This is a genomic window from Methylobacterium sp. E-046, assembly GCF_022829625.1.
Classification (GTDB): domain Bacteria; phylum Pseudomonadota; class Alphaproteobacteria; order Rhizobiales; family Beijerinckiaceae; genus Methylobacterium; species Methylobacterium longum.
This window is the reverse complement of the sequence record NZ_JAKSYP010000052.1, coordinates 56,072-112,169: the sequence shown is the minus strand read 5'-3', so window position 1 is coordinate 112,169 and position 56,098 is coordinate 56,072. Positions and strand designations below refer to the sequence as shown.

The 56,098-nt window shown below is 70.1% G+C and carries 50 protein-coding genes (2 of these 50 cut by a window edge); 29 read left to right on the top strand and 21 right to left on the bottom strand.

What is annotated here, in order from left to right; genetic code table 11:
- Together MKK82_RS03060 and MKK82_RS03055 are read right to left on the bottom strand one after the other, a co-directional pair.
- Nucleotides 1-964, bottom strand: partial view of an alpha/beta hydrolase gene (locus tag MKK82_RS03060; protein ID WP_238289094.1) — the 5' portion only. It extends 191 nt beyond the left edge of the window; 964 of the gene's 1,155 nt are visible here — the first part of the coding sequence; it begins with the start codon at nt 962-964; its stop codon lies beyond the left edge, outside the window.
- Nucleotides 965-1,063: 99 nt separating this feature from the next.
- Entirely contained in the window at nt 1,064-2,428 is a 1,365-nt protein-coding gene (locus MKK82_RS03055) for an MFS family transporter (RefSeq protein ID WP_238289095.1), read from the bottom strand.
- 233 nt (nt 2,429-2,661) lie between these two features.
- Between MKK82_RS03055 and MKK82_RS03050 the strand changes: the two genes are divergently transcribed.
- On the top strand, nt 2,662-3,435 hold the full coding sequence (locus MKK82_RS03050) for a DUF1236 domain-containing protein (RefSeq protein ID WP_238289098.1): 774 nt from the start codon (nt 2,662-2,664) through the stop codon (nt 3,433-3,435).
- A 48-nt stretch (nt 3,436-3,483) separates the two neighbouring features.
- On the opposite strand, the gene hrcA is transcribed toward MKK82_RS03050, so the two are convergent.
- Nucleotides 3,484-4,539, bottom strand: a complete 1,056-nt coding sequence (hrcA, locus tag MKK82_RS03045; protein ID WP_238289280.1) for a heat-inducible transcriptional repressor HrcA — start codon at nt 4,537-4,539, stop codon at nt 3,484-3,486.
- A gap of 167 nt (nt 4,540-4,706) precedes the next feature.
- Between hrcA and rph the strand changes: the two genes are divergently transcribed.
- The 3 genes from rph to hemW are packed head-to-tail and all read left to right on the top strand — an operon-like array spanning nt 4,707 to nt 7,260.
- Nucleotides 4,707-5,420, top strand: a complete 714-nt coding sequence (rph, locus tag MKK82_RS03040) for a ribonuclease PH (RefSeq protein WP_238289100.1) — start codon at nt 4,707-4,709, stop codon at nt 5,418-5,420.
- A complete protein-coding gene (gene rdgB / locus MKK82_RS03035; RefSeq protein WP_238289101.1) occupies nt 5,417-6,046 on the top strand; it encodes an RdgB/HAM1 family non-canonical purine NTP pyrophosphatase in 630 nt (209 codons plus the stop codon). The genes rph and rdgB overlap by 4 nt, the downstream gene beginning before the upstream one ends.
- 38 nt (nt 6,047-6,084) lie before the next feature.
- Nucleotides 6,085-7,260, top strand: coding sequence for a radical SAM family heme chaperone HemW (hemW, locus tag MKK82_RS03030; RefSeq protein WP_238289104.1), 1,176 nt, complete (start codon nt 6,085-6,087; stop codon nt 7,258-7,260).
- Between the two features lie 39 nt (nt 7,261-7,299).
- Here the strand turns inward: hemW and MKK82_RS03025 are convergent, their stop codons facing one another.
- A complete protein-coding gene (locus MKK82_RS03025; RefSeq protein WP_238289106.1) occupies nt 7,300-8,571 on the bottom strand; it encodes a penicillin-binding protein activator in 1,272 nt (423 codons plus the stop codon).
- A gap of 136 nt (nt 8,572-8,707) precedes the next feature.
- On the opposite strand from MKK82_RS03025, the gene rsmI reads away from it, so the two are divergent.
- Together rsmI and MKK82_RS03015 are read left to right on the top strand one after the other, a co-directional pair.
- A complete protein-coding gene (gene rsmI, locus MKK82_RS03020; RefSeq protein ID WP_238289108.1) occupies nt 8,708-9,679 on the top strand; it encodes a 16S rRNA (cytidine(1402)-2'-O)-methyltransferase in 972 nt (323 codons plus the stop codon).
- Entirely contained in the window at nt 9,676-10,065 is a 390-nt protein-coding gene (locus MKK82_RS03015) for a YraN family protein (protein WP_238289110.1), read from the top strand. The genes rsmI and MKK82_RS03015 overlap by 4 nt, the downstream gene beginning before the upstream one ends.
- Before the next feature lie 34 nt (nt 10,066-10,099).
- Here MKK82_RS03015 and MKK82_RS03010 read toward each other — a convergent pair whose 3' ends face one another.
- From MKK82_RS03010 to MKK82_RS03000, 3 genes are all read right to left on the bottom strand, one after another.
- Nucleotides 10,100-10,489, bottom strand: coding sequence for a response regulator (locus tag MKK82_RS03010; protein ID WP_243984628.1), 390 nt, complete (start codon nt 10,487-10,489; stop codon nt 10,100-10,102).
- Nucleotides 10,490-10,739: 250 nt separating this feature from the next.
- Nucleotides 10,740-11,849: a L,D-transpeptidase gene (locus MKK82_RS03005; protein ID WP_243984626.1), complete on the bottom strand. Its 1,110-nt coding sequence runs from the start codon at nt 11,847-11,849 to the stop codon at nt 10,740-10,742.
- Between the two features lie 75 nt (nt 11,850-11,924).
- Nucleotides 11,925-12,806: an extensin family protein gene (locus MKK82_RS03000; RefSeq protein ID WP_238289119.1), complete on the bottom strand. Its 882-nt coding sequence runs from the start codon at nt 12,804-12,806 to the stop codon at nt 11,925-11,927.
- Between the two features lie 181 nt (nt 12,807-12,987).
- On the opposite strand from MKK82_RS03000, the gene MKK82_RS02995 reads away from it, so the two are divergent.
- Complete coding sequence (locus tag MKK82_RS02995) at nt 12,988-15,057, top strand: M3 family metallopeptidase (protein WP_243984624.1); 2,070 nt, start codon at nt 12,988-12,990, stop codon at nt 15,055-15,057.
- A gap of 84 nt (nt 15,058-15,141) precedes the next feature.
- The gene (locus tag MKK82_RS02990) at nt 15,142-16,149 is read left to right on the top strand and encodes a hypothetical protein (RefSeq protein WP_238289122.1); all 1,008 of its coding nucleotides are present in this window, start codon (nt 15,142-15,144) and stop codon (nt 16,147-16,149) included.
- Nucleotides 16,150-16,177: 28 nt separating this feature from the next.
- Here the strand turns inward: MKK82_RS02990 and MKK82_RS02985 are convergent, their stop codons facing one another.
- Together MKK82_RS02985 and MKK82_RS02980 are read right to left on the bottom strand one after the other, a co-directional pair.
- On the bottom strand, nt 16,178-16,396 hold the full coding sequence (locus MKK82_RS02985; protein ID WP_238289124.1) for a hypothetical protein: 219 nt from the start codon (nt 16,394-16,396) through the stop codon (nt 16,178-16,180).
- 176 nt (nt 16,397-16,572) lie between these two features.
- The gene (locus MKK82_RS02980; RefSeq protein ID WP_238289126.1) at nt 16,573-16,965 is read right to left on the bottom strand and encodes a DUF2267 domain-containing protein; all 393 of its coding nucleotides are present in this window, start codon (nt 16,963-16,965) and stop codon (nt 16,573-16,575) included.
- Nucleotides 16,966-17,100: 135 nt separating this feature from the next.
- Between MKK82_RS02980 and MKK82_RS02975 the strand changes: the two genes are divergently transcribed.
- The 10 genes from MKK82_RS02975 (at nt 17,101) to MKK82_RS02930 (ending at nt 30,035) form a co-directional block, all read left to right on the top strand.
- Nucleotides 17,101-18,627 (top strand): helicase HerA-like domain-containing protein, encoded by a 1,527-nt coding sequence (locus MKK82_RS02975; RefSeq protein ID WP_243984622.1) that lies wholly within the window; start codon nt 17,101-17,103, stop codon nt 18,625-18,627.
- 401 nt (nt 18,628-19,028) lie between these two features.
- Entirely contained in the window at nt 19,029-20,759 is a 1,731-nt protein-coding gene (gene poxB / locus MKK82_RS02970; protein ID WP_238289130.1) for a ubiquinone-dependent pyruvate dehydrogenase, read from the top strand.
- 65 nt (nt 20,760-20,824) lie between these two features.
- Nucleotides 20,825-21,568 (top strand): (Fe-S)-binding protein, encoded by a 744-nt coding sequence (locus MKK82_RS02965; protein WP_238289132.1) that lies wholly within the window; start codon nt 20,825-20,827, stop codon nt 21,566-21,568.
- Entirely contained in the window at nt 21,565-23,136 is a 1,572-nt protein-coding gene (locus tag MKK82_RS02960) for a lactate utilization protein B (RefSeq protein WP_238289134.1), read from the top strand. The genes MKK82_RS02965 and MKK82_RS02960 overlap by 4 nt, the downstream gene beginning before the upstream one ends.
- The gene (locus tag MKK82_RS02955; protein WP_238289137.1) at nt 23,133-23,726 is read left to right on the top strand and encodes a lactate utilization protein C; all 594 of its coding nucleotides are present in this window, start codon (nt 23,133-23,135) and stop codon (nt 23,724-23,726) included. The genes MKK82_RS02960 and MKK82_RS02955 overlap by 4 nt, the downstream gene beginning before the upstream one ends.
- A gap of 70 nt (nt 23,727-23,796) precedes the next feature.
- On the top strand, nt 23,797-24,657 hold the full coding sequence (locus tag MKK82_RS02950; protein WP_238289139.1) for a transglutaminase-like domain-containing protein: 861 nt from the start codon (nt 23,797-23,799) through the stop codon (nt 24,655-24,657).
- A 63-nt stretch (nt 24,658-24,720) separates the two neighbouring features.
- Complete coding sequence (locus MKK82_RS02945; RefSeq protein WP_243984620.1) at nt 24,721-26,100, top strand: ethanolamine ammonia-lyase subunit EutB; 1,380 nt, start codon at nt 24,721-24,723, stop codon at nt 26,098-26,100.
- Complete coding sequence (eutC, locus tag MKK82_RS02940; protein WP_243984618.1) at nt 26,097-26,900, top strand: ethanolamine ammonia-lyase subunit EutC; 804 nt, start codon at nt 26,097-26,099, stop codon at nt 26,898-26,900. The genes MKK82_RS02945 and eutC overlap by 4 nt, the downstream gene beginning before the upstream one ends.
- A 497-nt stretch (nt 26,901-27,397) precedes the next feature.
- A complete protein-coding gene (gene ilvD / locus MKK82_RS02935) occupies nt 27,398-29,128 on the top strand; it encodes a dihydroxy-acid dehydratase (protein ID WP_238289144.1) in 1,731 nt (576 codons plus the stop codon).
- Nucleotides 29,115-30,035, top strand: coding sequence for a tetratricopeptide repeat protein (locus tag MKK82_RS02930; RefSeq protein ID WP_243984617.1), 921 nt, complete (start codon nt 29,115-29,117; stop codon nt 30,033-30,035). The genes ilvD and MKK82_RS02930 overlap by 14 nt, the downstream gene beginning before the upstream one ends.
- 21 nt (nt 30,036-30,056) lie before the next feature.
- On the opposite strand, the gene MKK82_RS02925 is transcribed toward MKK82_RS02930, so the two are convergent.
- Together MKK82_RS02925 and xth are read right to left on the bottom strand one after the other, a co-directional pair.
- Nucleotides 30,057-30,680 (bottom strand): glutathione S-transferase family protein, encoded by a 624-nt coding sequence (locus tag MKK82_RS02925; RefSeq protein WP_238289148.1) that lies wholly within the window; start codon nt 30,678-30,680, stop codon nt 30,057-30,059.
- A gap of 71 nt (nt 30,681-30,751) precedes the next feature.
- On the bottom strand, nt 30,752-31,552 hold the full coding sequence (gene xth / locus MKK82_RS02920) for an exodeoxyribonuclease III (RefSeq protein WP_238289150.1): 801 nt from the start codon (nt 31,550-31,552) through the stop codon (nt 30,752-30,754).
- A 95-nt stretch (nt 31,553-31,647) separates the two neighbouring features.
- Here xth and MKK82_RS02915 point away from each other — a divergent pair, with 95 nt between their 5' ends.
- From MKK82_RS02915 to glpX, 3 genes are all read left to right on the top strand, one after another.
- Nucleotides 31,648-32,334 carry a ceramidase domain-containing protein gene (locus MKK82_RS02915; protein WP_243984615.1) on the top strand — a complete coding sequence of 229 codons (687 nt, stop codon included), beginning with the start codon at nt 31,648-31,650 and terminating at the stop codon, nt 32,332-32,334.
- Between the two features lie 109 nt (nt 32,335-32,443).
- Nucleotides 32,444-33,760, top strand: coding sequence for a homoserine dehydrogenase (locus MKK82_RS02910; RefSeq protein WP_238289154.1), 1,317 nt, complete (start codon nt 32,444-32,446; stop codon nt 33,758-33,760).
- A 140-nt stretch (nt 33,761-33,900) separates the two neighbouring features.
- A complete protein-coding gene (glpX, locus tag MKK82_RS02905; RefSeq protein ID WP_238289155.1) occupies nt 33,901-34,884 on the top strand; it encodes a class II fructose-bisphosphatase in 984 nt (327 codons plus the stop codon).
- Nucleotides 34,885-34,912: 28 nt separating this feature from the next.
- On the opposite strand, the gene MKK82_RS02900 is transcribed toward glpX, so the two are convergent.
- Nucleotides 34,913-35,848 (bottom strand): L,D-transpeptidase, encoded by a 936-nt coding sequence (locus MKK82_RS02900; protein ID WP_243984613.1) that lies wholly within the window; start codon nt 35,846-35,848, stop codon nt 34,913-34,915.
- Nucleotides 35,849-36,316: 468 nt separating this feature from the next.
- On the opposite strand from MKK82_RS02900, the gene MKK82_RS02895 reads away from it, so the two are divergent.
- From MKK82_RS02895 to MKK82_RS02880, 4 genes are all read left to right on the top strand, one after another.
- Nucleotides 36,317-37,567: a nitrate/nitrite transporter gene (locus MKK82_RS02895; RefSeq protein ID WP_238289159.1), complete on the top strand. Its 1,251-nt coding sequence runs from the start codon at nt 36,317-36,319 to the stop codon at nt 37,565-37,567.
- Nucleotides 37,568-37,785: 218 nt separating this feature from the next.
- A complete protein-coding gene (locus MKK82_RS02890) occupies nt 37,786-39,078 on the top strand; it encodes an MFS transporter (RefSeq protein ID WP_238289161.1) in 1,293 nt (430 codons plus the stop codon).
- A 5-nt stretch (nt 39,079-39,083) separates the two neighbouring features.
- On the top strand, nt 39,084-40,304 hold the full coding sequence (locus MKK82_RS02885; protein ID WP_238289163.1) for a CaiB/BaiF CoA transferase family protein: 1,221 nt from the start codon (nt 39,084-39,086) through the stop codon (nt 40,302-40,304).
- A gap of 23 nt (nt 40,305-40,327) precedes the next feature.
- Nucleotides 40,328-41,140: an enoyl-CoA hydratase/isomerase family protein gene (locus MKK82_RS02880; protein ID WP_238289164.1), complete on the top strand. Its 813-nt coding sequence runs from the start codon at nt 40,328-40,330 to the stop codon at nt 41,138-41,140.
- A 9-nt stretch (nt 41,141-41,149) separates the two neighbouring features.
- Here the strand turns inward: MKK82_RS02880 and MKK82_RS02875 are convergent, their stop codons facing one another.
- The 4 genes from MKK82_RS02875 to dctP all read right to left on the bottom strand — a co-directional run bounded on the left by MKK82_RS02875 (nt 41,150) and on the right by dctP (nt 45,019).
- Nucleotides 41,150-41,617, bottom strand: coding sequence for a YbaK/EbsC family protein (locus MKK82_RS02875; RefSeq protein ID WP_238289167.1), 468 nt, complete (start codon nt 41,615-41,617; stop codon nt 41,150-41,152).
- A 359-nt stretch (nt 41,618-41,976) separates the two neighbouring features.
- Complete coding sequence (locus MKK82_RS02870; protein ID WP_238289169.1) at nt 41,977-43,329, bottom strand: TRAP transporter large permease; 1,353 nt, start codon at nt 43,327-43,329, stop codon at nt 41,977-41,979.
- Nucleotides 43,326-44,000 carry a TRAP transporter small permease gene (locus MKK82_RS02865; RefSeq protein ID WP_238289170.1) on the bottom strand — a complete coding sequence of 225 codons (675 nt, stop codon included), beginning with the start codon at nt 43,998-44,000 and terminating at the stop codon, nt 43,326-43,328. The genes MKK82_RS02870 and MKK82_RS02865 overlap by 4 nt, the downstream gene beginning before the upstream one ends.
- Entirely contained in the window at nt 43,997-45,019 is a 1,023-nt protein-coding gene (dctP, locus tag MKK82_RS02860; RefSeq protein ID WP_238289172.1) for a TRAP transporter substrate-binding protein DctP, read from the bottom strand. The genes MKK82_RS02865 and dctP overlap by 4 nt, the downstream gene beginning before the upstream one ends.
- Before the next feature lie 194 nt (nt 45,020-45,213).
- Here dctP and MKK82_RS02855 point away from each other — a divergent pair, with 194 nt between their 5' ends.
- The gene (locus tag MKK82_RS02855; RefSeq protein ID WP_238289174.1) at nt 45,214-45,867 is read left to right on the top strand and encodes a GntR family transcriptional regulator; all 654 of its coding nucleotides are present in this window, start codon (nt 45,214-45,216) and stop codon (nt 45,865-45,867) included.
- A 21-nt stretch (nt 45,868-45,888) separates the two neighbouring features.
- Here MKK82_RS02855 and MKK82_RS02850 read toward each other — a convergent pair whose 3' ends face one another.
- The 5 genes from MKK82_RS02850 to MKK82_RS02830 all read right to left on the bottom strand — a co-directional run bounded on the left by MKK82_RS02850 (nt 45,889) and on the right by MKK82_RS02830 (nt 53,182).
- Nucleotides 45,889-46,569: a GntR family transcriptional regulator gene (locus MKK82_RS02850; RefSeq protein ID WP_238289176.1), complete on the bottom strand. Its 681-nt coding sequence runs from the start codon at nt 46,567-46,569 to the stop codon at nt 45,889-45,891.
- A 60-nt stretch (nt 46,570-46,629) separates the two neighbouring features.
- The gene (locus tag MKK82_RS02845) at nt 46,630-49,578 is read right to left on the bottom strand and encodes an FAD-binding and (Fe-S)-binding domain-containing protein (protein ID WP_243984612.1); all 2,949 of its coding nucleotides are present in this window, start codon (nt 49,576-49,578) and stop codon (nt 46,630-46,632) included.
- Between the two features lie 180 nt (nt 49,579-49,758).
- Nucleotides 49,759-51,564: an IlvD/Edd family dehydratase gene (locus MKK82_RS02840; RefSeq protein WP_238289180.1), complete on the bottom strand. Its 1,806-nt coding sequence runs from the start codon at nt 51,562-51,564 to the stop codon at nt 49,759-49,761.
- Nucleotides 51,565-51,698: 134 nt separating this feature from the next.
- The gene (locus MKK82_RS02835; protein WP_238289182.1) at nt 51,699-52,466 is read right to left on the bottom strand and encodes an SDR family oxidoreductase; all 768 of its coding nucleotides are present in this window, start codon (nt 52,464-52,466) and stop codon (nt 51,699-51,701) included.
- 14 nt (nt 52,467-52,480) lie between these two features.
- Nucleotides 52,481-53,182 carry a GntR family transcriptional regulator gene (locus tag MKK82_RS02830; RefSeq protein ID WP_238289184.1) on the bottom strand — a complete coding sequence of 234 codons (702 nt, stop codon included), beginning with the start codon at nt 53,180-53,182 and terminating at the stop codon, nt 52,481-52,483.
- A 119-nt stretch (nt 53,183-53,301) separates the two neighbouring features.
- Here MKK82_RS02830 and MKK82_RS02825 point away from each other — a divergent pair, with 119 nt between their 5' ends.
- The 3 genes in view from MKK82_RS02825 to MKK82_RS02815 are tightly spaced (at most 14 nt apart) and all read left to right on the top strand, a layout consistent with a single transcriptional unit that may run on beyond the window.
- On the top strand, nt 53,302-54,561 hold the full coding sequence (locus MKK82_RS02825; RefSeq protein WP_243984610.1) for an ABC transporter substrate-binding protein: 1,260 nt from the start codon (nt 53,302-53,304) through the stop codon (nt 54,559-54,561).
- 7 nt (nt 54,562-54,568) lie between these two features.
- Nucleotides 54,569-55,444: a branched-chain amino acid ABC transporter permease gene (locus MKK82_RS02820; protein ID WP_238289187.1), complete on the top strand. Its 876-nt coding sequence runs from the start codon at nt 54,569-54,571 to the stop codon at nt 55,442-55,444.
- A gap of 14 nt (nt 55,445-55,458) precedes the next feature.
- On the top strand, nt 55,459-56,098 hold the 5' end (the start) of the coding sequence (locus MKK82_RS02815) for a branched-chain amino acid ABC transporter ATP-binding protein/permease (RefSeq protein ID WP_238289189.1). It continues 1,919 nt past the right edge of the window; the window shows 640 of its 2,559 coding nt (coding positions 1-640); its start codon is at nt 55,459-55,461; its stop codon lies beyond the right edge, outside the window.

Here is a 56,098-nt window from a genome sequence, read left to right as displayed (position 1 = left end):
CGGTCACGATCACGGCCGGCACCTTGGCGAGGTTCGGGAGCGTCCGGGCCGGGGCCGCCTGGAGCCAGCAGCGGATCTGGTCCGGCCGGGCCGGGGTGTCGGCCTGGACGACGGTGAGGTCGGCGGGGCTGCTCACGGGCGGCTCGAAATGCAGGGGAACCCGGGTGATGCCGTAAGGCCGTGCGCGGGCCTCGCTCACGCGCTCGTACCAGTCCGTCCCGCCCTTGAATCGGATGTCGTAGAAGGTCGGACCGTTGGGCTCGACCGCGACGTGGGCCTTCACGAGGTCGGGCCTCTGGTCCGACACGGCCCAGCCGAAGACGCCGGCCTGGGAATGGGTGAGCAGGATCGCGGGCCCGATCTTTTCCAGGAGCGCGATCAGCGCCGGATCGACCAGTTCCTCGCTCTTCAGGGCGCTCGCGATGTAGGGGACCTGCGACAGGTAGAACTGGTCGAAGGCGGCGTTGCCGCGCACGCCCGGTCCGCCCGGCCACTGCGTGTGCAGCTTGGCCTGCGGATACAGCGTGGACCGCTCCTGCCCGGTGAAGACGGTCTCGAGATCCTCGACCGGAAGGCGGGCATAGGGACCGTAGGCCTCCGCGTCTCCGCCCGCGCGACCGCGTCCCACCTGATCGATCACGTAGGTGGCGAAACCCTTGGCCGCGAAGCGGTCCGCCCAACCCGGCCGGCCGTCGGGCGTACCGAGGAAGTTGGTCCCGGTCTGCGCGGTGCCGTGGACGAGGACGATCGGGTAGGGTTGCGTGATCTGCGCGGGCGCGCGGTATTCGACGAACATCTGCCCGGCCGCGACGGTCTTGTCCTTGGCCGCCTGGTAGTGCCCGCCGACGAAGAAGTAGCCGGCGGGCTGCGTCGGTCTGAACGGCGCGGTGTCGTCCGCGTGTCCGGGGCAGGCCGCAGCGAGACCCAGGAGAGCCAGGGCTCCGGCAGCAGCGAACGTGCGCATCGTGTCCTCCCGGGCGTGGGTTCCCCGCGGACGTCCGGCGCCCGGCGGAATGTCAGTTGGCGGAAGGAGCCGGACCGCTCCGGACGTCCGGCTCCCCGATCAGGCGTGGGCGAGGCGCGGCTTCTTGCCGAGCGCCTCCTCGACGGTGCCGGCGCCGTCGAGATAGCCGTGGACCTTGGGGTTCGGCATGATCAGCGAGGCCACGAAGGCGATCGCCATCAGCACGGTCACGTACCAGAAGAACGTGCTCTCCATGCCGTTGTCCTTGAACCACAGGGCCACGAACTCCGCGGTGCCGCCGAAGGTGGCGTTGGCCAGCGCGTAGGACAGGCCGACGCCCAGGGCGCGCACGTTGGTGGGGAACAGCTCGGCTTTCACGATGCCGCTGATGCCCGTGTAGAACGACACCACGGCGAGCCCCAGCGTGATCAGCGCGAAGGCGAGGTAGGGGTCCTTGTTGGTCCCCAGCGCGGTCATCAGCGGCACGACCATGAGCGTGCCGAGCCCGCTGTAGAGCAGCATGTTGGCCTTGCGGCCGATCCTGTCGGAGAGCGCGCCGAAGAGCGGCTGGATGATCATGTAGACGAACAGCACCACCGTCATCGTCTGGGATGCCGAGGTCTTCGGCATGCCGGCGGTGTTGACGAGGTACTTCTGCATGTAGGTCGTAAAGGTGTAGAAGCTGAGCGAGCCCCCGGCCGTGTAGGCGATCACGACCAGGAACGCCCGCCAGTGCTTGGCCAGCGCGGAGAAGGTTCCGGCGGTCTCCTTGTCGCTGCTGTCTCGGGTCTCCGCCAGCGAGCGCCGGAGGTAGAGCGCGACGATCGCCAGGCCGGCGCCGATGAAGAACGGAATGCGCCAGCCCCAGGCCGTCAGCTCCGGACCGGTCATCACCGTCTGCAGCAGCACCAGGACCAGGGACGCGAGGAGCTGGCCGCCAATCAGCGTGACGTACTGGAACGAGGCGAAGAAGCCGCGCTGCCCTTTGATCGCCACCTCGCTCATGTAGGTCGCGGAGGTGCCGTACTCGCCGCCCACCGACAGGCCCTGGAGCATGCGGGCCAGCAGCAACAGCACCGGTGCCAGGGTGCCGACATGCTCGTAGGTCGGCAGGATGCCGATCAGCAGCGAACCGAAGCACATCATCAGCACCGAGATGACCATCGAGGTCCGGCGTCCGACCCGGTCGGCGATGCGCCCGAACAGCCAGCCACCGATCGGCCGCATGAAGAAGCCCACCGCGAAGATGCCGGCGGTCTGGAGAAGCTGGCTGGTGGAATCGCCCTTCGGGAAGAACGCGGGCGCGAAGTACAGGGCGAAGAAGGCGTAGCAGTAGAAGTCGTACCACTCGACGAGGTTGCCCGAGGACGAGCCGACGATCGCCCAGATGCGGCGCTTCCGGTCCGCGGCGTCGTCGAGGGCGCCCGGTGCGATACCGATGGTATCGTCTCTCGAAGCGGACATGGCGTCTCCGTCGATCAATCTTTGTGCCGGCCCGCGCCGGACTCTTCTTCGTGCGGCGCGACGTTACAGGTGACGATCCTGATCGCAAGTCCGTGATGGGTCTTTGCCGAGGACAGGGCGATGCCGTGTCACGTCCCGCCTGTCCCCCACCGGAAGGAACGGTTTGGCACGAGGGGTCGTTGCGGCCGGACGCGGGCGTCGACGGCGCGCCCTCAGCGGCGGGAGGACAGGCCATGAAGCGGATTCTGAGGGACACGGTGGCGGCCGTGATCGTGGTGGCCGGGGCGGCGACGGCGTTCGCGCAGGGCGGACCCGGCGGCGGCGCGGGCGGCGCAGGAGGCGGCCCCGGCGGCGGAGCGGGCGGTGCCGGGCCGGCCGCCGGCGGCGGCGCGGGAGTGGGCGGCGCGGGACCGGGTGGTGCTGGCGGCGGCATGCGGGGCGGCGCCGGCGGTGCCGAAGGCGGCGGTGCGATGCGGGGACCGGGCGGCGCCGAGCCGGGAGCCCCGGCCGGCCGCGGAGCCGAAGGGCCCGGCCGTCCCGGCGGCGCAGCCGAGCGCAATGGGGCCCCGGAACGTCCGGGCGCGGGCGCCAATCCCGGAGCCGGCGACCGTGGCGACCGGGGTGACCGGGGCGACCGGGGGGATCGTGGCGGCCGGGATGGCGCCGGTCCGAACCAGGGTGGCCGCGGTCCGGCCGGCGAGCGGGGCGGTCGTGGGGGTGTCCGCGAGGGCGGTTCCGTCCGCGGCGCGGTCGGCAGGCTCGACACCCGGCAGCGCACCGAGTTTCGCAGCTCAGTCACCCGCCTGGGCGTCTCGCCCCTGAGGGACGTGGCCTTCGGGCTGGCGGTCGGCACCGCGATCCCGCGCTCGGTGACGCTGCACCGGCTGCCGCCGGCCATCGTGTCGATCGTCCCGGAATACGAGGGCTACGAGTTCATCCTCGTGCGCGACGACATCGTGATCATCGATCCCGACACCTACGAGATCGTGGACGTGATCCCCGCCTGAGCGTTCCCCTCGGTCAAGCCGGGCAGGTTCGCGCCTGCCCGGCGCCTCTCACCGGCCTCCGTCGAGGAGCTTCGACACGACGCGGGCCGTATAATCGACCATCGGCACGATGCGCGCGTAGTTCAGGCGGGTCGGCCCGATCACGCCGACGACGCCGACGATGGTCTGCGACCCGTCGCGGAAGGGGGCCGCAATCAGCGACGAGCCCGAGAGCGAGAACAGCTTGTTCTCCGAACCGATGAAGATCCGCACGCCCTCGCCGCCCTCGGCGCGCGCGAGCAGGTCGATGACGTCCTTCTGGGTCTCCAGGTCGTTGAACAGCAGCCGGATGCGTTCGAGATCCTCCACGGCGCGCAGGTCGTCGAGCAGGTTGGCCTGACCGCGCACGATCAGCTGCCGCGCTTCCGTCGGTCCGACCGGGGTGGCCAGCCCGGCATCCACCAGCCGCTCGGTGATCGCGTCGAGCTCGCGCTTCATCGCCTTGCGGCCGGCTTCGATCTCCGCGCGAAGCGAGCCGAGGGTGCGGCCATGAAGCCGGGAGTTGAGGAAGTTCGTGGCCTCCTGGAGCGCTCCGGCCGGCAGGCCCGGCGGCAGGTCCACCAGCCGGTTCTCCACGGAGCCGTCGTCCGAGACCAGGATCACCAGGGCGCGGGCCGCATCGAGGCGGACGAACTCGATGTGCTTCAGGTTGACGTTCGCCTTGGTGGTCAGCACCACGCCGGCGCCGCGGGAGACGCCCGACAGCATCGTCGACGCCTCGGCGAGCGCCGACTCGAAGGTGTGGCCGGACGCGGCGGCGCGCATCTGCGCCTCGATGCGACCCTGCTCGTCCTGGCTGACGTCTCCGAGCTCGAGCATCGCGTCCACGAAGAACCGCAGGCCCAGCTCGGTGGGCAGCCGCCCCGCCGAGGTGTGGGGCGCGAAGATCAGGCCGGAATGCTCGAGATCCGCCATCACGTTGCGGATCGAGGCCGGCGACAGCGCCATCGGCAGAATGCGGGCGAGGTTTCGCGAGCCGACGGGCTCCCCCGTCGTGAGGTAGCTCTCGACGATCTGCCGGAAGATCTCGCGCGCCCGCTCGTTGAGCGCGGCGAGGGCCTGCATGGACTGGCCGTTGGTCACTCGAAGGTTCGGGTCTGTCACGCGGTCATCCTGTGGTCCGATCATGGCTAACCGACCCGCGCGGATCAATCCGCACGGAGATGCTTGCTCGCCGTGGCGCGGCGGCCTAAGAGCCCGGCCCTCGACTTCCTCGACAGAAAGGGCCCGCGATGCGGCCTTCCAAGCGTGCCGCCGACGAGTTGCGGCCCGTGAGCCTGGAGCGCGCGGTCTCGCGCTACGCGGAGGGCTCGTGCCTCGTGAGCTTCGGCAACACCCGGGTGCTCTGTACCGCATCCCTGGAAGAGCGCGGGCCCCCCTGGCTGCGCGGTTCGGGCAAGGGCTGGGTCACGGCCGAGTACGCCATGCTGCCGCGTGCGACGCACGAACGCACCCGGCGCGAGGTCGGTTCCGGCAAGCCCTCGGGGCGGACGCAGGAGATCCAGCGGCTGATCGGCCGCTCGCTCCGCGCCGTCACCAACCTGCCGGCGATCGGCGAGCGGCAGATCACGGTCGACTGCGACGTGATCCAGGCCGACGGCGGCACCCGGACCGCCGCCATCACCGGCGCCTGGGTGGCGCTGCACGACTGCTTCGCCTGGATGCGCACGCGCTCGATCATCTCGGTCGACCCGCTGCGCGACCACGTCGCGGCGGTCTCGTGCGGGCTCTACAAGGGGACGGCCGTCCTCGACCTCGACTACGCCGAGGACTCGGCCGCCGAGACCGACGCCAACTTCGTGCTCACCGGCCGGGGCGGCATCGTCGAGGTCCAGGGCACCGCCGAGATGGAGCCGTTCTCGGAGGGACAGCTCCTGGAGCTGCTGCGGCTCGCCCGCGCCGGTACCGACCGGCTGGTCGCCCTGCAGAAGGAGGCGATCGCGTGAGCCGCCGCCTCACCGGCAAGGTGGTGATCGCCACCCACAACGCCGGCAAGCTCACCGAGATGCGCGAATTGCTGGCACCCTTCGGGATCGAGGCGGTCTCCGCCGGGGAACTCGGCCTGCCGGAGCCGGAGGAGACCGGCACGATGTTCGCCGAGAACGCCGCCATCAAGGCGCGGGCCGCCGCCGACGCCACCGGCCTGCCGGCCTTCGCGGACGATTCCGGCCTGTGCGTGGACGCGCTGGACGGCGCGCCCGGCATCTTCTCGGCCCGCTGGGCCGGTCCGGCCAAGGATTTCGACGGCGCCATGGCGCGCATCTTCCACGAGCTGGAGCGGCGCGGGGCCCACAGCCGCCGGGCGCACTTCGTCTCGGCGCTGGTGCTCGCCTGGCCGGACGGCCACACGGAGCTGTTCGAGGGCCGGGTGTTCGGCGACCTCGTGGCGGCGAGGGGCTCGGCCGGCTTCGGCTACGACCCGATCTTCCGCCCCGAGGGACACGAGCGGACCTTCGGCGAGATGAGCGCGGACGAGAAGCACGGCGTCGACTGGCAGAAGGGCGAGGGGCTGTCGCACCGGGCGCGCGCCTTCGTGGATCTGAGCCGGGCCTGCCTCCCGCCCGGCGCCTGATTGCCAAACCGGCCGCGCGGCCTCACATCCGACCCATCATGAGCTTGCCCGGCCCCGACCATCCCACCCGCGACGCGGGCTTCGGGGTCTACCTGCACTGGCCCTTCTGCGCCGCGAAGTGCCCGTACTGCGACTTCAACAGCCACGTCCGGCACGGAGGCATCGACGAGCCGCGCTTCCTCGACGCCTTCCGGTCCGAGATCGCGCATTTCGCCGGCCGGACCCCCGGGCGGATCGTCACCAGCATCTTCCTCGGGGGCGGCACCCCGTCGCTGATGCGGCCGGCGACGGTCGCGGGCCTGCTCGACGCGGTGGCGGACCGGTGGAGCGTGGCGCCGGATGCGGAGATCACGCTGGAGGCCAACCCGTCCAGCGTCGAGGCCGGTCGTTTCCACGGTTACCGCGCCGCCGGGGTCAACCGGGTCTCCCTCGGCGTGCAGGCCCTCGACGACGCGTCGCTGAGGGCGTTGGGCCGGCTGCACGACGTCGCCCAGGCACTCGATGCCATCCGCGTCGCGCAGGCCGTCTTCGCGCGAACGTCCTTCGACCTGATCTACGCGCGGTCGGGGCAGACCCCCGAGATGTGGCGGGCGGAACTCGGCGCGGCGCTGACGCATGCCGCGGAACACCTCTCCCTGTACCAGCTCACGATCGAGCCCGGCACGCCGTTCCACGGGCTGGCGGCCGCCGGCAAGCTGGTGATCCCCGACGACGATACCGGTCGCGCCCTCTACGACGTGACGCAGGAGCTGTGCGGGCGCGCCGGCCTGCCGGCCTACGAGATATCGAACCACGCGCGGCCCGGGGCGGAGTCGCGCCACAACCTCCTGTACTGGCGCTACGGCGAGTATGCCGGGATCGGTCCCGGCGCGCATGGGCGGCTCGTCACCGCGGCCGGCCGGATCGGCACCGTCGTCGAGCGGTCGCCGGAGGCATGGCTCGCCCGGGTCGAGCGCGACGGTCACGGCATCGTCGAGACCGAAGCGCTGTCGGCGCCCGATCAGGCCGACGAATTCCTCGTGATGGGCCTGCGCCTCATGGAGGGCATCGATCCGGCACGGTACGCGGCCCTGAAGGGACGTCCGCTGAACGGCAACCGCATCGGCGTGCTGGTGGCCGACGGCCTGCTGGAGCGGCGGCCCGGCGGCCGCATCGCCGCGACGCCACGGGGGGCGCCGGTCCTCAATGCCCTCGTGGCCGAGCTGGCCGCCTGATCGGATCGCGGGCTCGGAGCGCGGGCTCGGATCGCGTCCTCAGATCGCGGGTTTCGACAGGAGCCGCGGAGCCGCGCTCGCCACGGTCGCGGCGTTGTTGCGGATCTCGTAGACGGCCAGATTCCGCTCGCTCTGCCCGTCCGACCGGAACCGGAAGGTGCCGTCGATACCGGCGAATCCCGATCCGTTCGTCAGGGTTGCCTCGACGAATCGCTGTGAGCCGTATTGCCGCGCCAGCGCGGCGGTGAGCATCACGGCGTCGTAGGCGAGGGAGGCCACGCGCGGCGGGACGCTGCCGAAGCGGGCTTGGTAGCGCCCGCTGAAATTCGAGAACCCGCTCCGGTCCGGTGCCGCGAACCGGCCCCCCTGGAGGACCGGCAGCGCGAACAGGGCGGGCTCGTTCCACAGCGCCGTCCCGATCGGGCGGACCCGGTCCGGCGAGAAGCCGGCCCGGGTCAGGGCCGTGGCGACGGCCGGCAGGCCCTCCGCGGTCTCCGGGATGAACAGCGCGTCGGCGGTCGCCCCGGGACCGGTGATGACCCGCGACAGCCGCTCCACGGCGGGACCCGGCGCACCGGCCGGATACCGCTCGACGGCCGCGACCCGGGCGCCCCGCCGCGCCACGACCTCGCGGAACTCCGCCTCGACCGCGTTGCCGTAGGCCGTGTCCGGGATCAGTGCCGCGAAGGAGCGCTTGCCTGCGGCAACGGATTCCTCGACCACCCGGTTGACCTCCGCCTGCGGCAGGAAGCTCAGGAGGTAGACGTTGCGGGCCGCCACGGTCGCATCCGTGGAGAAGCCGATGACCGGCTTGCCCGCCGTCCTCGCCACCGTGGAGGCAGCCTGCACGTTGCCGGCGAAGACGGGGCCGAGAATGATCTCGGCTCCCTGCCGCACGGCCTCCTGCGCGGCATCCCGGGCGCCGTCCGGGCTGCTCCGGTCATCCTCCACCAGGATGGTCAGGTCCGGCTGCTGCGCCTCCTCGAATGCGAGTTCGGCCGCGTTGCGCATGGCGGCGCCGACCGCGGCTCCCTGTCCGCTCAGCGGCAGCACCAGGGCGACCTTCACCGCGCCGGCACCGATGCGCCGCTGCGCACCGGAGGCGGCCGGCGTCGGGGCCTCGGCGGGCGACGCCGCCTGGGGCGCCTGCGGCACCTCGGCGGGCGGCGTGAGCGCGGCCTGCGGTGCCGTACGGCGTCGGCCGATATCGGTGCCGAGGCAGCCGCCGAGGAGCGGCAGCGCGACGCAGAGCGCGACGGTCAGGGCAGTGACGCGCGGGCGACCATCCCGCGCGCCGATCGGACGCGCCATCGCGCGGACTCCCTCGTGCAGGCGGGGCGAGCCTGACCGCGGCCCTCGGAAATGTAAACGCGCCGACCGGGACTTGCCCACGTTCGGGTACGTCTCGCCGCGACGAAGGGCGGCCAGTGTGGCAACATGGTCGACGATGACCCGACGATTCGATGCCCCGGGGGCCGCTTCCCCGACGAAAGCCCCATCCCACAGGCCGAGCGGCGACCGGCCCAGGACCCAGACGTTCACGGCCTTCGGGCTGGCGAGCGAGGCCGAGCCGCTCCCGCCCGGCCTGCACATCGTGGCGACGCCGATCGGCAACCTGCGCGACATCACCATCCGCGCGCTGGCGACCCTCGCGGCGGCGGACGCGGTGCTCGCCGAGGACACGCGCGTGACCCGCACGCTTCTGGCGCATTACGGCATCACGACGCCGCTGCTGGCCTACCATGAGCATTCCAACGACGCGGTGCGCGAGCGCATGGTCGGCCGCCTGCGCGCCGGCGAGGCCCTGGCCCTGGTTTCGGATGCCGGCACGCCGCTGGTCTCCGATCCCGGCTACAAGCTCGTTCAGGCCGCCATCGAAGCCGGCATCGCGATCACGCCGGTCCCCGGTCCGTCCGCCGTCATGACCGCCCTGGTCGCCGCGGGTCTGCCGACGGACCGCTTCTTCTTCGAAGGGTTCCTGCCCCAGAAGGCGGGGGCGCGGCGCAACCGGCTGGAGGCGCTGGTGCCGGTCCCGGGCACGCTGGTCCTGTTCGAGTCGCCGCATCGTCTCCCGGAGATGCTGGCGGACGCCGCCGCCGTCCTCGGCGCCGACCGTCCCGCTGCCGTGACCCGCGAACTGACGAAGTTCTACGAGACCGTCCGCCGGGACACGCTGGGGTCGCTGAGCGCGCGCTTCGCCGAGGAGGGCCCGCCGAAGGGCGAGATCGTCGTCATCATCGGTGCGGCCACGACGCCGGAGCGCACCGCCGACAGCGACGCCACCCTGGACGCCCTGGTCCGGACCGCCCTCGAACGCCACTCCATCAAGGATGCCGCCAGCCTCGTGGCCGACGAGACCGGGCAGCCGCGCCGCCTCGTCTATGCGCGGGCGCTGGTGCTGGCGCGGGGCGACGCTTGACCGGCCCGCTGCCCGACCGGGTTGCGCGGCGCAGGGCGGCCTACCGGCGCGGTCATCGCGCCGAGTGGCTGGCGCTGGCGGCGCTGATGCTCAAGGGTTACTGGCCGATCGGCCGTCGCGTCAGCATCGCCGGTGGCGAGATCGACCTGATCGTCCGGCGCTGGAGCACGATCGCGTTCGTGGAGGTGAAGGCGCGGCCCCGGCGGGAGGATGCCCGGGAGGCCATCGACGCCGCCAAGCGGCGCCGCTTCTCCCGTGCCGTCCGGGCCTGGATCGGTCGCAACGCCTGGTGCGCGGGCATGACGTTTCGGGCGGATGCCGTGTTCGTCGGCCTGCGGGAATGGCCGGCCCACGTCGCCGACGCCTTCGTGATCGAAGGGCTGTGACGGTGCCGGGCGTTCCGCGCGGCCCCGGCGTCCGTCAGGTGCGCACGGCTCGGATGGCACCGATCAGCGTCCGCTTCAGGTCGGCCTGACTGAAGGGCTTCTGGACGACCGGCCTGTCGCGGAACGGCTCACGGATGCCCGCGCCGCCGTAGCCCGTCGAGAAGACCAAGGGCAGGTCGCGCTTGGCGATCGCCTCGGCCACCGGGTAGATCGGTTCGCCCGCGACGTTCACGTCCAGGATCGCGACCTCGAAAGCCTCCTGCGACGCCATCTCGAGAGCCAACGACAGGCGCGCGGCCGGTCCCACGACGGCGCAGCCGAAATCGAGGAGCATGTCCTCGAGGAGCATCGAGATCGCTGCCTCATCCTCCACGACGAGTACGCGGATGCCGTTGAGGACGTCATCGTTGGGGTCAGCAGTCACGCCGGGCCGTCTTCCCTTCGAACGCCCCCGTCGCCGGGGATCTTGCCGTGCAGTTGGTCGCGCCGCGCGGGCCGCATGAGCCGCGCCCGGAAATACCGGTTCAGCCTCGACGGGTGGCCCGCGAGATGACCTTTGGCGTCGCCCGTAATGCGCAACGTGTCAAGCGTTCTCGGGTCGTTCCGCGGCCTTTCGAGCCCGGGATGTTAACCGATGATACATTTTTGACCGTGTCGCATCCCGACGCGGCCGGTCAGTCGTCCTTGAAGCTGACCTTGGCCCCGCGGGCCACGTGCATCGCGAGGTCGCGCACGTTCCAGTTGGTCAGGCGGATGCAGCCGTGGGACTCGGTCTTCCCCACCTTCTCGGGCTCCGGGGTGCCGTGGATGCCGTAGCTCGGGATGGCGAGATCGATCCAGACGAGACCGACGGGATTGTTCGGCCCCGCCTGAATCGAGAATTTGTGCTGCGCTTTCACGCCCTTGAATGCGTATTTGGGATTGTAGGTGTAGTCCGGGTCGAAGGCGATGCCCTTGACCTTGGTGTCGCCGCTCGGCGCGGGTTTCTCGGAACTCCCGATCGAGGCGGGGTAGTAGCTGATCAGCTTGTCATCGGCGCCGTAGGCACGCACGTCGCGGCTGCCCTTGTCGACCTCGATCCGCTCCACCTTGGGATCCTGCGGAAGCTCCTTGCCCTTGGGCTTGTCCAGGGTCATCGGATCGACCGCGGCCACGGCAATCGTGGTTCCGGCCTTGTCGAGCGGCTTGCCGGGATTGAGCGCGCTGACGAGGTCGCGGCTCATGTGGAACCGCTCGGCCAGCATCTCCCGGGGATTGGTGTAGCTGAGCGCCTTGAGCTCGGCCTGCTCCTCCATCTTGGGCGGGATCCGGTCGACGTAGGGGCCCGAGGCGTCCGCGTCCGTGAGCGTGTAGTCCGTCATGACCGGCTTGTCGCTCGTGGCCTGGAGCTTGTCCCAGACCTCCTGGGTGAGGTCCGTCGTCGCCGGAAGGCCCTGCGCCACCGCGAAGGCCGACAGGGCGTGCTGGTAGTTCTCGCCTTTCCGGCCGTCGATGGCACCGGGATAGAAGCGGGCCCGGTCGAGCAGCACCTGCGCCTTCAGGATCAGCGGATCGGTCTTCGCGGCCCGGTTCTTAGCGTCCCGCGACTTGGACCTGCGCGTCTTCGCATCGGCCTTGCCCGATTGCGGGGGCGTGAAGGTCGCGGCGTTGACGGCGTCCGCCGTCAAGGCCTCGGACTTGGCCGTGTCCCGGGGCGCGGATCTGTCGGGTGCCGCCAGGGCCTGCGCCGAGATGCCGCCCGCCAGGAGCGCCACGCTTGCCAGCCGCCAGGGTGTCGGGTTCATCGACGTCGTCGCCTCCGGGAGCGGTCGCACTCCGGTCGCAAAAGCATCGAGCCGCCCGGAACGTTCCACGTCGGCTCATTCGCAGAGGCGGTGCCCCGCCGTACGCTCGCGCTCGTCGAGGTGGAGGTGATTGGCGTGCGCGGCGTTCGTGCCCGGACCCAGCACCGTGCGGAAGAAACCGCAGGCCTTCGATCGCACCGAACCGAGGAACTGCGCCTCGTCGGACTGCTCCGGGAACACCTTGACCGGCATGCTCGCCCGGCCGCCGAACGCGAAGCCCATGACGTCGATGGCGTTCGCGAAGGCGTGCTCGCTGAGCTTGGCATCGATATCGTGGTTCTGGCCCCGGCACACGTAGGTGCCGCCGAGTTCCAGCCCGGTCAGGGGGTGCTTGAGCACCCGCTCGGCCTCGACCTGAGCCTCGGTGACCCAGCGCGCCAGGGCCTCGGCCGCCCGGCAGGTGAGCGTCGCCCCCTGGGGCAGCGCGATGCCGTCCGCGAGCTTCGTGACCTTCAGGGGGAGGGGCGCGGTGCACTGGCCCTCGGCGATCGGAGACAGCTCTTCGAACTCCGCACCGAGGCGTTTGAGCCGGATCCGGCAGGCGGTGTCGTCGGGGGGCACGACCTTGAGCGCCAGCGCGCCTGGACCGGACAATTCGGCGGGCCGGCCGGGTGGAACCGGGGGCGGCGTCGGCATCTCCGGCTTGCCCTGTTCCACGACGCCGTCCGCCCCCGATCCCTTGCCGGGCGCGGCCGGTGCCGCGGGCGCGGGTTCCGCGACGGCCGGGGGCTTCAGCGCGTCCGGCCGCACGGGCGGCACCGGCGGCGGAACCGGCACGGTGGCGACCGGCGCTTCCGCCGCGCTCGACGTGCGCGACGGCACCGTGCAGCCGAGGGCCAGCGCACCGCAGGCGAGCGCCGTCAACGGACGAAGGTAGGGCAGGCGACATCCCGGCATGGAGCCTCGAAGCGTGGGCGTTGGCCCTAGCTAACGGCCGAGACGCCGTTCGGATCGACGCCGAGCGGTTGACGGACGCGCCGAACCAACCACTGTCTCTCGGATCGCGGCCATCGACGCCTGGGCGTCGGGCCCTCTGCGGACGGCAATGGCCGTCGTACGAACGAATGTCGAGGATCGCATGCCGGATTCAGCAGATGCAGGGCTCCAGAGCCTGCCGCAGGACAATCCCTTCCACGAGGCACAGTGGACGACGCCGTTCGGCCTGCCGCCGTTCGAGCGGATCAGGCCCGCGCATTACGGGCCGGCCTTCGACGCGGCGCTCGCGGCACACGCTGCGGAGATCCGGGCCATCGCGGCCGATCCGGCCCCCGCGACCTTCGACAACACGGTGGCCGCGATGGAGCGGGCCGGCATCGCCCTCGATCGGGTGGCCGGCGTCTTCTACAACCTGACCGGCAGCCACACGAACCCTGACCTGCAGGCGATCGAGCGGGAGATCGGCCCGAAGCTCGCCCGGCACGGCAGCGCCATCTATCTCAACCCGCAACTCTGGGCGCGCATCTCGGCCGTCGAGGCCGAGGGACTGGACCCGGAGCAGCGGCGGGTCCTCGACCGCTACCGCATCCGCTTTCGTCGCTCCGGGGCCGATCTGGGCGCGGACGACAAGGCCCGCATCGCCGAGATCGCCGCGCGGATGTCGGAACTCGGCACCCGCTTCAGCCAGAACCTGCTGGCCGATGAGAGCAGCTTCACGCTGCCGCTCGAATCCGAGGACGACCTCGCCGGCCTGCCGCCGTTCCTGCGCGCCGCCGCGGCCAGCGCCGCGCGGGAGCGCGGGCTCGACGGCCACGTGATCACCCTGTCGCGCTCCCTGATCGAGCCGTTCCTGGTCTTCTCCACCCGCCGCGACCTGCGTGCGCGCGCCTACGCGGCCTGGACGCGCCGCGGCGAGACCGGGGGCGAGACCGACAACCGCGCCGTCAGCGCCGAGATCGTCAGCCTCCGCGCCGAGCGGGCGCGGCTCCTCGGCTACGAGAGCTTCGCGCATTTCGCCCTGGACGACACGATGGCGGCGAGCCCCGAGGCCGCCACCGGATTGCTGCGCGACGTCTGGACGCCGGCCCGCGCGCGCGCGGCCGACGAGCGCGACCGCCTCCAGGCGACGATCCGGGCGGAGGGCCACGACTTCGACCTCCAGGCCCATGACTGGCGGCACTACGCCGAGAAGGTCCGGCGCGCCGAGCACGACCTCGACGAGAGCGAGATCAAGGCGTACCTGCCCTTGGAGCGGATGATCCAGGCGGCCTTCGACACGGCCACGCGGCTGTTCGGGCTGACCTTCGAGGAGCTGTCCGACGTCCCCCGCTACCACCCCGACGTGCGGGTCTGGCGTGTCGCCAATCCGGACGGGTCCGAGATCGGGCTGTTCCTCGGCGACTACTTCGCCCGCGCCTCGAAGCGGTCGGGCGCCTGGATGAGCGCGTTCCGCTCGCAGGAACGCCTGAACGGGCCGATCACCCCGATCATCGTCAACGTGATGAACTTCGCCAAGGCGCCCGCCGGCGAGAGCACGCTGCTGTCGTTCGACGACGCCCGGACCCTCTTCCACGAGTTCGGCCACGCCCTGCACGGCCTCCTGTCGGACGTGACCTACCCGATCCTGTCGGGCACGGCCGTCTCGCGCGACTTCGTGGAATTGCCGTCGCAGCTCTACGAGCACTGGCTCGAGCAGCCGGAGGTCCTGCGCACGCACGCGCGGCACCACCAGACCGGCGCGGCGATGCCCGACGCGCTCCTGCACAAGCTCCTGGCGGCGCGCACCTTCAACCAGGGCTTCGCGACCGTGGAGTACACCGCCTCGGCGATTGTCGACATGACGCTGCATCTGTCCGCCGAGGGTGAGGCCGGCCTCGACGTGCCGGCCTTCGAGGCCGAAGCGCTGCGGCGGATCAGCATGCCGGCCGAGATCAGCATGCGGCACCGGACCCCGCACTTCGCCCACATCTTCTCGGGCGATGGCTACGCGGCCGGCTATTACAGCTATCTCTGGTCCGAGGTGCTCGACGCCGACGCGTTCGACGCCTTCCGCGAGGCCGGCGACATCTTCGATCCGGAGACGGCCAAGCGCCTGCGCACCTTCGTGTACGGCGCCGGGAACCTGCGCGACGCCCGGGAGGCCTACACGGCCTTCCGCGGGCGGATGCCGAGCCTCGCGCCGCTGCTCAAGAAGCGGGGCCTGGCGGCTTGAGCGGCGAACCCGCGGTAAGGGTTTCGTAAACAAACGTCCTTAACGAACGCTTGCAGCGACATCCTGCGTGCGGAGTTCGGGGCGATGACGAAGATCGAAGCCAAGCAGGCCGTATCCGCGGTCGACCTGCTGAAGGCTGCGGTGACCGGTACGACGGATCCGAAGCCCGCGACCGACACCGCGGCGAAGGCCTCGCCGGCCGCGAGGCGCTTCGCGCTCCCGCCGCTTCCGCGTCTCGACCGGCACCGTCTCGCCATCCCGGGCGCGGCCCTGGCAGTCGGCGCCCTGCTGGGCGGCGGCGTCATGGCGCTCACCAGATCGGCGCCGTCCAACGACGCTGTCATGGCCCTCACCACCACGCTCGATGCCGGCCGGACCGAGACCGCCCGCCTCGGCAGCGACATCGCGCAGCTTCATCAGGTCCTCGCCGACCTGAGGGCGTCCACCGACACGGCGCGCAAGGAGGCCGGCACCCGCAGCAGCGCCCTCGGTGAGCGCCTCGCCCAGCTCGACAAGACTCTGAACGCCAAGACCGCCGCCCTCGGCGAGCGCTTCGAGCAGGTCGAGCGCGAACAGAATGCGCGGATCGCCACCCTCGCCGCCCAGCTCGACCGCCGCGCCCCGGCGGCCGCCACGCAAGCCGCCCGCGGGGAGCCCACGCAGACGGGGAGCCTCGCCGACGCGACCCGGAATGCCGAAGCGAAGAGCATCGACGCCAAGGTCTCTGAAGCCAGGGTTCCGGACGCCAAGCTGCAGGAAGCCAGAATCTCCGAGGCCAAGGGCCCCGAGATCAAGGGCCCCGAGACCAAGTCCAGCGAATTCCGGGCGAGCGACGTGAAGATGGCCGACGCCAAGCCGGCCGACGTGCGACCGAAATCCGCCGCAGCGGAGAAGGCGCCGGTGATCGACGGTTGGGCGCTGCGCGACATCTTCGAGGGCGCGGCGATCCTGGAGAACCGGCGGCATCGTCTCGTCGAGGTCGGTCCAGGCGACGTCGTGCCGGGCGTCGGCCGCGTCGAGTCCGTCGAGCGGCGCGGACGTGAGTGGGTGGTGGTGACCCGTCAGGGCCTCGTCACGCCGCAACCCTGGTAGCCGGGCTCTCCAGCGGCGGACGACGCCGTCAGCGGGTCGAGCAGGCCGTCTGCGCGAGCACGTCGGGGGTGAGCGGGAAGCGCGACTCGATCGTCATGGGATCGGCCATCGCGGCTGCGCGCTCGGCGCGACGCCGCCCGTGCCGCAGGGCGCGGGTCTGGGCCGCCCGGGTCGGGTGGAGTATCGACGCCAGGAGCGCCTGCCCCTCGAACGCGCAGTCCAGATTCTTGGAGTCGAAGACGGGCATGGCCGGCCTGCTTGAGTGCGGTCCCGGATACCGCCGAAGGCAGCGTTCCGTACCACATCCTGAATAACGGGCATCGCGTGGACAGGTTCCGCCAAGCTTTCGCCGCGAAACCACTTTTTTACGATTGTCCAGGCGCTGCCCGAATGCGGTGCGCCGGCGCACACCGCAGCGGTGGATCAGACGAACTGGTTGAGCCCCGGGATCGAGCCGATGATCGGGCCCATCGCGTCCTCGCCGACCTTCTCGCGACCGTAGGCGAACAGCTCCTGACCGAGGGGCTGCATCTGGCCCATCGGCACGCCGGCCGACATCAGCTTCTGGCCGAGCGCCATGACGCCGCCGCCGCCCATCATGCCGCCGAGCATGCCCATCAGGCCGCCACCGCCGCCGTCGCCGGCATTCGCGTCGGTGATCAGCGTCTCGGAACCCGGCAGCGCGGCGAGCAGCTGACCGACTTCCGTCGCCGGCCCCTCCTTCTGCAGGAAGGCCAGGATGTGTCCGACTGCGGTCTGTGCCGTCGCGGCATCGAGCCCGGTGCGGGCGGTGACGCGGGCAAGCAATTCTTCCATGGTGATGATCTCTTCGGAACGCTTCGGGACGTCCTTCGACTCTGAGGCGCCGGAAATCAAGCGGCCGGGCGCGTCCCTGGAAAAGTCGGGACGCCTTGTCCATAACGGAACCCTGGCGCCTCGGGGGCAACGGCGATGGGCGACGGTTTGATCCTGGTCGGCAAGAGCGTTCAGCCCGCGGGCCCGGGCAAGCCGGAGGTGCTGGCCCTGCGCCTCGCCAACCGGCACGGGCTGGTTGCCGGTGCCACCGGGACCGGAAAGACCGTTACCCTCCAGGTTCTGGCGGAGGGCTTCTCCAATGCCGGCGTCCCGGTCTTCGCGGCCGACATCAAGGGCGATCTGTCGGGCATCGCGGCTGCGGGGGAAGCCAAGCCCGCCTTCGTCAAGCGTGCCGAGGAACTCGGCCTCACCTACGAGCCGGACCGCTTCCCCACGGTGTTCTGGGATCTGTTCGGCGAGCAGGGCCATCCCATCCGCTGCACGGTGACCGAGATGGGGCCGTTGCTGCTCGGCCGCCTCCTCGAACTCAACGACACGCAGGAGGGCGTGCTCAACATCGCCTTCCGGGTTGCGGACGAGAACCAGTGGCCGGTCATCGACCTGAAGGATCTGCGCGCGCTGCTGACCTTCTGCGCGGAGAACCTGAAGGACATTTCCGGCCGCTACGGCAACGTGTCGTCGGCCTCGGTGGGGGCGATCCAGCGCCAGTTGCTGGTCCTGGAGAACCAGGGTGCCGACGCGTTCTTCGGCGAACCGGCGCTGGACCTCGCCGATTTCATGCGCACTGACCGCGACGGTCGGGGCTTCGTGAACATCCTGGCCGCCGACAAGCTGATGCAGCGGCCGAAGCTCTACGCCTCTTTCCTGCTCTGGATGCTCTCGGAACTGTTCGAGCAGCTGCCGGAGGTCGGGGACCTCGACAAGCCGAAGCTCGTCTTCTTCTTCGACGAGGCGCACCTGCTGTTCAACGACGCGCCGAAGTCCCTCCTCGCGGCGGTGGAACAGGTGGTCCGCCTGATCCGCTCGAAGGGCGTCGGCGTCTACTTCGTGACGCAGAATCCCCTCGACGTGCCCGAGACCGTGCTCGGGCAACTCGGTAACCGCGTCCAGCACGCGCTGCGGGCGTTCACGCCGCGGGATCAGCGCGCCGTCCGTGCCGCGGCCGAGACGTTCCGGAAGAACCCGGCCTTCGACGTGGCCACGGCCATCACCGAGCTGGGGGTCGGAGAGGCGCTGGTGAGCTTCCTGGAGCCGAAGGGCACGCCATCCCTGGTCGAGCGGGCGCTGATCGCGCCGCCGCAGGGACGTGTCGGCCCGCTGACACCGCAGGAACGGGCGGTGCTGATCGCGCAGAGCCCCGTGCGGGGCAAGTACGACACCAGCGTCGACAACGAGAGCGCCTACGAGATGCTCGCCAGACGCAAGAACCTCGACGCGTCGCCGGACGGCGACGCCTCCGTGGGCGGGCTCGGTGGGATGCTCGGCGGTCTGTTCGGAAGCGTGTTCGGGACGCCCGCGAAGGCCAAGGGCGGCCGGCGTCCGCCGCAGAGCCTCGCCGAGCAGGTGGTCGGCAACGCGCCCCGGTCCATGGCCCGCAGCGTCGGGCGGGAGGTCGGCAACGCCATCCTGCGCAACGTGCTCGGCGGCCTGACCAAGCGCTAGGACGCGCCTCGGCCGCACGGTCTCGGCGGGGCGCCGGCGCCGCGGCCGTCAGAGGGACGGCTTGGCCCCGGGTCGGGGTCTCGCTCGGAGGCGGAAACCGATCCGCTCCTTGAACGACCTGCGACGGCCCGCGGAGCGGGCCGGAAGAGTGATCCGCCCTGCGTGGCGCCGCCCGCCGGCCATCGCCTCAGTGCGTCCGAAGCCGGGTCGCGCCGCGCAGCTTGCCGAACCGGCGCCGCTGCCCGCGCGCCGACCCGGCGGAACATCCCCCCGCGTCTTCAGTTCGGCCCCGGGAGCGGCGGTCCGGCATCGCCATCGCGGTCCGGTCTCCGGCGGCACGGGGTGACATCCGTGATCCCGGTGCCACATCCCTGCATCATGCCCGAACGCGGAGCCGGACCATGCGCATCAGCAACGTCGCCGACGTCGTCGCCGAAACCCTTCAGGAGGCCGGTGTCTCCCGCGTCTACGGCGTCGTCGGGGACAGCCTGAACGGCATCACCGAGGCGCTGCGGGCCCGCGGACGGATCAGCTGGGTCCATACGCGTCACGAGGAAGCCGCGGCCTTCGCGGCGGCCGGCGAGGCGCAGGTCACCGGGCAGCTCGCCGTCTGCGCCGGTTCCTGTGGTCCGGGCAACCTGCACCTGATCAACGGCCTCTACGACGCGCATCGCAGCCGCAGCCCGGTCCTGGCGATCGCCGCCCATATCCCGTCGGCGGAGATCGGCTCCGGCTACTTCCAGGAGACGAAGCCCACCGAGCTGTTCCGCGATTGCAGCCATTACTGCGAGATGGTCTCGGACCCGGCGCAGATGCCCTTCGTGCTGGAGAATGCGATCCGCGCCGCCGTGGGGGAAGGGGGCGTCGCGGTCATCGTCATCCCGGGCGACGTCGCGCTCCGCGAGGCGCCCAAGCGCTCCCTGGCGCCCCGCGCCGGGTTGATCCCGGCCAAGCCGGTGGTCCGGCCCGCGGATCCGGAACTCGACGCCCTGGCTGCCATGCTCAACGCCGGGAAGCGGATCACCCTGCTCTGCGGCCGTGGCTGCGCGGGCGCCCATTCCGAGCTGCTTCAGGTCGCCGAGGCGCTGAAGAGCCCGATCGTGCACGCGCTGGGCGGCAAGGAGTTCGTCGAGTTCGACAACCCCTACGACGTCGGCATGACCGGCCTGATCGGTTTCCCGTCGGGCTACGCGGCCATGATGGCCTGCGACACCCTGCTGATGCTCGGCACCGGCTTCCCCTACAAGCAGTTCTATCCGCAGGACGCCACGGTCGCACAGGTCGATCTGCGCCCGTCCGAGCTGGGCCGGCGCTGTCGGATCGATCTCGGCCTCGTGGGCGATGTCGGCGCCACGCTCCGGGCGCTGCTGCCGCGGCTCAAGCCGAAGGCCGAACGCGCCTTCCTGGATGCCAGCCTGAAGCACTACGCCAAGGCCCGCGCCGGCCTGGACGAGCTGGCGACCGGCAAGCCGGGTGGTCCGCTGCACCCGCAATACCTCGCCCGCACCATCAGCGAGGCGGCGGCGGACGATGCCGTGTTCACCGCGGATGTCGGCACGCCGACGATCTGGGCGGCGCGCTACCTCGCGATGAACGGCCGGCGGCGACTCCTCGGCTCGTGGGTGCACGGATCGATGGCCAATGCCCTCTCGCAGGGCATCGGCGCGCAGGCGTCCCAGCGCGACCGGCAGGTGATCGCGCTTTGCGGCGATGGCGGCTTCGCCATGCTCATGGGCGACTTCCTGACCCTGCGCCAGCACCGCCTGCCCCTCAAGGTGGTGGTGTTCAACAACGGCACGCTCGGCTTCGTCGAGCTGGAGATGAAGGCGGCCGGGTACCTTGAGACCGGGGTCGCCCTCGACAACCCGGACTTCGCCGCCCTGTCGCGCGCCGCCGGGATCTTCGCCCTGCGGGTCGAGGATCCGGCCGACCTGCCGGGCGCCATGCGCGAGTTCCTGGACTTCGACGGCCCCTCGCTCCTCGACGTCCGCACGGCCCGCAACGAGCTGTCGATGCCGCCCAAGATCGACGGGCAGCAGATGAAGGGGTTCAGCCTCTACGTGCTGCGGGCGGTGATGGATGGACGCGGTGACGCGGTCCTCGACCTCGCCAAGACCAACCTCATCCGGTAGACCCGTCCGATCAGTCTCGAACCGTTCCAGACCAGCGGAATGGCAATCCAGGGAGATGCCGGACCATGCGGGTCGGCCTGTTCGTGCCGTGCTACGTCGATGCCTTCGAACCCGAGGTCGGGATCGCCACCCTCGAGCTGCTGGAGCGGCTCGGCTGCACGGTGGAGTATCCTTTCGACCAGACCTGCTGCGGGCAGCCGATGACCAATACCGGCTGCCACGCCGAGGCGGCGGCCACGGAGGCGCTGTTCGTCAAGAACTTCTCCGGGTTCGACTACGTGGTCGCGCCCTCGGGATCCTGCGTGCATCAGGTGCGCGAGCACCTGACCGCGATCCCGCAGACCGAGGCGGTGCGGCATGTCCGCGCCAGCACCTACGAGCTGGTGGAGTTCCTGCACGACGTGCTGAAGGTCGAGGCGCTGCCCTGGGCGAACTTCCCCCATAAGGTCGCCTATCACGGCAACTGCAATGCCCTGCGCGGCATCCACCATGCGCGCCCGTCGGAGCTGGTGAAGCCGTACTTCTCCAAGCCGCTCGACCTGCTGCGCCTCGTGAACGGCGTCGAGCTGGTCGATCTCGCCCGGCCGGACGAGTGCTGCGGCTTCGGCGGCACCTTCTCGGTGTTCGAGCCGGCGGTCTCGGCCAAGATGGGCTACGACAAGGTGGCCGATCAGAACCGGGCCGGTGCCCAGTACGTCGTGTCGGCGGATTCCTCGTGCCTGATGCACCAGAAGGGTTGCGCCGAGCGCCTGGGCTTGCCGCTCAAGTACATCCACATCGCGCAGGTGCTGAACGGAGCCGCCGCATGAGCGTCGAGGATCTGAACCCGCGCGAGCGCGAGGGCGTCATCCACCCGGAAGTGCGGGCCCGCGACGACGAGAGCGAGCGTTCGCAGGACGGCGGCCGCCTCCAGCACGCCGAGGCCGCCTCGAAGCCGATCCGCGCGCCGAAGGTCCGCGAGCCCCAACCGCGGGGCGCCAAGATCCGCGGCGACCGGCCGATCGATCAGGCCGAGGCGGCCGAGCGCTTCCTCGCCGCGCCGCTGCATCAGGCCGCCCACGACGAGCGCCTCTGGGATCTGCGCAAGAAGCGCGACGTCTCCGCGCACGGCATCCCCGAATGGGAGGCGCTGCGGGACCTCGCGTCGCAGATCAAGACCCACACGCTCAGCCATCTCGACCGCTATCTCGAGCAGTTCGAGGCGGCCGCGAAGGCGAACGGCGTCCAGGTCCACTGGGCCCGGGACGGCGCCGACCACAACCGCATCGTCCTGGAAATCCTGCGCAGCCGCGGCGCCAGGACCCTGGTCAAGTCCAAGTCGATGCTCACAGAGGAGTGCGGCTTCCGCCACCACATGGCGGCCAACGGCATCGAGGTCATCGAGACCGATCTCGGCGAGCGCATCCAGCAGCTCGACAACGAGGAGCCGAGCCACGTCGTGGCTCCGGCGGTCCACAAGACCCGGATGGACGTGGCCGAGGTCTTCGCCAAGACGTTGGGCACCGATCCGGACAACGACGACGCCCACTACCTCGCCGAGAGCCAGCGCGAGACGACGCGGCCCTACATCCTGAAGGCCGATGCCGGCATGACCGGGTGCAACTTCGCCATCGCGGAGACCGGTTCGGTCGTCACCTGCACCAACGAGGGCAACGCCGACCTCTCCGGCAACGTGCCGCCGCTGCAGATCCACTCGATCGGCATCGAGAAGATCATCCCGAAGGTCGAGCATCTCGGCGTCTTCATCCGCCTGCTGTCGCGCTCGGCGCTGGGTTCGCCGATCACGCAGTACACATCGCATTTCCGCGGTCCCCGCGCGGGGACCGAGATGCACATGGTGCTGGTCGATAACGGCCGCTCGGAGCGGCTCGGCATGGAGGAGTTCTGGACCTCCCTGAAGTGCATCCGCTGCGGCGCCTGCATGAACACGTGCCCGGTCTACCGGCGCTCCGGCGGCCTCTCGTACGGGGCGACCTATTCCGGGCCGATCGGCCTGATCATCGACCCGACCTTCAACAAGCGGAAATATTCAACGCTGCCGTTCTCCTCGACGATGAACGGCTCCTGCACCAACGTCTGCCCGGTGAAGATCAACATTCACGAGCAGATCTTCGCGTGGCGCAAGGTGCTGGTGGAGGAGCACCAGATCCCCGCCCTCAAGCAGGGCATGATGAAGGCCGCGGGCGCGGTGCTGTCCCGGCCGGCGGCCTACCGGGCGGCGATTGGCGCCGCGGACTCCGCCCTCAAGGTTCTGCCGCGCTTCGCGGTCTACAATCCGCTGAACACCTGGGGGAAGAAGCGCGAGATGCCGGACGCGCCGCGCCAGACCTTCCACGCGTGGTACAAGCAGAACCGGATGAAGGACACGGCCCGATGAGCGCCCGCGACGCGATCCTGGCCGACATCCGCCGGAACCGCCCGGCGGGCGACTTCCCCCTCCCGGAGGTGCCGCTGTTCGCCCCGCTGGTCGGCGACGACCTCGTGGTCGAGTTCGGCGACCGGCTGAAGCGCATGGGTGGCCGGGTGGCCGAGCCCGGCACCGATGACGTCTTCGCGGGCGTGCGCGAGCGGCTCGATGCGGCGACGGTCATCGCGTCCGCGGTCCCGGAACTCGCCGGCAATCGCGACCTCCGGGCGGTGCGCTCTCCACAGGAGGTCGAGGACGTCGATGTGGCGGTGGTCCGGGCGGTGTTCGGCATCGCCGAGACGGGCTCGGTCCTGTTCACGGAAGATCAGCTGATCGTGAACGCGGTGGCCTATCTCGCGCAGCACCTCGTTGTGTTGCTCGACCCGGCCGACATACTGCCGAACGTGCAGGCGGCCTACCGGCGTCCGGAATTCGGTCGCTCCGCCTACGCCGTGCTGCATACCGGCCCGTCCGCCACCGCCGACATCGAGGGCGTGCTGATCCACGGCGCCCAGGGCGTCCGCTCGCTGACGGTGCTGATGCTGCCGCGAGCGGCCTGAGCCGGAACCGACGATCGGGCGCATCCCTTGCTTGGACGATGGCGAAGCCGTCGTCCGGCAAGGAGATCCGATGCGCTACATCCTGGGTTGCAGCCTGTCCTACAACATCCTGTCGGACACCACCTTCATCTTCAATCTGGAGGTGGCGAAGCTGAAGAGCGTCGAGATCCTGAGCGAGAGCTTGGTCCTGACACCGAACCTGAAGCGCGACCTGTACACGACGCCCGACCTTCAGAACCGCTATCTCGCGGTCAATGTGCCGACCGGCCAGTTCGCGCTGGAGTACAATGCCGAGGTCAATCTCACGGTCCACCGCGCCGACCCCGAAACCATCAACGAGACGCCGATCGGGCAACTGCCCCTCGATATCCTGCCGTTCCTCCTGCCGAGCCGGTTCGTCTCCTCGGACCGGCTCACGCCGTTCGCGCTGGCGGAGTTCGGGGCGCTGCCCAAGGGCTACGCCCGGGTGAACCAGATCTGCAACTGGATCCACGACCATATCGCCTATCAGCCCGGGACCAGCGACGGTGAGACGACGGCGGACGAATCCCTGCTCAAGCGGGCGGGCGTCTGCCGCGACTTCGCGCATATCGGCGCCGCCTTCTGCCGGGCGCTCGGCATCCCGGCCCGGTTCGTGAGCTGCTACGCCCACGGCCTCGTGCCCAGCGACTTCCACGCGGTCTTCGAGGCCTATCTCGACGGCCGCTGGTGGCTGTTCGACGCCACCCGGCAGGCCGACCTCGACGGTCTGGTGCGCATCGGCGTCGGGCGCGATGCCGCCGAGATCGCCTTCTCGACGCCGTTCGGCAACATGCAGCCGGTCAACCAGCAGGTGCGGATCCAGCGGGCGGACGGGCAGGGCAGCCCGATGCCCCGCACGGTGGACGCGATCTCCACGGAGATCCCGGCGCCGCATGCGGGGGCGGCCTGAGCGGACATCCGCATCGGATCGCCCTATCCTGTGATCGGGTGATCCTGTCCCCGGGGAGTCCGCATGGCCTACCGTCACGTCGTCGGCCCACGTACCCACGCCTTCGCCGACCTCGCCACGCTGATGGCGAAGGCGACGCCGGTCCGGTCCGGCGACCGGCTCGCCGGCATCGCGGCCGGATCCGCGGAGGAGAACGCGGCGGCCCGCTGGTGCCTCGCCGAGGTGCCCCTCGCCGAGATCCTGGCGCGGCCCCTGATCCCCTACGAGGCCGACGACGTCACCCGCCTCATCCTGGACATCCACGACGCAGCCGCCTTCGCGGAGATCAGCCACCTGACGGTCGGCGATTTCCGCGAGTTCCTGCTTACCGCCGCGCCCGAGACGCTGGCGCGGATCGCACCCGGCATCACCCCCGAGATCGCCGCCGCGGTCTCCAAGATCATGCGCAATCAGGACCTGATCTCGGTGGCGCGGAAGTGCCGGGTGGTGACCCGCTTCCGCAACACGATCGGCTTGCCGGGCACCCTGGCCGTGCGGCTGCAGCCGAACCACCCGACCGACGATGCGCAAGGCATCACGGCGGCGATCCTCGACGGGCTCGCGTATGGCTGCGGCGACGCGGTCATCGGCATCAACCCGGCATCGGATTCCGTCCAGGCGATCGGCGACCTCCTGCAACTCCTCGACGCGGTGATCCAGCGCCACGCGATCCCCACGCAGGCCTGCGTGCTCACCCACGTCACGACCACGCTCGCCGCCATGGAGCGGGGCCTGCCGGTGGATCTCGTCTTCCAGTCGATCGCCGGCACCGAGAAGGCCAATGCCAGTTTCGGGGTAACACTCTCGATGTTGAAGGAAGCCCATGCGGCGGCATCGGCGCTCAAGCGCGGCACGATTGGCGACAACTGCATGTACTTCGAGACCGGCCAGGGCTCGGCGCTGTCGGCGGATGCGCATCACGGCATCGACCAGCAGACCCTGGAGGCACGGGCCTACGCGGTGGCCCGCCCCTTCCGACCGCTGCTGGTGAACACGGTCGTGGGCTTCATCGGCCCCGAATACCTCTATGACGGCAAGGAGATCATCCGGGCCGGACTGGAAGACCATTTCTGCGGCAAGCTGATGGGCGTCCCCCTGGGCGTCGATGTCTGCTACACCAATCACGCCGAGGCCGATCAGGACGACATGGACACCCTGCTGACGCTGCTCGGCGCGGCCGGCTGCACCTACATCATGGGCGTACCGGGGGCCGATGACGTGATGCTGAACTATCAATCCACGTCGTTCCACGATTCGCTCTACCTGCGCGAGGTGCTCGGCCTCAGGCGCGCCCCGGAATTCGAGGCGTGGCTGCACGGGCTCGGGCTCACGGACGGCGCGGGAGCCCTGATCCAGGGCGCGGAGACGCCCCTCCTGTCCTCGGCGCCCGGTCTCGCCGCATGACAGACGGCGTGGGCGACAACCGCGCGATCTGGGCACGTCTCGCCGGACTGACACCGGCCCGGATCGGGCTCGGCCGCGCGGGCAGCGGGCTGCCCACCCGCGCGGTGCTGCGCTTCGGCCTCGATCACGCCCAGGCCCGCGACGCCGTGCACGCGCCGCTCGAGGCCGCGGCCCTCGCGGGCAGGATCGCGGATCTCGGTTTCCCCACGCTGACGGTCGCCTCGCAGGCGCCCGACCGGGCGACCTACCTGCGCAGGCCCGATCTCGGACGCCGGCTCGCGGCGGAGGATCGTGTCGCGCTCCAGGGTGAGGCCGACGGCGCCGATCTCGCCGTAGTGGTCGCGGACGGTCTGTCGGCCCGGGCGGTGCACGAGAACGCCGCGCCGGTCCTGGCGGCAATCGGGACCCATGCCGGGAAGGCGGGGTGGACGCTGGCGCCCGTCGTCATCGCCCGGCAGGCGCGGGTGGCCCTCGGGGACGATATCGGACAGGCGCTCGGCGTGCGCGCCGTCGCCGTCCTGATCGGCGAGCGACCCGGCCTGTCGTCACCCGACAGCCTGGGCATCTACCTCACCGTCGGCCCACGGCCGGGTCGCTCGGACGCCGAGCGCAACTGCATCTCGAACGTGCGGAGCGCCGGCCTCGCGCCCGATCTCGCGGCATTTAAGCTCGCTTGGCTGCTGGCGCGCGCGCTCTCCCTCGGTCTCACCGGCGTGACACTCAAGGACGAGAGCGACCGCGCCCTGGCGGCCCGGGGACCTGCGCGCCCGCTTCCCGACGCGGACGGAACGTCGGACTGAGTTCGGAGCGGGGCCGGCGTCGCTGGAGCCGGCCCGGACATGCTCCGGCGCGAGCCCCGTCCCGACATTTGCCTCAGGCTGCGGACCCGCGCACTGATCGGGGCGGCACGATCCCGGACCGGCCGCCATGGACGCCCGGCACCGGCTCCGGCCGAACGCGAACGCCGTGCCGCGGCCACCATGCGGTCTGTCCCAGCGTGATTGACCTTGGCCATTTCTGATCTCGCGAAATGGCCCCAAGCGTGGCTGTGGCGGGGTCGCAACACCGTAAAACGATCCCGGCTCCGCCCCGAGACCTGCCCGTAAACGCCGCGATCCCGCCATAGTCCGGGCCCACCTCAAGATCCGCGGTAAACGGCAATTTCGACAACGCTTTACCGTTCGGAAAAGAGGACTTCCCGAGCAGGCGGACGACCCATCCGGCGCATCGCGAACGGCGAGGCGCCACGGTCCTGCGCACCTTCGGGATTGGCTGTGCGAAGGCTTGGTCTGAAGTCATGGTGACGCGTTTGAACGACAAGTCGAAGCTGCCGAGCCGCCACGTCACGGAGGGGCCCGACCGCGCCCCGCACCGCTCCTACCTCTACGCCATGGGCCTGACCCGTGAGCAGATCCACCAGCCGCTCGTCGGCGTCGCCTCCTGCTGGAACGAGGCCGCGCCCTGCAACATCTCGCTGATGCGCCAGGCACAGGCGGTGAAGAAGGGGGTCGCCGCCGCCAACGGCACGCCGCGCGAGTTCTGCACCATCACGGTGACCGACGGCATCGCCATGGGCCATGGCGGCATGCGCGCCTCGCTGCCGTCCCGCGAAGTCATCGCGGATTCGGTCGAGCTGACCATGCGCGGCCACGCCTACGACGCCCTGGTGGGCCTCGCCGGATGCGACAAGTCGCTGCCGGGCATGATGATGGCGATGGTCCGGCTCAATGTGCCGTCGATCTTCATCTACGGCGGCTCGATCCTGCCGGGCTCGTTCCGCGGCAAGCCCGTGACCGTGCAGGATTTGTTCGAGGCGGTCGGCAAGGTCGCGGTCGGCGACATGAGCCTGGAGGATTTGGACGAGCTGGAGCAGGTCGCCTGCCCGTCGGCCGGCGCCTGCGGCGCGCAATTCACCGCCAACACCATGGCGACCGTCTCCGAGGCCATCGGCCTCGCGCTGCCCTACTCGGCCGGTGCCCCGGCGCCCTACGAGATCCGCGACAAGTTCTGCGCCACCGCCGGCGAGAAGGTGATGGAGCTGCTCGCCAAGCAGATCCGCCCGCGCGACATCGTCACCCGCAAGGCGCTGGAGAACGCCGCCACCGTGGTCGCCGCCTCCGGCGGCTCGACCAACGCGGCCCTGCACCTGCCGGCCATCGCCCACGAGTGCGGCATCGAGTTCACGCTGTTCGACGTCGCCGAGATCTTCCGGCGCACGCCCTACATCGCCGACCTGAAGCCCGGTGGCCGCTACGTCGCGAAGGACATGTTCGAGGTCGGCGGCATCCCACTGCTGATGAAGACGCTGCTCGATCACGGCTTCATGCACGGCGACTGCCTGACGGTCACCGGCCGCACCATCGCGGAGAACATGGACCGCGTGACCTGGAATCCCGACCAGGACGTCGTCTACCCCGCCAACAAGCCGATCACGGCGACCGGGGGCGTCGTCGGCCTGAAGGGCAACCTCGCGCCCGAGGGCGCGATCGTGAAGGTCGCCGGCATGGCCGCCGAGAAGCAGGTCTTCACCGGCCCGGCCCGCGTGTTCGACGGCGAGGAGGCCTGTTTCGAGGCCGTGCAGGCGCGCACCTACAAGGAAGGCGAGGTTCTGGTCATCCGCTACGAGGGGCCGCGCGGCGGTCCGGGGATGCGCGAGATGCTGTCCACCACTGCGGCCCTCTACGGTCAGGGCATGGGCGACAAGGTCGCGCTGATCACGGACGGGCGCTTCTCCGGCGCCACCCGCGGGTTCTGCGTGGGCCATGTCGGGCCGGAGGCTGCCGTCGGCGGTCCGATCGGCCTGATCCGCGACGGCGACATGATCACCCTCGATGCGATCCAGGGCACGCTCGACGTCGCTCTCTCGGACGAGGAACTCGCCGAACGTCGGAAAGCCTGGACGCCGCGGACCAACGCCGCGACCTCCGGCTATCTCTGGAAATACGCGCAGGGCGTCGGGCCGGCCTTGTACGGCGCCGTCACCCATCCGGGAGGGGCCAAGGAGACGCAGAGCTATGCGGACGTCTAGGACTGACCTCAGCCGGCGTCAGGCGCCGGCCGGGGTCGATCCCGGTCGGATCCGACTCAGGCGCGCGGGCAGGATCGCCGCCGGGGCCTGGGCATTGGCCCTGCTCGTCGTGCCGACGGCCGCGCCCCGGGCCCTCGATGCCAGCATCCGCACGCCGGTCCAGGTCCCGGCTCAGGTGCCCGTGGCCGACAAGGGCTACCGGTCGGCCAAGGACGCGCTCCGGGCGGGCGTGCGCGAGTACAATGCCGGCGACAAGCAGGGCGCCGCACGGGCGCTGGAATACGCCGCGGGCCAGGGTCATGCCCTGGCGCTGTGGAAGCTCGGCCGGATGTACGCCGAGGGCGACGGCGTGCCCCACGACGACCTGAAGGCGTTCGAGTTCTTCTCCCGGATCGCCGACGCCAGCACCGATGACGGCCCCGATCCGCAGAATTCCGCGGTCCTCGGCAGCGCCTTCACGGCGCTCGGCACCTACTTCCTGGAGGGGATCAAGGGCAGCTACGTGCGCCCTAACCCCGAGCGCGCCTACGACATGTTCAACTACGCGGCGTCGTATTACGGCGACCCCAACGCGCAGTACAATCTGGCCCGGCTCTACCTCGACGGCACCGGCGTCGAGTCCGATCCGCGGCAGGCGGCGCGCTGGTTCAACCTTGCGGCCGAGAAGGGGCATCACCCCGCGCAGGCGCTGCTCGGCGACATGCTGGTCAACGGCCTCGGCGGGATCCCCATCCAGCGCGTGAAGGGCCTGATGTGGCTGTCGCTGGCCCGCGAGGGCGCGGAGAGCCGCAAGGACGATTGGATCGTCGGGCTCTACGACAAGAACTGGGCGGCCGCCAACGACGACGACCGCGCCGAGGCGCAGACGCAGCTGCAGACCGTGGGTTCGATCAAGCGGCGGCGCTGACCGCCGCCTGATCCGCGATCCTCAGCCCTTCTTGGCGGCCTGCGCGGCCTGGAAGGACGGGCGTGCCAGGGTTTCGGCGACGTAGCCGGCGAGCTTGGGCCAGCGGCCCGCGTCGACCTGCGCGTCGGCCACGTGGAAATTGTAGAAGCCGGTGGCGATCGAGATGTCGGCGATGCTGAACGCGTCGCCCACGAGGTACGGGCCCGAGATCTGCCGTTCCAGGTAGTCGAACAGCGGCGGCAGGTCCTTGTCGAGGGCCTTGGTGACGGCGGCCTCGTCGGTGGGCTGACCCATCATGTTGGGCTTCAGCACCCGCTCGACGAACGGCACGATCAGCTTCCCGAACAATTCGGTATCGCCGAACTTGTCGAACCAGACCGCGCGGCCGAGGGCCTGCGGATCGGTCGGCACCAGGGCCGGCGTCGGGTGCCTGCGCTCGAGGTACCAGAGGATGGCCGACGAATCCGCGAGCCTGAACCCGTCGACCTCGACGGCCGGGATCTTGCCCAGGGGGCTCGCCGCCTGGAAGTCGGGATCCGGCGCGTGAAACATCACCGGCCGGTGCTCGTAGGCGACGCCCTTCTCGGTGAGCGAGACCAGAACCTTGCGGACGTAGGGCGAATAGCCGGTACCATAGACGATCAAGCGGAACTCCCAGGATTGAAGGGCACGGCCGCGACCTTGCGCCGGCCCGTCCCGGCAATCTAGGGCAGGACTCAGCCGGCGGAGAGTTCGACCGTCACCGGCACGTGGTCGGAGGGCTTGTCGAGACCGCGCAGGTGCTTCTGCACCGAGGCCGAGATCAGCCGGTCGGCCGCCTGGGGCGACAGCAGCAGGTGGTCGATGCGGATGCCGGCATTCCGCTGCCAGCAGCCGGCCTGATAGTCCCAGAACGTGTAGAGCCCGTCGCGCGGATCGCAGGCGCGCAGGGCGTCGGTGTAGCCCTCGGCTAGAAGGACCCGGAACGCGGCCCGGCTCTGGGGAAGGAAGAGGGCGTCGCCGCGCCAAGCCTCGGGATCGGCTGCGTCGGCGGGCTCGGGGATGACGTTGTAGTCGCCCGCCAGGACCACCGCGATCTCGTCCGCCATGATCGCCCGGGCGTGAAGCCGGAGACGCTCCAGGAAGGCGAGCTTGTACGGATATTTCGGACTGTCCACCGGGTTGCCGTTGGGCAGGTAGATCGACGCGACCCGCACCGGCCGCGTCTCCGTGCCGGTCACCAGCACCTCGATGTAGCGGGCCTGCTCGTCGGACGCGTCGCCGGGCAGGCCGCGCCGGAGGGAATCCGGCGCGATCTCGAGGGGCTTCCGGACCAGGAGCGCGACGCCGTTATAGGCCTTCTGACCCAGCGTCTCGACCGCGTAGCCGGCGGCTTCAACCTCGGCGCGCGGGAAGGCTTCGTCTTGGCACTTCAACTCCTGCAGGCAGACCACGTCGGGCCGCGCCTCCTCCAGGAAGGCGAGGAGATGCGGCAGCCGCTGCTTGATCGAATTGACGTTCCAGGTGGTGATCCGCATCGCCTCGCTTCCGGTCGCCGCCGCGCCGTCATCCGCGCTTCGCCGCGCCCTGACAAGGCCATCCCGGCGCAAGATCGGAATACTAGGGTCGCGGGATGGATCGGTTCGAGCCGATCAAGGCCTATTGCGAGCGGAACGACCCGGGCTTCTGGGCCGAACCGGCCAACGCCCTCTCGAACGGCGCCTTCCTGCTCGCGGCGGCCGCCTCGGCGCGGCGCGCCTTCAGGGCCGAGCCGCCGGACCGCGCCTGTCTCGCCCTCGCGGGCCTGATCGCCGTGGTCGGCCTCGGCTCGTTCCTGTTCCACACGCTGGCGATCTACGCGGCGCTGCTCGCCGACGTGATCCCGATCGCGCTCTTCATCTACGCCTACCTGACGCTGGCGCTGCGTCGATTCCTGAGGCTCAGTCCGACGCGCGTCGCCGCGGCAACCGCCGGTTTCGTCCTGTTCGGCTTCGCGCTGACACCGATGCTCGACGGGCTGGCCGGTGCCGACGTTTCGAGCCTGACGAACGGCTCGATCGATTACCTGCCGGCCCTGCTCGCGCTGTTCGGCATGGCCGCGGCCGTGCTAGGCCGGCCCGAGGCGCGCATCCTCAACACCGGGTGGCGGCTCGCCGGCATCGGCGTACTGTTCCTGGTCTCGCTGGTTGCCCGCACCGCCGATCAGGCAGTCTGTGCCGCGTGGCCGACGGGCACGCACGCGCTCTGGCACCTCATGAACGCGGCCGTCCTCTACGCGCTGGTGGCGACCGCCATCCGTCATCGCGAGGCCGCCGGATGAGCCGGTCCCGGGCGCCCGGCGGTTTCCTTGCGGCCCGTGCGGAATTCTTGCAGAAGTGCGCCGCATCGGGCGCCCGGTCCATCGCGGCTGCCCGGGCACGGAAAGGGTGATGACAGTGAGCTTTCGCCTCGGGATCGCCGGGCTCGGCACCGTCGGTGCGTCCGTGGTCCGGATGGTCGAGCGCCGCCGTGCGGCGCTCGCTGCGGCCGGCCTCGACATCCGCGTCGCCGCGGTCTCCTCGCGCGACCGCAGCCGCGACCGCGGCCTGGATCTCACCGACGTGGCGTGGTTCGACGATCCCGTGGCGCTGGCGCGATCCGGCGACGTCGACTGCGTCGTCGAGCTGATCGGCGGCGCGGAGGGCCCGGCCAAGGCGGTCGTCGAGGCCGCGCTCGGAGTCGGCAAGCCGGTGGTCACCGCCAACAAGGCCCTTCTGGCGCGTCACGGCGCGGCCCTGGCCGCGCTCGCCGAGGAGAACGGCGTGGCCCTCGCCTTCGAGGCGGCGGTGGCCGGCGGCATCCCGGTGATCAAGACCCTGCGGGAGGGGCTGCCCGGCAACACGATCTTGCGCATCTACGGGATCCTGAACGGCACCTGCAATTACATCCTCAGCCGCATGGAGCGCGAGGGCCTCACCTTCGAGGCCTGCCTCAAGGACGCACAGGCGCTGGGCTACGCCGAGGCGGACCCGACCTTCGATGTCGAGGGCTTCGATACCGCGCACAAGCTCGCGCTCCTGACGAGCCTCGCCTTCGGCACGGCCGTCGATGCCGACGGCGTGTCGGTGGAGGGAATCTCTCGGGTTCAGCCCCTGGATCTGCGTATGGCGGACGAGCTCGGCTACCGGATCAAACTGCTCGGCGTGGCGCAGGCGGCCGAGGCCGGGATCGAGCAGCGCGTTCACCCGACGATGGTGCCGAAATCCTCCGCGATCGCGCAGGTCATGGGCGTGACCAACGCCGTGACCATCGATGCCGACGCGGTCGGCGAATTGACCCTCATCGGGCCCGGCGCCGGCGGCGAGGCCACGGCCTCCGCGGTTCTGGCCGACATCGCCGACGTCGCCCGCGGCATCGTGCGCGCCACCTTCGGAATCCCGGCCTCGGCGATGAGCGCCAGCGAGCGGGTCGAGATGCAGCGCCACGAAGGCGGCTACTACATCCGCCTGACTGTCCACGATCGTCCCGGTGTCGCGGCCGGTGTCGCCCAGCGCATGGCCGAGCGGGAGATCTCCCTGGAGAGCATCCTGCAGCGTCGGACCGAGAGTGCCGACACCGATCCACGCGGGCGGTCCGGGCGGCCCGTGCCTCTCGTGCTGATCACCTACGCGGCGACCGAGGGCAACATCCGGGCTGCGCTCGACGCCATCGGCGACGACGGGCTGCTGGCCGAGCCCCCGCAGGTCATCCGGATCGAGCGGGAGTAAAACAACCTGTGAGTGCTATTCGCAGGTTGATGCATGTTATTCGACCACGGTAAGCGGGCCTTAGACTGAACGCCCGACGCCCGGCGGCGTTCAAACCGGGATCCGACTTCAAGATCGGGCCCGGACAGAGGCAGGAAACGATGGCTGACGCCCCCAGGTCCGCGCAACGCGGCGTGCCGCGCACGCTCGCCCTCGAACTCGCCCGCGTGACCGAGCGCGCCGCCATCGCGGCCGCACGCCTGCGCGGCAAAGGCGACGAGAAGGCCGCGGATCAGGCGGCCGTCGACGCGATGCGGGACGAACTCAACCTGCTGCCGATCCGCGGGACCGTCGTGATCGGGGAGGGCGAGCGCGATCAGGCGCCGATGTTGTTCATCGGGGAGACGTTGGGTCGGGGCGACGGGCCCGAGGTCGACATCGCGGTCGATCCGCTGGAGGGCACGACGCTCTGCGCCAAGGACATGCCGGGCGCGATCGCGGTGATGGCGATGGCCGAGCGCGGCTCGCTGCTCGCTGCCCCGGACGTCTACATGCAGAAGATCGCCATCGGTCCGGGCTATCCCGCGGGCCTCGTCGATCTCGACGCCAGCCCCACCGAGAACATCGCGGCGCTCGCCCGTGCCAAGGGTGTCGACCCGCAGCAGATCACCGCGCTGATCCTCGACCGGCCGCGGCATGCCGCCCTGGTCGCGGAGGTGCGGGCGGCGGGCGCGGCGGTCCGCCTGATCTCGGACGGCGACATCGCCGGCATCATTTTCACCGCGAGCCCCGAGGATACCGGCATCGACCTGTATCTCGGGACGGGTGCCGCCCCCGAGGGCGTGCTGGCGGCGGCCGCCATGCGGTGCATCGGCGGCCAGATGCAGGGGCGCCTGATCCTCGACACGTCCGAGCGCCGTCGCCGCGCGGCGGAGATGGGCATCGCCGATCTCGACCGGAAGTACGACCTCACCGATCTGGTCAGCGGCGACGTGATCGTGGCCGCCACCGGCGTCACCGACGGGGCGCTCCTGCGGGGCGTGCGGTTCCGGCCCGACCGGATCCAGACGGAAACGCTGGTTTACCGGTCGGAAGCCGGTACCGTCCGGCGGATCCTCGGGGAGCACCGGCGCGGGCTCAGCTGAAGCGTCGCGCGGCCGCTGCCGCGCGGCCTCAGTTCAGGACGACGACCTTGCTGCCGACGTTGACGCGGCTGAACAGGTCGATGGCGTCCTGGTTGATCATCCGGATGCAGCCGGAGGAAACGCTCTTGCCGATGGAGAACGGCTCGAGCGTGCCATGAATGCGGAACAGCGTGTCCTTGTTGCCCTGCCAGAGGTACATGGCCCGTGCCCCGAGCGGATTGCGCAGGCCGCCCGCGACGCCCAGGCCGCTCTGAAGCTTGTCGACCTCGCCGGCGAGCTTCGGGCTGCGCGCGATCATCTCCTTGGGGGGGTACCAGTCCGGCCAGGCCTGCTTGGAATTGACCGTGGCGCTGCCGGACCACGAGAAGCCCTGCTTGCCCACGCCGACACCGTAGCGCCGGGCCCGGCCGTTCTCCTCGACCAGCGTCAGCTGGTGCGCCCGCGGGTCGACGATGATCGTGCCCGGCTCGTAGGGCCCGCGGTAAGCGATCTCCTGCCGGAGGTAGGCGGGGTTCATCTTCTTATAATTGAAGGCCTGGACCGGGAACACGTCGTCGGCGATCGGCCCATAGGCCTTGGCGTAGTCGATCGGCTCGTTGTCGGGTGCGCGAAGCACCGCCTTGGCCTTGGCGGCCTCAAGCGGTGACAATCCCTGGGCGCCCGGTGCCACGCCTGGACGGGCCGGCTCCGACAGGGGAGCGTCCAGACCCGCGGCCGGCGGGGGGGCGGCCGGGGGCGCGCCCGGGGTCGGGCGGACGAAGTCGGTGCGCCCCGTGTAGGGCAGGTAACGATCGCCGCGCCGGACGTAATACGCGCCGTTCTGATCCCGGTAGAGCTGTCCGTCGTCGCCGAACCCGTCGATCCCGGATTCTCCGACCGGTCCACGGCCCTGGGCCTCGGCGGTCGAGGCGAGGGCGAGAACGGCGAAGCCGGCCAGGAGAAGGCGGCGGATTGGAACGGACATCGTACGGATTTCCCTGGATGGCGACACCGGCTTCTGCGACGGCGCGCGATCGAGCCGGCACGCACGAAGTCGTGGGGCAGCTCAATCCGCGGCTTAGCAAATATCGCGCATCGCCGCCAAGTTGCAGGAGGGACTATCGGGGCGTTCGCCGGGACTCTCGATCGCTTTCTCCCCATGGGTGTTGCTGCTGCGCCTCAATGGTCTGAGGCCCGCTGCGCGGTGCGCCGCCCGTTTGCTCGGCAACGCCTGCCCGGATTGCGGGCACCGGCTGATCCGGCGCCGGCCAGACGCCGCGTCGCCGCGGTGCCGGCTCCGCAGACCGGAAGCTTGGCACGCTTGCTGCAATGACGGAGGGGCCGCGCCTGATGCGGCCGGGAGCAACGACGCTCCAACAGCGGACGGTGTGAGTCCGGTTCCCCGGCATGAGCGACCGCGTGACGGTTCGCCCACTCAAGACGAGCACCAGCTATGGCCAGCTTCAAGACAGTGATGAAGTCGGGTCACCCCCCGACGCTGTTCGCGGCGTTCCTCTACTTCGATTTCTGCTTCGCCATCTGGGTCCTGAACGGGGCCATGGGTCCGTTCATCACCGAGACCTACAAGCTCACGCCGGCCCAGACCGGCTTCATGATCTCGCTGCCGATCCTGGCCGGCGCGCTGATGCGCTTCCCGCTCGGAATTTTGGCCCAGTATATCGGCCGCAAGAACGCCGCGATCACTGAGATGGGCGTGATCATGCTGGCGATGGCCTACGGCTACCTGTTCGTCTCCTCGTACAACGACGTGCTCGCCATGGGCGTGCTGCTCGGCATCGCCGGCGCGTCCTTCGGCGTGGCGCTGTCGCTCGGCTCGGGCTGGTATCCGCCCGAGCACAAGGGGCTGGCCATGGGCATCGCGGGGGCCGGGAATTCCGGTACCGTGCTGGCGGTGCTGTTCGCTCCGCCGCTGGCCCAGGCCTACGGCTGGCAGACCACCTACGCCTTCGCGGGCGTCGTGATGCTGCTGCCGCTCGTCGTCATGATCGTCCTGGCGAAGGAACCGCCGGATGCCGAGCACCAGTCGTTCAAGGAGCACGTCTCCTGCCTGTTCACGAAGGACGGCTGGGCCTTCTCGCTGATCTACGTCATCACCTTCGGCGGCTTCGTCGGCCTCTCCAACTTCCTTCCGACCTTCTTCTACGAGCAGTTCGCCGTGACGAAGGTCGAAGCCGGGCGCCTGACCATGCTGGCGGCCTTCATGGGGTCGGGCATCCGGATCGTCGGCGGCTACTTCGCCGACCGGATGGGCGGCATCGCGGTCCTGTCGGTCGTGCTGCTCGCGGCGATCGCCACGTTCCTGTCGCTGACCGCGACCCCGTCCCTCGCCCTCACGACGCTCCTGTTCATGCTGTGCTTCGCGGCTCTCGGGGCGGGCAACGGCGCGCTGTTCCAGCTCGTCCCCCTGCGCTGGCCCAACAACACGGCGGTGGCCGGCTCGATGATCGGCGAGGTCGGTGCCCTCGGCGGCGCGATCCTGCCGAACGTCATGGGCCTGTCCAAGCAATATACCGGATCGTTCTCGTACGGCTTCATCGGCTACGCGGCCTTCGCGGCGATCGTGCTCGGCTGCCTGGCGCTGTGGCAGCGCAAGTGGGTCGGAAGCTGGGTCGGTCCGCGCGGCAAGGCGCTCGGCACCGCGGCCGAGGCGGAGCAGGGCCAGCTTCGCCCCGCCACAGCCTGAGCGGATCGCGTCCCGCCGCTAGAGGAGCACCTGGAACGGGGACCCTCGCGGTCCCCGTTTCCCGTTGCGGTGCCCGACCAATTCGCGCGTCGCGGTCAGTTCAACGGTTGCCTTCTGCCTCGCGACGCGTTTGAATAATGCATTACGAGAGAGCGCCCGACCGCGTGGTCGAGGCGCCGGGCGACCCTGCGCGGTGCCCACCCTGGGAGGAACGGTCGATGTCGAAGCGCTTCAGCGCCACGAACGGCGTGCTCGGCCTGCTCTGCGTGATGTACTTCATCACCTACCTGGACCGGGTGAACATTGCGACGGCCGGCGCGGAGATCATGCGCGAGTTCGGCATGTCGAAGACCGATTTCGGCCTGATCCTGTCGGCCTTCGCGTACCCTTACGCGATCTTCCAGGTGATCGGCGGCTCCGTCGGCGACAAGTTCGGCGCGCGGCGGACGCTGCTCGCCTGCGGCGTGATCTGGGCGACGGCCACGATCCTGACCGGCATGGTCGGCGGCCTCGTGAGCCTGTTCATGGCCCGCGTGCTCCTGGGCTTCGGCGAGGGCGCGACTTTCCCGACGGCCACCCGGGCCATGCAGAACTGGACGGCGCCCGGTCGGCGCGGCTTCGCACAGGGGATCACCCACGCCTTCGCGCGGCTGGGCAACGCGGTGGCGCCGCCGATCGTCGCCTTCCTGATCTATCATTTCGGCTGGCGCACCAGCTTCGTGATCCTCGGCGCCGTCAGCTTCTTCTGGGTGGTGGCCTGGTGGCTCTACTTCCGTGACGACCCGTCCGACCATCCGGCGATCACCCGCGCCGAACTCGAGACGCTGCCGGAGCCCCGCAAGGTCGGCGCGAAGCAGAGCGTGCCGTGGGGCGCCCTGACCAAGCGGATGCTGCCGGTGAGCATCACCTACTTCTGCTACGGCTGGACGCTGTGGCTGTTCCTCGGGTGGCTGCCCAGCTTCTTCAAGGAGAACTACAGCCTCGATCTGAAGAACTCGGCCCTGTTCGCCTCCGGCGTCTTCTTCGCCGGCGTGGTGGGCGACACGGTTGGCGGCTTGATGAGCGACTCCATCCTGCACCGGACCGGCAACGTGAAGCTCGCCCGCCTGTCGGTGATCGTCGTCGGCTTCCTGGGCGCGGCAGCCAGCCTCGCGGGCGTGTTCATGACCCGCGACCTGACCCTGGTGGCGCTGCTCCTGTCCTCCGGCTTCTTCTTCGCCGAGCTGGTGATCGGGCCGATCTGGTCCGTGCCCATGGACATCGCGCCGAAATATGCCGGCACCGCCAGCGGCCTGATGAACACCGGCTCGGCCCTCGCGGCGATCGTCTCGCCGATCGTCTTCGGCGTCATCGTCGACCTGACGGGGAGCTGGACGCTGCCGTTCGTCGGTTCCATCGGCCTGTGCCTGCTCGGGGCCGGGCTCGCCTTCACGATGCATCCCGAGCGGGAGTTCGTGGATCCCGTCACGCCGCCGGTCGGTCCCGCAGCCACCGTCCCGGCCGGGGAGTAGGCGCCATGGCGGGGGCGACGAAGCGGTCCGGTCCGCTCGCGGGGATGCGGGTGATCGAACTCGCCCACATCATGGCCGGCCCGGTCTGCGGGCTGATGCTCGCCGACATGGGCGCGGAGGTCATCAAGGTTGAGAAGATGGACGGCGACGACACCCGTCGTACGGTTCCGCCCGCCCTGGAGGGTGAGAGCGCCGCTTACATGATGATGAACCGCGGCAAGCGCGGGATCAGTCTCGACCTGAAGGATCCGGACGGCGTGGCCGTGCTGCGGCGCCTGCTCGGCGGGGCCGATGCGCTGATCGAGAATTACCGGGGCGGCACAATGGAGCGCCTCGGGATCGGCTACGAGACCCTGCGCCAGGAGTTCCCGGAACTCGTGTACTGCTCGCTGTCGGGCTTCGGCCGCACCGGGCCCTACGCTGATCGCGCCGGTTTCGATCTCGTCGCGCAGGGCATGAGCGGGCTCATGTCGGTGACCGGGGAGGGGCCCGGCCGGCCGCCGATGAAGTGCGGACCGCCCGTGACCGACATCACCGCCGGCATCCTGGCGGCCATGGGCATCCTGGCGGCCTACGCGAACCGGCTCCGGACGGGACAGGGCCAGGCCGTCGACACCTCGCTGTTCGAGGCGGGGATCACCCACACCTACTGGCAGTCGGCCATCGCCATGGCGACCGGGATCGCGCCCGGGCCGATGGGCTCGGCCCACCCGCTCAACGCGCCCTACGAGGCGGTCGAGACCGCCGATGGCTGGATCACCATCGGGGCGGCCAACCAGACCAACTGGCTGCGGCTCCTGAAGGCGATCGGCGCCGAGGCGCTCGGTGAGGATCCCCGGTTCGCGCTGAACCGGGACCGGATGGCCAACCGGCACGAACTCGCCGCGACCCTCGCCCCGGTCTTCCGCGCCCACGGTTCGGCGGAGTGGCTGGCGCGCCTGGAGGCCGGCGGTGTGCCGGCCGGCCCGGTGCTCGACGTCAACGCCATGCACCGGGATCCGCAGACGCTGGCCCGCGAGATGGTGGTCGAGGTCGATCATCCCCGCGTCGGCCGGATGAAGACGCTGGGGCTGCCTGTGAAATTCTCCGCCACGCCCGGTCGCGTGCACGGGCCTGCCCCGTTGCTCGGCGAGCATTCCCGGGCGATCCTCGCGGAGGCCGGTTACGCGGCCGCCGAGATCGACGGCCTGATCGCACGGGGTGTGGTCCGCGAGACCGTCGCCTGACCCCGCCGAACGGAGACCGTGCCATGCAAGCCGCGCCCGCGACAGACGAGCTGCTGTTCACGACGGACGAAGCCGGCATCGCCCGGATCGTCCTCAACCGGCCCCAGGCCCGCAACGCGATGACCTTCGCGATGTATCAGGGCCTGATCACCTGCTGCGAAGCGATCACCGACGACCCGGCCGTGAAGGCGCTGATCATCACGGGTGCCGGCGACAAGGCCTTCGCGGCCGGAACCGACATCGCCCAGTTCCGCAGCTTCAACACCGCCGAGGACGCGCTGGGCTACGAGCGCTTCATGGACCGGGTGCTGGGCTCCCTGGAGCGACTCCGGGTGCCAACCATCGCGGCGATCGCGGGCGCCTGCACGGGCGGCGGCGCGGCCATCGCGGCCGCCTGCGACCTGCGCGTCGCCACCCGCGACGCACGCTTCGGTTTCCCGATCGCGCGGACGCTGGGCAATTGTCTGAGCCAGGGCAACCTCAAGCGGCTGTCCGACCTCATAGGCCCGGCCCGGGTCAAGGACATCATCTTCACCGCGCGGCTCGTCGGAGCCGAGGAGGCCCTGTCGATCGGGCTGATCGGCGAGGTCGTCGAAGATCGCGCCGCGCTTACCGAGCGGGTCGATGCGCTGGCGCAGCTCCTGGCCGGGCACGCGCCGCTCACCATGCAGGCCACCAAGGAGGGGCTGCGGCGCCTCGCCGAGGAGGAGGCGCCGGAAGAGGGCGCGTCGCATCCGGGCGATGACCTCATCCTGATGTGCTACATGAGCCAGGACTTCCGCGAGGGGATGGAGGCGTTCCTCGGTAAGCGCCCGCCCAATTGGACCGGGCGCTGAGCGCAGCGCTCAGCCCGGTGCCTGACAGACATCGACCCAGGTGGCGCCCGTGAGCGCGGCCATGCGCTCCGGCGCGATGCGGACGGCGCTGCAGGCGCTGCCCGCGGCCGGAACCACCGCGTCGAACGCCTTGAGCGAGACGTCGCAGTAGATGCGTAGCGGAGCGGCGAGCCCGAACGGGCAGACACCGCCGACCGGGTGGCCCGTGATCGCCTCGACCGCGTCGAGATCGAGCATCCGGACCTTGCCGCCGAGCACTGCCTTCGCCTTCCTGTTGTCGAGGCGGACATCCCCGCGGGTCACCACCAGGACGACCTGATCGCCGACCCGGAGCGAAAGCGTCTTGGCGATCTGCGCCGGGTCCACGCCGTGGGCGACCGCGGCTTCCGCGACGGTGGCGGTCCGGGTGTCCAGTTCCACGACCGCGATGTCGGGCGACCTCTCGGCGAAGAAGGCCCGGACCGATGCGAGACTCATGAACGATCCTGATACGGCGAATACGATAGCCCGCAGCGAGGCCGGGGTGCGGGTCTTGGCGCGGTGCGCGGCGACCTGGGCATCCGTTCCCGCGGATGCGACCGTGACGATCGCACGAGGACGCACCTCGCCGCCGCCGGCCGACCAGTCCTTCATCCTACGACGCTTCGAGGACGCTTCGAGGACGCTTCGCGAGGGACGGAGCGGCTCGCCGATCGCTCCGCGCGATGACGAAGCGGTGATCTCGCCGGCCGGCGCATGGACCTCGCATCATCGCCGCCAAGGTCGAGGCGCCGCGGAAGGGCGCTCTCTCTCTCCCACGGAGGGCAGAGGGAGATCCGCGGCGGACGCTCGGGATCCTACCGCGTCGAGGCCAGCAGCAGGTCCGGCAGCCACATGGCGATCCCCGGCACGAGGCAGAGGATGAAAATCGCCACCGCCATCAGCAGCACGAAGGGCAGGGTGCCCCAGATGATGTCCGACAGCGGGATGTCCGGCGCGATGTTCTTGATGACGAAGATGTTGAGGCCGACCGGCGGGTGGATCAGGCCCATCTCCATGGTGATGGTCATCACCACGCCGAACCAGACGAGGTCGAATCCGGCGGCCTTCAGCGGCGGCAGGATGATCGGCGCGGTCATCAGGATGATCGAGACGGGGGGCAGGAAGAAGCCCAGCACGATCACCAGCGCCAGGATCGTCAGCAGAAGCAGCCAGGGCGAGAGCTGCATCGCCACGATCGCCTGCGCGGCCGCCTGCGAGATGTGCAGGTAGCTCATCACGTAGGCGTAGAGCAGCGACATGCCGATGATCAGCATCAGCATGGTCGATTCCCGCAGCGTCGCCGTCAGGATCGGGCTGACGTCGCGGAACCGCCACACGCCGTAGATGGCGGCGATTAGCCCGAGGGCCAGCAGGCCGCCGAGGCCGGCGGTCTCCGAGGGCGTGGCATAGCCGCCGTAGAGCGCCACCATCACGCCGGTGAGCAGGACCACGAAGGGCAGGACCCGCGGCAGCGTCGAGAAGCGCTGCGCCATGCTGTACTGGTCATCGGTGAGGATCGGCGAGGTCGGGCCGCCGTTCTCCAGGATCGCCTTCGCGGTGGCGTATTCGGACCGGAACCGGATCATCGACCAAGTCGCGAACAGACCGACGAGCAGCAGCCCCGGCCCGATCCCCGCGAGGAACAGGCGCCCGAGCGACTGCTCCGCCGCCACCGCGTAGAGGATCATCGTGATCGAGGGCGGCAGCAGGATGCCCAGCGTACCGCCGGCCGCGATGATCCCGGCTGCGAAACCCGGCGAGTAGCCGCGCTTGCGCATTTCCGGGATTCCGGCCGAGCCGATCGCCGAGCAGGTCGCCGGGCTCGATCCGGCCATCGCGGCGAACAGCGCGCAGGCGAAGACGTTGGCGATGCCGAGCCCGCCGGGGATCCGGTGCATCCAGGCGTGCATGGCCGAGTAGAGGTCTTGGCCCGCCCGGGACCGCCCGATCGCTGCGCCCTTCAGGATGAACAGCGGGATCGACAGCAGGGTGATGGAGGCCATCTCCTCGTAGACGTTCTGCGCCACCGTATCGAGCGAGGCGCCGGGCATGAACGCCACCATGAAGGCCAGCGCCACGAAGCCCAGCGCGAACGCGATGGGGATGCCCGAGAGCATCGCGCCGAGGGTCGCGCCCGCATAGAGGAAGCCGATCGCCGCGGTGCTCATCGTTTTCCCTTCGCGGCCACGGTCTGTCCCATCGGATCCGGGCCCTCGGGCTCGAGGTTGCGGTTCAGATCGGCACCGAGCCCGATCTTCGGCTTCGCCCAGCCCGCGGCGCGGGGTCCGTAGGCCAGCGCCTCCGCGATCTGGAGGACGAATTGCAGGCAGAGGAGGCTCATGCCCAACGACATGAGCGTGTAGGGGATCCAGAGCGGCGGTCCCCAGGTCGATTGCGAGACCTGGCCGTCGACCCAGGCCTCGTGGTCGAGGGACCAGCTCTTCCATGCGAAGAACAGGCAGAAGGTGAGGCTGATCACGTCCGCGAGGAGGAGCCGGATCCGGTTCACCGTCGGCGACAGCAGCCCTGTCAGGGCCTCGATCGCCACGTGGCCGCGCTTGGCCTGCACGCCCGCGGCCGACAGGAAGGTGGCCCCGATGATCAGGAACACCGCCATCTCGTCCTGCCAGTCCGTCGGCTCCTTCAGGACGTAGCGGACGACCACGCTGTGGGTCAGCACCAGGCAGGCGGAGACGAGGCAGAGGCCGCCGAGCGCCAGGATCACCCGGTTGAGGAGGCGCATCGCCCGGTCGAAGTGGCCGAGCAGCCCGGGCAGGCGGGGTTCGTCGGCGGCCTGCCCATCGGGGGCCGCGGTAGCCGCGTCGAAGCCGTGGCTCACGCGACCTGCTCCGCGAGCTTGAGCAACTCGGCGCAGGTGGCGTTCTTGCCGGCGTAATCCTTCCAGGCGGTATTCCGGGCGAGATCGCGCCACTGCCCGAGCGACTTTTCATCCAGCTGCGAGACCTTGGCACCCGCCTTGGTGAAGATCTCCTCGACCCGGGTGTCATCCTCCTTCGCGCCGGCCTGCCCGAACGATTCGAGCTCGGTGCCCACCGCCATGATCAGATCCTGCTGGTCCTTCGGCAGCCCGGAGAACACGGTCTTGGACATCATGATCGGCTCGAGCATGAACCAGTACGACCGCTCCCGCCCGGAGGTCAGCGCCTTGGCCAGCTCCTCCAGGCGGAACGAGATCAGGCTGGTGGACGAGGTGATCACCGCGTCGCACGCGCCGGTCTGCATCGCGGCGTAGGATTCGTTCGACGGGATCGACAGGGTCGCGGCGCCCGCCTCCTTCATCATCATGTCCATCTCGCGCGAGCCGCCGCGGACCTTCATGCCCTTGGCGTCCGCCGGAGCGACGAGCGGGCGCTCGCGGCTGGCGACCCCGCCCGCCTGCCAGACCCACGAGACCAGGATGATGCCCTTCGCGTCGAGGATCTCGGCCAGCTTGCGTCCCACCGGGGCGCTCTTCCACGCCACAGCCTGGGCGTAGGAGGTCACCAGGGCCGGCATCAACCCGATGTTGAGCTCCGGCACCTCGCCGCCCGCGTACGGGCTCGGATACAGCGACATGTCGAGCGCGCCCTTGCGCATGGCGCCGAACTGGGCGTTCGTCTTCATCAGCGAGGAGCCGGGATAGACCTGAACCTCCAGGGCGCCCTTGGAGCGCTCGTTCACGATCTTGGCGAACTTCCGGCACATGCGGTCGCGGAAGTCGCCTTCCTCGATCGTGCCGCCGGGGAACTGGTGGGACAGCTTCAGCGTCGTGGCCGCCTGCGCCGATCCGAGGCCGAACTTCAGGACCACGGGTGCCGCGAGGGTGGCTGCGACAAGCGAACGACGAGTCGGCGTCATCATACTCTCCCGCACCGCAAACACAGCGGCTTAGTATTGTGCGCTGCAATATTGCGGCGGCTTCGTTGTATGCATGAATGACTGGCATGTATATTTTGTCAACGCTTCAGCATAATGCATCGACGTGTCAGCGGCCTGACAGCGCTGAGTCGCGTCAGGTGCGTCGTCCGGATCCTGAGGGAGGTTGCCGGAGAATGAACCATACCCAGCGTCTGAGACAGCGGATCGAGGACGAGATCGTCTCGGGCGAGCTCGCGCTGGGCTCGCGGCTCGACGAGAACCAGCTCGCGGCGCGGTTCGGGGTCTCGCGCACGCCGATCCGCGAGGCGCTCCTCCAACTGGCCGTCACCGGGCTGGTGCAGACCAAGCCCAGGCGCGGCGCGATCGTCAGCGCCCCCGAGCCCCATCTCCTGCTCGCGATGTTCGAGGCCATGGCGGAGATCGAGGCGGCCTGCGGCCGGCTCGCGGCGCGGCGGCTTGTGCCCGACGACGCGGCGGCTCTGCGCGCCGCCCTCGACGGGTGCCGGGCCGCGCTCGCGCTGTCCGACACCGAGGCGTATTACGCCGAGAATTACGTGTTCCACACCGTCGTCTACAGGGCGAGCCGCAACGCGTTCCTGGCCGAGCAGGCGCTGTCCCTCCACCGCCGCCTGGCGCCCTACCGCCGCCTTCAGCTGCGCGTCCGCCAGCGCCTGCCGCAATCGCTGGCCGAGCACGAAGCGATCGTCGCCGCGATCCTCGCCGGCGACGAGACCAAGGCCGCCGAGGCGCTGCGAACCCACGTCGTCGTGCAAGGCGACCGCTTCACCGACCTCGTCGCGGGCCTGCGGGCACCGAGCGCCGCCTGACCCGCGGTCGTCCCGGGGCGCTCAGACGTCCTCGGCCACCCCGTAATTGGCGGCGATCACGGACTTCTTCCCGCGGATATGCTCGCGCATCAGCACGGCGAGCGCCGCCCCGTCCCGGGCACGCAGCAGCTCGATCATCCGCTCGTGCTCGGCCACCGCCCGGGCCCACTGCGCCGCCGTCTGGTGCGCCGAGTAGCGCGAGCGCTGGATCCGGCCCGACAGGCCTTCGTAGATGTTCGCCAGGATCGTGTTGCGGCTCGCCGCCATGATGCCTTCGTGGATCCGGCGGTTGTGGCTGAAGTAGCCGGCCTCGTCGCTCGCCTTCCAGGCGGCGACCATGGCCTCGTGGTCGACGAGCAGCGCGTCGATCTCGGCGTCGGAGATCGTGCGGCAGGCGAGGTCCCCGGCGGTCGCCTCAAGGCCGGCGATGACCTCCATCATCTCCTCGAGTTCGGCATCCGAGATGCTCGCGACCCGCGCTCCCCGGTTCGGCAGCAGCTCCAGCAGCCCTTCCGTGGCCAGGATCTTGATCGCCTCCCGCAGCGGTGTGCGGGAGATCCCGAAGCGCTCCGTCAACTCGCTCTCGTTGATCCGCGCCTTCGGCTCCATCTCGCCGGATCGGATCAGTTCGCGCATCCGCTCCGCGACCTCGTCGTGGAGGTAACGGCGGCTGATACCGATCCCGGGCTCGATTTTGTTCATGGTCCCCCGACACACGGCAGGTCGCAACGACCTGTGCTCCATGTGTATGGGGCCGGCAATTCAGTGTCGAGGCACAAGGGCTTGATCCAGAACGCGAGCCACATGTTCCGCGCGGATGCCGAGGCCGTCGTGGATCTGATGACGACAGCTCGTGCCGTCGGCCACCACGAGATCGTCGGGCCCCGCGGCGCGCAGCGCCGGAAACAGCGACAGCTCGGCCATGGCGAACGAGGTGTCGATCGATTCCGGCCGGTAGCCGAAGGCACCCGCCATGCCGCAGCAGCTCGACTCGATCACGCGCAGATCGAGCCCCGGCACGCTCCGCAGGACCGTCTCCACCGAACCCATCAGTCCGAAGGACTTCTGGTGGCAGTGGCCGTGCAGATGGGCGACGCGGCCGCCCTGATCGGCCAGCTTCAGCTCGATCCGGCCCGCCGCGAGATCGGCGGCCAGCAGTTCCTCGAACAGGACCGATTGCCGGCCCAGGAGCTTTGCATCCTCGCCCGGCAGCAGAGCGCCGAACTCATCACGGAAGGTGAGCAGGCAGGACGGCTCCAGGCCGACCACGCGCGCGCCGGCGCGGATGAAGGGCAGCAGGGTGTCGAGGGTCCGCCGCGCCTCTTGGCGGGCCCGGTCGGTCTGGCCGGAGGCGAGCCAGGTCCGGCCGCAGCAGAGCGGCCGCCGCCCACGGGGCGGGTCGACCCGGTGCAGGCGATAGCCGGCAGCCCGGAGCACGCGCTCGGCGGCCTCCAGGTTCTCGCGCTCGAAGGCGCGGTTGAAGGTGTCGCCGAACAGGATCACGTCGCGGAAGTCGCCCGCCACGTCGCCCGGATGGGCGGCCTCGCCCTGCTCGCTCCAGGGCCGCCGCCAGCGCGGGAGGGTGCGCCGCGCCGAGAGTCCGGCCATTCGCTCCGACAGGGCCGCGAGCACCGGGTACCGGTCGCGCAGGTTCAGGAGCGGCGCGAGCTTCGCCGCGGCTCCGGCGTAGAGCGGCATCTGGGCGATCAGCCGCTCCCGCAGCGGCAGCCCGTGCCGGGCGTGGTAGTGGTGCAGGAACTCGATCTTCATCTTGGCCATGTCGACGCCGGTAGGACATTCCCGGCGGCAGGCCTTGCAGGAGACGCAGAGATCCAGGGTCCGCTTCATCTCCGGGCTGGTGAAGGCGTCCTTGCCGAGCTGGCCCGAGATGGCGAGCCGCAGGGAATTGGCGCGGCCGCGGGTGAGATGCTGCTCGTCGCGGGTGGCGCGATAGGACGGGCACATCGCCCCGCCCACGAGCTTCCGGCAGGTCCCGTTGTTGTTGCACATCTCGACGGCCGCGCCGAAGCCGCCCCAATCCGACCAGTCGAGAGCGGTCTTCGGCGGCGCCGTCACCGCATAGTCCGGCTTGAAGCGGAACAGGTCGCGGTCGTCCATCTTGAGCGGCCGGACGATCTTGTTGGGATTGAGCCGGTTCTCGGGATCGAAATCGTCCTTCACCGCCTCGAAGGCGCGGGTCAGGACCGGCCCGAACAGGGGCTCGATGTATTCCGAGCGCGAGATGCCGTCGCCGTGCTCGCCGGAATAGGAGCCCTTGTAGCGGCGCACCAGCTCGGAGGTTTCCTCCGCGATCAGGCGCATCCGGCGCACGTCGCCCGCCTCCTTCATGTCGAGGATCGGGCGGACGTGAAGGCAGCCCACCGAGGCATGGGCGTACCACGTGCCGCGCGTGCCGTGCTTGGTGAAGACCGCGGTGACCGCATCGGTGTAGTCGGCGAGGTGCTCCAGCGGCACCGCGCAATCCTCGATGAAGGAGACCGGTTTCGCGTCGCCCTTCATCGACATCATGATGTTGAGGCAGGCTTCGCGCACCTCCCAGACCGCCCTCTGCCGGGGCGGCTCGACCACTTCGACGACGGCGTTCGGAAAGCCGTGATCGGCCATGCAGGCATCGAGGCGCTTGAGGCCGCGCTTCAGGGCGGCGAGGTCGTCACCGGCGAACTCGGTGAGCAGCAGGCAGTTCGGCTTGCCCCGGGTGATGTCCGCGAGCGTCGTGCGGAACAGCGGGATGTCGGCCCCGAGCACCAGCACGTTGTTGTCGACCAGTTCCACGGCCACAGGGTCAAGGTCGACGATGTGCCGCGTCGTCTCCATGGCGTCGCGGAACGACGGGAAGTGGCAGACCCCCATCACCCGGTGCGCCGGCAGGCGGGACAGCCGCAGCGTCACCGACGTGGTGGCGGCAAGCGTCCCCTCGGAGCCCACCAGCAGGTGTGCGAGGTTCGGCCGGGCCTCGATCAGCGCATCGAGGTTGTAGCCGCCCACCCGGCGCTGGACCGTCGGATAGCGGGACACGATCTCGTCCCGGTGGCGCTCCGCGAGGGCGCACATGCGACCGGCGAGCGCCTCCGCTCGCGCCGAGCCGGTAACCCCCGCCGCATCGCCGCGGAGGCCGAAGGCGAAGCCCTCTCCGTCGTGGAACAGCGCCTCCATCGCCAGCACGTTGTCGCTCATCTTCCCGTAGCGCAGCGACCGGGCACCGCAGGAATTGTTGCCCGCCATGCCCCCGATGGTGCAGCGGGTTGCCGTCGAGGGCTCGACCGGGAAGAACCAGCCGTCGGCCTTCACCCGCGCGTTGAGCCGCTCCAGCACCATTCCGGGCTCGACCGTGATGGTGCCGGCCTCCGGATCGTAGGCCAGGACGCCGTTGAAATGGCGCGCGCAGTCGACGACGAGTCCCCGGCCGATCGGCTGGCCGTTCTGCGAGGTGCCGCCGCCGCGCATGATCACGGGGGCGCCGTGATCGGCGGCGATCCGCAGCGTCGCGGCGATGTCGGCGGCCGAGCGCGGCAGCACGACGCCCGCCGGCATGATCTGATAGATCGAGGCGTCCGTGCTGTAGCGCCCGCGCGTGAAGGCATCGAAGCGCGCTTCGCCCTGGAGCTGTTCCGCCAGCCTGCGCGCCAACCCGGCATCCAGGCGTGCTGCGGCGCGCGGCGCCGTCGCGGTCTCAGCCCTCGCGTCCGTCACGACTCAATCCTCCGGCGGCGGATGGCGTCCGCCGGAATTGGTTGTATTCAAAATTCACCGGATCGGAAATCGCCGGCCGGCGACCTGCGCGCTTCCGGCGCAACGACCGGAACGTCCGGCCGCGACACCGTCCCGGCCGAGCGGCGAGGGACAGCCGTCGCGGCGGCGCTCCCGTCCGTCTCAGTGATTGTCCCGCGGCACACCCGAGACCTGGGCGACCTTCTGGAACTTCACCGCACCCTTCAGCACCATGCCCTGGTCGAGCTGGCCCACCTGATCGCGGTAGATCTCCTGCCACGGCGTCTGTGTCGCTGGATAGGGGAAGCCGCCCCGTCCCGCGAGATCCGTCCGCCTGCGCTCCAGCTCCTCGGGTGGGAGCAGGATGTCGGCGCTGCGCCGGTTGAGGTCGACGCGTACGCGGTCGCCGGTCTGCAGCAGCGCGAGACCGCCGCCCGCCGCCGCCTCCGGCGAGGCGTTGAGGATGGCGGGGGTGCCGGAGGTGCCGGATTGCCGTCCGTCGCCGATACAGGCCAGCGACGTCACGCCGCGCCGGATGAGGGCGCCGGGCGGCTGCATGTTCACCACCTCGGCGGCACCCGGATAGCCGATGGGCCCGGCGCCGCGCATGATCAGGATGGTGTTCTCGTCGATGTCGAGGGCCGGATCGTCGATGCGGGTGTGGTAATCCTCCGGCCCGTCGAACACGACCACGCGGCCCTCGAAGGCCATCGGGTCCGCGGGGTTGCGCAGGTAACGCGCCGCGAACTCCTCGGAGATGACGCAGGTCTTCATGATCGCCGAATCGAACAGGCTGCCCTTCAGGTTGAGGAAGCCCGCCCGCTCCATCAGGGGCTCCCCGTAGGTGCGGATCACGTCGCGGTTCCAGCTGTGCCGGCCGCTGTAGTTCTCGCCCACGGTGCGGCCGTTGCAGGTCAGCGCGCCCTCGTGAACCTTGCCGGCATCGATCAGCTCGGCGAACACGGCCGGCAACCCGCCGGCGCGGAAGTATTCCTCGCCGAGCCAGCGGCCGGCGGGCTGCATGTCCACCAGCAGCGGAATCTCGAAGCCGACGCGCTCCCAGTCGTCGCAGCTCAGCGGCACGCCGATGTGCTTGGCGATGGCGTTGATGTGGATCGGGGCGTTGGTCGAACCGCCGATGGCCGCGTTGGCCACGATGGCGTTCTCGAATGCCTCGCGGGTCAGGATGTCGGAGGGCTTCAGGTCCTCCCAGACCATCTCGACGATCCGCTGGCCGGTGGCGTAGGCCGCCTGCCCGCGCTCCCGGTAGGGGGCCGGGATCGCGGCCGAGCCGGGCAGGGCGAGCCCGAGCGCTTCGGCGAGCGCGTTCATCGTCGAGGCCGTGCCCATCGTGTTGCAATGACCCGTGGAGGGCGCCGACGAGCCGACGATGTCCATGAATTGCTGGTAGTCGATATCGCCGGCCGCATGGCGCTCGCGGGTCTTCCAGACGATCGTGCCGGACCCGGTCAGCTCCTTCTGGAAGTAGCCGTTCAGCATCGGGCCGACGTTCAGCGAGATCGCCGGGATGTTCACGGTGGCGGCGGCCATCAGGCAGGCCGGCATGGTCTTGTCGCAGCCCGTCAGCAGCACGACGCCGTCGAGGGGGTAGCCGTACAGGACCTCCACCAGCGACAGGTAGGCGAGGTTGCGGTCGAGGGAGGCGGTGGGCCGCTTGCCCGTCTCCTGGATCGGGTGGCACGGGAACTCGAAGGCGACGCCGCCGGCGGCCGTGATGCCCTCGCGCACCCGCTTGGCCAGTTCGAGATGGTGCCGGTTGCACGGCGACAGGTCCGATCCGGTCTGCGCGATGCCGATCAGCGGCTTGCCCGAGCGCAGTTCCTCCGGCGTCAGACCGTAATTGAGGTATCGCTCCAGGTAGAGCGCGGTCATGCCGGGGTTGTGCGGGTTGTCGAACCAGGCCTTCGAGCGCAGGTCGGCGGGGGACACGCGGCGTTTATCGCTCATGGTCGGCTCCTCACATCGTCCGGGGGCAGGCGTACGCCGGTCGGTCACGCACGCCGCGGGCTTCGCCCTCTCGATCGGCCCAGTACCTAGCCTGCCGCGAGGCAACTCGCAGCAGGATCGACGCTGAGTTGATTTCAAGACAGCATGCGGGTGTCACCGTCGATCGAGATGGCCTGCCCCGAGATGGTGCGGCCGCGGGGCGAGCAGAGCAGCAGGACCTGATCGGCGAGCTGACGGGCGGTGACGTATTCCTTGACCGAGACGAACGAGAAGGCGCGGGTCTCCATCTCGGCGAAGCTGACGCCCTGCTGCTGCGCCTTGGATTCCAGCACCCGCCGCTGGCGGTCGCCCGCCACGAGGCCGGGCAGGATCGCGTTCACGCGGATGCCGGCGCCGCCGAGTTCGATCGCCAGGGACTTGGTGAAGCCGATGACGCCCCACTTGGCCGCCGCGTAGGGGCTGCGCAGGGCGAAGCCGAACTTGCCCGCGGCCGAGGACAGGTTGACGATCGAGGCGTTCTCGCTCTGGCGCAGGTGCGGCACCGCCAGCCGCGCGCAGTTGAACTGGCTCGTCAGGCAGACGGTGAGACAGCGATCCCACTCCTCCGGGGCGATCTCCTCCACCCGGCCGGTGGGGCCGGCGATGCCGGCGTTGTTCACCAGCACGTCGAGGCCACCGAGGAACTCGACGGCTTGGTTCATCATCGCGTCGACCGCATCGCGGTCGGCCACGTCGGTGCGGCAGCGCCCGACCGAGTCCGGCATCGCCGCCAGGGCGTCCGCGTCGACATCGCAGGCGAAGACCCGCGCGCCTTCCTCCAGGAAGGCGTCCACGATGGCACGCCCGATACCGGCCGCACCCGCCGTCACCACGACCCGCAGGCCGGCGATCCCGAGATCCATGGTCAATCCTTCCCTTACGCGTCCCGCAACCCGCCGCGGGACATGATGAACTCTGCAGCTTCCCGAATGTCGGCCGCAATGGCGGCGGAGGCCGCCGCGCTGTCTTGGGCCTCGATCGCCGCGAGCGCCTCGGCGTGCCGCCGAAGCGCGAAGCCCTGGAGCAGGCGCTCCGGATGGGCGCGCAGGTCCAGGTTGATCACCGGACCGGCCTTCAGCCACAGCCGGGCGATGATTTCCTGAAGCGGGGGCAGACCGCAGGCGTCGTAGATCGCGAAGTGCAGGTCACGGTTGAGCTGTACCGCCCGCGCACGATCGGGACGCGCCGCCTCCGCCTCCGCACGGAAGGCGGCTTCGGCTCGCCGGATGGCCGCGAGATCGACCTCGGTCCGGCGCTCCGCCGCCCTCGCCACCGCAATCCCCTCGACGGCGATCCGGGTTTCGGCCAGCGCCCGGAAGGCCGCCGCACTCATGAACGGCACGCGGATCATGCGATTCGGGGCCACCTCCAGCACCCCGTCCGCCGCCAGACGGCTGACCGCCTCGCGGACCGGCATCACCGAGACCCCCAACGCCGCCGCACTCTGACGGAGCGACAGCCGGTCCCCCGGCGCCAGCCGGCCGGAGGCGAGGAGGTCCGAGAGCGCCTCGTAGACGGTGTCGGACAAGGTCCGCCGTTCGAGCTGGGGCAGTTCGGCGAGGGCCGCGGTGGAATTCATGTGCCGACACTAGACGGATCCGGCACTATCGCGCTAGTGATCTGTGATCACAGTTCGGGTGAGGGCCGCCAGAGCCCGTTCAAAGAACCCGACTGGAGGACACGCACGGGAGCGGAACGATGACGGACCGGTTCGGGGATTCCCTTTCTCGCCGCAGCCTTCTGAGAGCCGGCGGCGCAGCGCTCCTCGCGCCCGCCCTGGCCAGTCCGGCCTTGTCGCAGGCGCAGTCGGATGTGATCCGCATCGGCCATCTGACGCCGCGCACGGGCTTCCTCGGCCCGCTCGGCGAGTTCGCCATGCAGGCGGCCCAACTGGCCGTCGAGGAGATCAACGCCGCCGGCGGCATCGCCGGGCGGAAGGTCGAGCTGCTGTCGGAGGACAGCGTCAACCCGCAGACCGCGTCGGCCAAGGCCGAGCGCATGATCCAGCGCGACCGGGTCGCCTGCCTGGTTGGCGAGATCAACTCCGCCTCGGCGCTGGCGATCAGCCAGGTGGCCCAGCGCGAGAAGATCCTGTTCATCAACACCGGCGCCAATTCGGACGCGCTGCGCGGCTCCGACTGCAAGCGCTTCATGTTCCACGTGGAGGCGCAGAACACCATGATGGTGCGCGCCTGCGGGCGCGCCCTGCTCGATCGTGGGCTGATCAAGGGCCGGAAGGTCTACGCGCTCACCGCCGACTACGCCTTCGGCCACGATCTCCTGAAGCAGGCCAAGAAGTACTTTGCGTCCCACGACGCGACCCTGGTCGGCGAGGATCTGATCCCGACGGAGCTGACCGACTTCTCGCCCTTCCTGCTGAAGCTGCGCCAGGCCAAGCCCGACCTCGTGATCTGCAACCTCGCGGGAGCGCAGATCACCAACTTCCTCAAGCAGTTCAGCGAGTTCGGCCTGCCGTTCCCGGTCGCCGGCTTCGGCTTCGACACGGCGCTCGCCTGGGGCGCCGGACCGGGCAACTTCCTCGGCACGTGGCCGGTGATCTGGCATCACCAGATTGACTCGCCCTCGGCCAAGAAGTTCGTGGCGGCCTTCAAGGCCAAGTACAAGAAGCCGCCGGAGAACCAGGGCTGGGGCGACTACACGGCGATGAAGATCGTCGCGCAGTCGATGAACGAGCTGAAGTCGACCGAGTCGATCAAGGTGGTGGAGCACCTGGAATCGGGGGCGAAGTTCGACATCGCCAAGTTGCGCGAGGGTTACTTCCGCCCCTGGGACCACGAGCTGATGCAGGAGATGTTCGCCATCACCGCCCTGCCGGCCGATCAGGTCAAGAACACCTACGACATCTTCTCCTCGACCGGGCCGCTGCCCGGTCCGGGCGAGAGCCTGGAAGTGCTCGCCACGACCCGCGACGAGAACGCCTGCACCTTCCCGGCGTGAGGCGGCGATGCAGCTCGTCTTCATCCTGGAGCAGGTGCTCAACGGCCTGCTGATCGGCGTCCAGTACCTGCTGATCGCCCTCGGCCTGTCGCTGATCTTCAGCCTCGGCGGGATCGTGAATCTCGCCCACGGCGCGTTCTACGCGATCGGTGCCTACCTGACGGTGCTGCTGACGCCGACGATCGGCTTCGGCGGCGCCCTCGTCGCGTCGCCCCTGGTGGTCGGCCTGCTCGGCCTCGTGATCGAGCGCTTCCTGCTGCGGCGCTTCTACCGCGGAGACCCGACGCTCGGCCTGCTCCTCACCTTCGGGCTCGCCATGGTGGCCGAGCAGGCGCTGCGGATGGCCTTCGGCGCCGCGCCGGTGCCGTTCGGGATCCCCCTATGGCTGCGCGGGCAGGTCTTTATCGGCGACCTGATCTATTCGCGCTATCGGCTCTCGATCCTGGTGGTCGCGCTCGCCTGCGTGGCCGGCCTGTGGCTGCTCCTGACCCGCACCAGCTTCGGGCGCGTGGTCCGCGCCGGCGTGCAGAACCCCGACATGGTGGCGGCGCTCGGCATCTCGCTCCGGCCCTACATGACCGCGGTGGTGACGATCGCAGTCGGGCTCGCCGCGCTCGCCGGGACCATGATGGCGCCGGTGACCGGCGTCCATCCCGCCATGGGCGCCGAGATCCTCACCTTCGCCTTCGTGGTGGTGGTGATCGGCGGCCTCGGCTCCTTCTGGGGCGTGGTGCTCGCCGCGTTGATCGTCGGCGTGGTCCGGGGCCTGACCGCCTACGCCTATCCCCCGGCCACGGAGGCCGCCGTCTACGCCCTCATGGTGCTGGTCCTGCTGCTGCGCCCGCGCGGCCTGTTCGGCGAGCACATCGCCCGGTTCGAGTGAGCGGAGAGCGTCCCATGTCCGGAACCGCCGAGCCGCTGCCGCTCGCCCTGCCGCAGCGCGGTCCGATCCTGCGCGAGAGCCGCCAGCTCTGGGCGGCACTCGCCGCCCTGATCGTCCTGCCCTTCGCCCTCGACGCGATCGGGCTGACGCTGATCACCGCCACCGACGTGGTGATCTTCGCCCTGGCGGTGCTCGGCCTCAACATCCTGGTCGGCTGGACCGGCCTGACCTCGTTCGGCCACGGGGCGTGGTTCGGCGTCGGCGCCTACGCGGTGGCGATCCTGCAGACCCGGCTGTTCCCCGGCGACATGGCGCTGCCGTTGCTGGGGGCGCTGGCGATCACCGCGCTCGCGGCCGTGGCGGCGGGCGGCCTGATCCTGCGGCGGCGCGGCGTCTACTTCTCGCTCCTCACCCTCGCCTTCACGGCGATGCTCTACGCCATCGCGTTCCGTTGGACGGACCTGACCGGCGGCGAGAACGGCATCGGCAACCTGCACCGCTGGGCGGCGCTTCAGGAGCCGGGCGCCTACTACGCCGCGGTGTCGGCCATCGCCTTCGTGGTGCTCGTCGGATTGTGGCGCTTCCGCCGCTCGCCCATGGGCAGCGTGCTCGTGGCGATCCGCGAGAACGAGCAGCGCGCCGGCTTCCTCGGCT

Coding starts and splice junctions, on each gene's coding strand:
- MKK82_RS03055 (WP_238289095.1), bottom strand. CDS start 2,428: ATGTCCGCTTCGAGAGACGATACCATCGGTATCGCACCGGGCGCCCTC.
- MKK82_RS03050 (WP_238289098.1), top strand. CDS start 2,662: ATGAAGCGGATTCTGAGGGACACGGTGGCGGCCGTGATCGTGGTGGCC.
- hrcA (WP_238289280.1), bottom strand. CDS start 4,539: ATGCAGGCCCTCGCCGCGCTCAACGAGCGGGCGCGCGAGATCTTCCGG.
- rph (WP_238289100.1), top strand. CDS start 4,707: ATGCGGCCTTCCAAGCGTGCCGCCGACGAGTTGCGGCCCGTGAGCCTG.
- hemW (WP_238289104.1), top strand. CDS start 6,085: ATGAGCTTGCCCGGCCCCGACCATCCCACCCGCGACGCGGGCTTCGGG.
- MKK82_RS03025 (WP_238289106.1), bottom strand. CDS start 8,571: ATGGCGCGTCCGATCGGCGCGCGGGATGGTCGCCCGCGCGTCACTGCC.
- rsmI (WP_238289108.1), top strand. CDS start 8,708: ATGACCCGACGATTCGATGCCCCGGGGGCCGCTTCCCCGACGAAAGCC.
- MKK82_RS03005 (WP_243984626.1), bottom strand. CDS start 11,849: ATGAACCCGACACCCTGGCGGCTGGCAAGCGTGGCGCTCCTGGCGGGC.
- MKK82_RS03000 (WP_238289119.1), bottom strand. CDS start 12,806: ATGCCGGGATGTCGCCTGCCCTACCTTCGTCCGTTGACGGCGCTCGCC.
- MKK82_RS02995 (WP_243984624.1), top strand. CDS start 12,988: ATGCCGGATTCAGCAGATGCAGGGCTCCAGAGCCTGCCGCAGGACAAT.
- MKK82_RS02990 (WP_238289122.1), top strand. CDS start 15,142: ATGACGAAGATCGAAGCCAAGCAGGCCGTATCCGCGGTCGACCTGCTG.
- MKK82_RS02985 (WP_238289124.1), bottom strand. CDS start 16,396: ATGCCCGTCTTCGACTCCAAGAATCTGGACTGCGCGTTCGAGGGGCAG.
- MKK82_RS02980 (WP_238289126.1), bottom strand. CDS start 16,965: ATGGAAGAATTGCTTGCCCGCGTCACCGCCCGCACCGGGCTCGATGCC.
- MKK82_RS02975 (WP_243984622.1), top strand. CDS start 17,101: ATGGGCGACGGTTTGATCCTGGTCGGCAAGAGCGTTCAGCCCGCGGGC.
- poxB (WP_238289130.1), top strand. CDS start 19,029: ATGCGCATCAGCAACGTCGCCGACGTCGTCGCCGAAACCCTTCAGGAG.
- MKK82_RS02965 (WP_238289132.1), top strand. CDS start 20,825: ATGCGGGTCGGCCTGTTCGTGCCGTGCTACGTCGATGCCTTCGAACCC.
- MKK82_RS02960 (WP_238289134.1), top strand. CDS start 21,565: ATGAGCGTCGAGGATCTGAACCCGCGCGAGCGCGAGGGCGTCATCCAC.
- MKK82_RS02955 (WP_238289137.1), top strand. CDS start 23,133: ATGAGCGCCCGCGACGCGATCCTGGCCGACATCCGCCGGAACCGCCCG.
- MKK82_RS02950 (WP_238289139.1), top strand. CDS start 23,797: ATGCGCTACATCCTGGGTTGCAGCCTGTCCTACAACATCCTGTCGGAC.
- MKK82_RS02945 (WP_243984620.1), top strand. CDS start 24,721: ATGGCCTACCGTCACGTCGTCGGCCCACGTACCCACGCCTTCGCCGAC.
- eutC (WP_243984618.1), top strand. CDS start 26,097: ATGACAGACGGCGTGGGCGACAACCGCGCGATCTGGGCACGTCTCGCC.
- ilvD (WP_238289144.1), top strand. CDS start 27,398: ATGGTGACGCGTTTGAACGACAAGTCGAAGCTGCCGAGCCGCCACGTC.
- MKK82_RS02930 (WP_243984617.1), top strand. CDS start 29,115: ATGCGGACGTCTAGGACTGACCTCAGCCGGCGTCAGGCGCCGGCCGGG.
- xth (WP_238289150.1), bottom strand. CDS start 31,552: ATGCGGATCACCACCTGGAACGTCAATTCGATCAAGCAGCGGCTGCCG.
- MKK82_RS02915 (WP_243984615.1), top strand. CDS start 31,648: ATGGATCGGTTCGAGCCGATCAAGGCCTATTGCGAGCGGAACGACCCG.
- MKK82_RS02910 (WP_238289154.1), top strand. CDS start 32,444: ATGACAGTGAGCTTTCGCCTCGGGATCGCCGGGCTCGGCACCGTCGGT.
- glpX (WP_238289155.1), top strand. CDS start 33,901: ATGGCTGACGCCCCCAGGTCCGCGCAACGCGGCGTGCCGCGCACGCTC.
- MKK82_RS02900 (WP_243984613.1), bottom strand. CDS start 35,848: ATGTCCGTTCCAATCCGCCGCCTTCTCCTGGCCGGCTTCGCCGTTCTC.
- MKK82_RS02895 (WP_238289159.1), top strand. CDS start 36,317: ATGGCCAGCTTCAAGACAGTGATGAAGTCGGGTCACCCCCCGACGCTG.
- MKK82_RS02890 (WP_238289161.1), top strand. CDS start 37,786: ATGTCGAAGCGCTTCAGCGCCACGAACGGCGTGCTCGGCCTGCTCTGC.
- MKK82_RS02885 (WP_238289163.1), top strand. CDS start 39,084: ATGGCGGGGGCGACGAAGCGGTCCGGTCCGCTCGCGGGGATGCGGGTG.
- MKK82_RS02880 (WP_238289164.1), top strand. CDS start 40,328: ATGCAAGCCGCGCCCGCGACAGACGAGCTGCTGTTCACGACGGACGAA.
- MKK82_RS02875 (WP_238289167.1), bottom strand. CDS start 41,617: ATGAGTCTCGCATCGGTCCGGGCCTTCTTCGCCGAGAGGTCGCCCGAC.
- MKK82_RS02870 (WP_238289169.1), bottom strand. CDS start 43,329: ATGAGCACCGCGGCGATCGGCTTCCTCTATGCGGGCGCGACCCTCGGC.
- dctP (WP_238289172.1), bottom strand. CDS start 45,019: ATGACGCCGACTCGTCGTTCGCTTGTCGCAGCCACCCTCGCGGCACCC.
- MKK82_RS02855 (WP_238289174.1), top strand. CDS start 45,214: ATGAACCATACCCAGCGTCTGAGACAGCGGATCGAGGACGAGATCGTC.
- MKK82_RS02850 (WP_238289176.1), bottom strand. CDS start 46,569: ATGAACAAAATCGAGCCCGGGATCGGTATCAGCCGCCGTTACCTCCAC.
- MKK82_RS02840 (WP_238289180.1), bottom strand. CDS start 51,564: ATGAGCGATAAACGCCGCGTGTCCCCCGCCGACCTGCGCTCGAAGGCC.
- MKK82_RS02835 (WP_238289182.1), bottom strand. CDS start 52,466: ATGGATCTCGGGATCGCCGGCCTGCGGGTCGTGGTGACGGCGGGTGCG.
- MKK82_RS02830 (WP_238289184.1), bottom strand. CDS start 53,182: ATGAATTCCACCGCGGCCCTCGCCGAACTGCCCCAGCTCGAACGGCGG.
- MKK82_RS02825 (WP_243984610.1), top strand. CDS start 53,302: ATGACGGACCGGTTCGGGGATTCCCTTTCTCGCCGCAGCCTTCTGAGA.
- MKK82_RS02820 (WP_238289187.1), top strand. CDS start 54,569: ATGCAGCTCGTCTTCATCCTGGAGCAGGTGCTCAACGGCCTGCTGATC.